This is a genomic window from Nocardiopsis rhodophaea, assembly GCF_039530945.1.
GTDB lineage: Bacteria > Actinomycetota > Actinomycetes > Streptosporangiales > Streptosporangiaceae > Nocardiopsis_C > Nocardiopsis_C rhodophaea.
In genome coordinates, this window is the sequence record NZ_BAAAPC010000002.1 from 340,238 (window position 1) to 397,908 (window position 57,671).

The following is a 57,671-nucleotide window of genomic DNA, read 5'->3' on the forward strand; positions in this document are numbered from 1 at the left end:
CCGGCACCGCGAGAACCGATCGGCGTGAACTCGACGCCACCGCACCCATGTACCACTCCTGAGAATCGACGGGCTCCGCGCGAACCATCCTCGCAAACCGTGCGGTGGGTTCGGGGCTCGCCGCCGTGCGTGTGGCGAAGAACGGCGCATAGAGTGCGTTTCGGCGCGAAAGTGCGAAAGCGTGCCGCGGGCAGGGGCGGAAGGAGTGTCCACGTGGACCGTGATCTGAAGGTCTATCCGGCCAGCGCACACTGGGGGACCTACCAGGTACTGGTGGACGGCGACCGCGTCGTGGGCGTCCGCCCGGACCCGGCCGACCCCGCTCCGTCCCCGATCATCGAGAACACCCCCGAGGCGCAGCACCACCCGAGCCGCGTCGCCCGCCCCGCGGTGCGTCGGCGCTGGCTCCGCAATGGTCCCGGGCCGGACGACCGGCGCGGCGCCCCCGACGACGAGTACGTGGCCGTGGACTGGGAGACCGTGCTCGACCTGCTCGCGGGCGAGTTCGACCGGGTCCGCACGGCGTTCGGCAACGCCGCGATCTACGGCGGGTCGTATGGGTGGGCGAGCGCTGGTCGGCTGCACCACTCCCAGAGCCAGCTGCACCGCTTCCTGAAGCTGATCGGCGGGTACACGCGCTCCAAGAACACTTACAGCCACGCTGCCGTGGAGGTGCTGGTCCCCCACGTGGTCGGCGCGCGGGGAGCACACGATCTGCTGGAGCGACCGGCCACGTGGGAAGCCATCGCCAAGCACACCGACCTCATCGTCACGTTCGGCGGACTGCGGATCTCCAACACCTGGACCTCCTCGGGCGGTCGCGCCATCAACACGGCCGAGCCGGACATGCGCTCCGCGAGTGAGGCGGGGGTGCGCACGGTGTCGATCAGCCCGCTGCGCGACGACACCCTCGCCGACATCGGCGCCGAGTGGCTCCCGGCGGCCCCGGGCACCGACACCGCGATCATGCTCGCGCTGATGTATGTGCTGTTCGACGAGGGCTTGGCGGACCTGGCTTTCCTGGACCGCTACACGGTGGGTGCCCACGTGCTGCGGCGGTACGTAATGGGGGAGACCGACGGCGTCGCCAAGAGCCCGGAATGGGCGGCGGACCTGTGTGAGCTGTCGGCGGGCACGCTGCGCGACCTGGCCCGGCGGATGGCGTCCGGCCGGACCCTGATCAACGTGGGGTGGTCGGTACAGCGGGCCCGGTACGGCGAGCAGCCGCTGTGGGCCGGAATCGCGCTGGCGGCCTGCCTCGGCCAGATCGGCCTGCCCGGCGGCGGCTTCGCCACCGGCTACGGCTCGACCGGCCGCCACGGCGGCGGCGCCACGCCCGGCGGCCTCCCCCGGATGCCTCAGGGCGCCAACCCGATCGACTCGTTCATCCCGGTCGCGCGCGTCGCCGACATGCTGCTGCACCCGGGGGAGAGCTACGACTTCGACGGCGAGCGCCGCACCTACCCCGACATCCGCATGGTGGTGTGGTCCGGCGGGAACCCCTTCCACCACCATCAGAACCTCGCCCGCCTGACGCGGGCGTTCGGGCGTCCCGACACCGTCGTCGTGGTTGAGACCCACTGGACCGCGACGGCCAGGCACGCCGACATCGTGCTGCCGTCCACGACCACGCTCGAACGCGACGACCTCACCGCCGGACGCGGCGACCTGCGCCTGCGCGCAATGCCGCAAGCGGTGCCGCCCCACGGCGAAGCACGCGACGAGTACGACATCTACGCGGCACTCGCCCGACGTCTGGGCGCCGAGCAGGAGTTCACCGAGGGCCGCACCTCGGGGGAGTGGCTGCGGTACATCTACGAGCAGTGGCGCGAACGGCAGCCGGAGGACGTGCCGGACTTCGACGCTTTTTGGGCCGCTGGCAGCATCGACATCCCCGGGCGTGTCGGCGACGAGACGACCTTCGGTGACTTCCGCACCGATCCCGACGCCCACCCGCTGCACACCCCGAGCGGGCGCATCGAGCTCTTCTCGGAGATGATCGAGTCCTTCGAGTACGCGGACTGCCCCGGCCACCCGGTGTGGCTGCCCTCGGAAGAGCGTTTCGGTACCCAGCGGGCCCAGCGCTGGCCGCTCCTGATGATCGCCAACCAGCCGAGCGGACGCCTGCACAGCCAGCAGGACATGGGAGCCCACAGCAGATCCCAGAAGATCACCGACCGCGCCCCTCTCCGGGTTCACCCGGATGACGCGGCCGAGCGTGGGCTGCGGAGCGGGGATGTCGTGAAGGTCGTCAACGACATCGGTAGCTGCCTCGCCGGGGTCGAGATCAGCGAGGAACTGCGCCGGGGCGTGGTTCAGCTGTCGACCGGCGCCTGGTACGACCCGTCAGCTCCCGGAGTGGCCACCTGCGTCCACGGCAACCCGAACGTGCTGGCGCGCGACATCGGCACGTCCGCCTTGAGTCAGGGGACGACAGCCCAGCACATCCTGGTCGAGGTAAAGAAGTACGAGGCCACCCCGCCCCCCGTGCGTGCCTTCGACCCACCAGAGCTCGCTGCCCTCGAACCAGAGGATTCGCCCAGGACGTGACCTGCGCTCGCCGCGCAGCCGTGGAATCTCCGCGTGCGCGGAGCTTTCTTGGACAGCTCCAGCAGCCCGGTTTCTTCCAGCGGTCCATCTCCGCGTGCGCGGAGCTTTCAGCAATCGACCTGCACTAACCCGGCTCGTTATCCTCTCGCGACCTTAAGCGCGTCCGTTGCGGTCGTTGTCTGTCCGCGATCCCCAGCGTATTCCCCTGGTCTTCGATCAGGTACGTAGAGCTGATTCTCGACGCCTGCGCTGTCATTCCTCGTACCTCGGTACCCCCGCGTCGCTTCGGCATGCGGCGGTTGGTCTGCGGAGCCGCTTCCCGCCTGCTGTCCGGGTTCCCTCGAAAATGAACATAGGTTAGCCTCTACTAAGTTGTGATGAGACTGCGTGGTCGGAGGGGTGCGGTGTCCCAGCGGGCGTGGTGGCCTGTGCCCGGCCCCCTGGATGGGGTGCGATGAGCCTGGATCGCACCTTTACCGCTGCTGCAGGCAACTCCGGCCATGTTGAGGACTTCTCACTCACCGCGAGCGCGCTGGACCTCCGGACCCGGGTACATGGTCGGACGCATGCCATGCGGGTGGCCGGGATTCTGACCGCGCTGGGTGTCCTGGCTCTGTGCGTGGTGCTGAGCATCGCCATCGGCGCCGAGCCGATTCCGCTCGCTGCCGTCTGGCACGCGCTGTGGGGCCCCGAAGGCTCCTACGGGCACAGCGTCATCTACGAACTACGTTTCCCCAGAGCCATCCTCGGTGTGCTCGTCGGTGCGGCGCTCGGGGTCGCTGGCGCGCTCATGCAGGCATTGACGCGCAACCCCCTGGCCGACCCCGGCATTCTTGGAGTCAACCAGGGCGCTGCGGCCGCCGTAGTGGTCGCGATCGCGGGCTTCGGCCTGGCCTCCCGCGACGAGTACGTGTGGTTCGCTTTCGCGGGCGCCGGGATCACCGCCTTCCTCGTGTACGCGCTCGGCTCGCGTGGGCCCAGCGGCGCGCCCCCCGCCCGGCTCGCACTGATTGGCGCCGCCGTCGCCGCCCTCTTACAGGGGCTGATCTACAGCGTGATCGCGCTGGGCTCCTCCACCTTCGACCGCATGCGCTTCTGGCAGGTCGGTACGTTTGCCGGACGCGATCTGGACGTCCTCATGAAGGTCTGGCCATTCCTGGCCATCGGGCTGGTCACCGCCCTCCTGCTTGGCCCCGCCCTGAACGCCATCGCGCTCAGTGACGACCTCGCTGCCGCCTTCGGCGACCGGATCGGCCTTGCCCGCGCCGTCTCCGCCCTGAGCATCGTGCTGCTGTGCGGTGCCGCGACCGCTACCGCCGGGCCGATCTGGTTCGTTGGGCTCATCGTGCCGCATGCCGCCCGCGCCATCGTCGGTCCTGACCAGCGTTGGGTTCTCCCGTATTCGGCCCTGCTCGCGGCGATCTTGCTGACCTCGGCGGACACTCTGGGCAGGGTCGTGCTTCCCAGCGGCGAGTTGCACGTCGGCATCCTCACCGCCGTGATCGGCTGCGGCTACCTCGTCGGGTTGCTCTACCGTGAATGGCGGACCGGACGTGCCTGACATCCGTGACATCCGTGACCCGAAACGACCTCGCCAAGGAGAGACGATGTCCCAACCGTCCCGGTTGTGGGGAGAGAACCTGACGCTCGCCTACGACCAGAGCGTCATCTCCCGGGATCTGGGGATCACCATCCCGGACTCCTCCTTCACCGTGATCGTCGGGCCCAACGCCTGCGGTAAGTCGACGCTCCTGCGTGCGCTGTCGCGGATGCTGAAGCCGGTGTCAGGCGCCGTTCACCTCGACGGTCAGCTGATCAGCGCCTACCCCTCCAAGGAGGTCGCGCGCCGACTCGGCCTGCTGCCGCAGTCGTCGATCGCGCCGGACGGCATCACCGTCGCCGACCTGGTGGCGCGCGGTCGCTACCCCCACCAGAAGTTCCTCAAGCAGTGGTCGCGCGCCGACGAGCGGATCATCAGCGAGGCGATGGAGTCGACGGGCGTCGCCGAACTGGCCGACCGCATGGTCGACGAACTGTCCGGCGGCCAGCGCCAGCGCGTCTGGCTCGCCATGGTGCTGGCCCAGCAGACCCCCCTCCTCCTGCTCGACGAGCCCACCACCTACCTGGACATCGCGCACCAGATGGACGTGCTGGACCTGTGCGCGGAGCTGCATCACGAGCGCGACTACACGCTGGTCGCGGTGCTGCACGACCTCAACCACGCCTGCCGGTACGCCACCCACCTCATCGCCATGAAAGACGGCCAGGTGGTGGCCGAAGGCGACCCCGCCGAGATCATCACGGCCGACCTGGTGGAGGAGGTCTTCGGGCTTCCGGTCCGGGTGGTCCCGGACCCCGAGACACAGACCCCGCTTGTCGTCCCCGCTGATCGGCGCGGCACGATCGCCCACCGGGCCGCCCGCCGCCGGGACGCCGACGCCTTCGGCGCGGCGAGCGACAGCGGCCCCGACGCCGAGGTCGCCGGGGTGGGCGAGTCCGGCGCCGCATGACCCGGCTCCCGGAACGTGAGCGGCTGTAGCGCCGACGCCCGCGGCGCCGCGGACGTCGGGGCGGCCCCGCCTACCCGCCGCCCAGCAGCTGTTTCGGCTCCGGCCCGGCCTCCCACGTGCGCTCGGCCTGGTCGATGAGCGCGCGCCCGGTCGTGACCTCGGATCCGACCAGGGCACCGAGCGTCACGAGGGTGGCGTCGCGGCCGGTCGCGCCTGCGGGGGCCAGACGCCGCGCGTTCTCGTTCAGGTAGGTCCGCAGCGCCACACCGTCCTGGTGGTCGCCCAGAATCTCCTGCAGCTCGGTGGCCCATGCGCGGATGCGCCGCGCCGGTGTGCCCAACACGGGCTGAGCCAGGGTGGCCGCGTAGCGGGTGCGTTTGGCGGCCTTGCGAACGTCATGCCAGGCGGTGACGCGCGACTCGGCGTCGGGGGCGGTGATGGCGCGCTCGTGGGCCGCGTCCATGCGGCGGCAGGCGCGCTTGACGTCGGACCGCAGGATGGCGGGTGCCTCCCGAAGCGCCTTCTCGGTCAGCGGCGGGTCGCCGCGCAGCCGGTCGAGCTCGTCGAGCAGGGAGAAGTACCGCGTGCGTGACAGCTCGCGGACGATGCGCGAGTGCGCGCTGCGCCGCTGGTCGTCGAGCACACTGAGCCAAGCGTCGGTAATCGCCTGGCCAGCGGCCCGCTCCGGCAGCTCGGCGAGCCGAGTCGCGCACCGCGCGCGCAGCACCTCCAGGTCGCGTGCGGTGCCGAGCACACCGGCCAGCCATCGCAGCTCGTCGGCGATCGGCCGGGTCGCCTCCCGGTCGATGATCGACGGGAACACCTGGAGCACCGTGCGGATGCGGCGCGTGGCCACCCGCATCTGGTGGATGGCGTCCTCCTCGTCCAGCCGAACCCGAGGGTCGTAGTCGAGCAGCCGCTCCACCTGGTCCCACAGGTAGCGGAGTACGACATCGCCCGCGCTGCCGCCGTCGGGGCGGGGGATGGGTGGCGGCACGCGATCACCCAGCACGAACAGGAGTTTGGACCCGCTTTCCGAGGGTGCCGCCCCGGCGCTCACGAGCCGCTCCCCTATGTGCCGCTGCAACCTCCTGGTCCCGGAGGAGGCCAGTTCGATCTCGACCTCCCGCCACGAGCAGCAGCGCGTCGCCGACTCGTCCTCAGCACCCACGAGGACTTCTCCGCTGACTGCGTCGTCGGCGAGCAAGACGAGCGGCTCGTCGGGCTTGTTTAGCAGCGCGTACTCGGTCCTGTCGGTGCTGATCCGAGCGGCTGGAATCAGCGGGGCGCCCCGGGATGCCGAAGCCACGAGGCGGGCCAGCCGTGCCGGGACCCGCCGACCGTGTTTTCCCAAGGGCGCGTGGAACTCCCTCTTCGCGTCCGGCCCCCAGGGGATCTTGAGGTGCCAACCTGCGTCCGGCCCTCCCGTGCGGCGGCGCAGCGTGATGCGGCGTGCGGCCAGGCGCATCTCCTCGGTGTCGAAGTAGGTCGCGACCAGTCGGTGCTTGGCCGAATCGATGCCGCCGGGTGCCAGGTCGGTGAGGTCCGGAAGCTCGAAGTCCGTGCTGACCTCGTACTTCGTCTCGATTTCGATGTGTTCCTGCACCGAGTGTCCACCTCCGGCGCCTGTGTGCCCGAGGGGTGCGGTAGGGCCTACGAAACGCAAGGGACGAGATATGGATCGTCTATAACAGCGAATTACCCACCCCCTGTGCGTCTCAGTCAGGACGGCGGACATGGTTGGGCGCGTCCGCCCGCCGGTGGGGAGGAGACCGGCACGTCGGGCCGGTCCCCGTGAGCACGGCGGGCGGATCGCGGCGCCGGAGCGCCCTCTACCGCAGGGGTTCCGGTAGCGGATCGGCATGCACGACGTGCAGGGCGCTGACCGCACGGGTGAGGACGACATAGAGGCGGTGCAGGCCGCGCGGCTCGGCGGCGACGATGCGGGACGGTTCGGCGGTGACGACGGCGTCGAACTCAAGGCCCTTGGCCAGGGAGGCCGGGACGCACACCAGCCGATTGGCTTCCAGCGCGTCGTCGGTCTCGCCGAGGACATCGGAGTCGAGCCCGGCCGCGGTCAGCATCCGGTGCAGGTCGGTGATGTCGGCGTCGGCGGCGATCAGCCCGACCGACCCCTCGCCCTTGAGCGCGGCGCGGCAGGCATCGACGACGGTGGCGCCATAGGACGCTGCCGTGGCAGGTGACACGCGCAGCGACCCGGGGGAGCGGCGGACCGCGACGGGGGCACCGAGGCCGGGGGCGATGGCCGGGAGCAGGCGCGCCGCGAAGTCGATGATCTGGGCGGGGACGCGGTATCCCCGGTCGAGCACGGCCAGCCGCGCGTCCGGCTTGCCGAGATGGTGCAGGAGTGTGGGCCAGTCGCCCGTGGCCGAGGGGCTGGTGCCCTGGGCGATGTCGCCGAGCACGGTCGCCGACCCGCTGGCGGCGCGGCGGCCGAGCGCGCGGCACTGCATGGGGCTGAGGTCCTGGGCCTCGTCCACAACGAGGTGGCCGATGGTCTCGGGTCGCTCGATGAGCGCCGCCGCCTCGTCGATCAGCGCGAGGTCTGCTTCGGACCACTTCGCCGACTTCGGCCCGCGCGGGCGGCCGGGAAGCATCACGGCGGCCTGCTCCTCGGGCGAGAGGATGCCGTCGGCGGCTCGGGCCAGCCGGTCGGCGTCGGTGAGCAGGCCGAGGACGAGCTTGACCGGGTCGGCTTTGGGCCACACGGCGGTGACCGCCGCCTTCACCGCAGGGGTGCGCCGAACCTGGTCGTGGGTGCGGTCGTCGCACGCCTCACCGGCCGCCTCCATCTGCGACAGGATCGTGTGCGCGATGCGGTGCGCCAGAAGGTCCCGGCCGGAGCCGTAGCTGACGCCGCGTTCGCGCAGCTCGTCGAGGAGCGCGGCCAGCTCGTCGGGGTAGAGGCGCCAGCGGCGCGATCCGCGCTGGACCACCAGGGTCGCGTCGGGCTCGCGCAGGCGCGACCACAGGTCGCGCCGGATCACCTCGGCCATGCGGGCGTCGCCCTTGACCCGGGCCGTGTCCGCTTCGTCGGTGCGGCGCACGGGCACCGTCTCCAGCAGCTCGCGCACGGTGGTCTGCGTGACATCGACCTCGCCCAGCGCGGGCAGAACGTTGCGGATGTAGGAGAGGAAGGAGCGGTTCGGCCCGACGATGGCGACGCCCGACCGGCTCAGCCGCTTGCGCTCGGTGTAAAGGAGATAGGCGATGCGGTGCAGACCGACGGCGGTCTTGCCGGTGCCGGGCGCGCCCTGGACGCACAGGGTGGTGTCGAGCTCGGCGCGCACCAGGTCGTCCTGCTCGGGCTGGATGGTGGCGACGATGTCGCGCATGGGGCCGGTACGCGGGCGCTCGATCTCCGCGGTGAGCAGCTCCCCGCCGAGCTGGGAGAACTCGGGGAAGCCATCGGTCAGCGACTCGTCCTCGAACGCGGTGAGCTGCGCGTTGCCGTCGAACCCGTAGCGTCGCCGGCTTCGGAGGTTCATCGGGTTCTGCGGGGTGGCGCGGTAGAACGCGACGGAGATCGGCGCCCGCCAGTCGAGCACCATGGCCCGGCCGTGCTCGTCGTGGACGTGTCGGCGCCCGATGTGCAGCCGATCGACACCGTCCGAGGCTGGTGCCTCCACACCCTCCTGACCGTCCTCGAACACGGTGCCGGGCTCGAAGTCGAGGCGGCCGAAGAACAGGGGGGTGTCGGGGATGTCCTCCAACGCCTCCGCGCGCAGTGCGCGGGCCTGTTGGAGCACCTGGGTGGAGACCCAGTCACCGAAGACGGTGGGGGTCTCGGTGGCGAGAACGTCGTCCCGCATCCGGCGCAGCGCGGCACGGGAGGCGGCGAGGTGTTCGCGTTCGGCCTGTATCTCGGGATCGACGGCAGGGGATGGCTCGGGGACGCTCATGGAGGGCAGACCTCGGGGCTCGAAGCGGACGGGACATACGGCGGCAATTGGGGTGCGTGGGTCCCGCCCCGGGGCCGATGCCAGCCGGTTCGTTCCGATCCTCAGCGCATAGCAGTGGACGCCGCCGACACAGAAGAACCGGATTCTAGTTCACGGCCCCGGCCAACGCCACACGATTTTCTCGTGCGCGGTAGGGGGCTCGGCGCCGGTTGGGTAGAACGAGCCGTTCCTAGAAAACCCTGTGCTCGCCTTACCAATGCCATGCCGTTGTGGCACGGCCACGACGAAGATCACCATTGCGGACGATGACGCGGTGGGCGATGAGCGGCCGGGTCCTGGATGTCCTTGCGAAGGATCGCTTCCATGGTGAGCTGGCGGCCGCCCGTGCCGCGTATGTAGCACGCCAGCGTGGATGGTCGGTGATCGCAACGGAAACCCGTACGCCCATGTTCACTATGGCCGACGCTGCCATTGAGATTCCGCCTTGAGGCCGCCGCCTGCTCGGGCGCGCGACGAGCTGATTCCCGCTACCCCCGCCTCACGTACTACAGTGCGTCGTAGTCGTGTTGGCAAGTGCCGACCCGACCTGTGGGAACGGGACGGGCGCGCGGGGACCGGGAGGAGGCGGATGCAGCTGTGATCGGTGGGCTGACCGCCACCATTGAGATCGCTTCACTGGCCATCGCCGTGTGGACCCTGATCTCCACCTTCCGGAACCGGTCGATGGACACCTGGCACCTCATCGGCATGGGCCTGCTGTGGCTGCTCCTCCTCGGCCAGGCCGTGGTCTCCGTGGTCCTGATGGTGGGTGGCGAGCGCCCCGCCGAGATGGCCACCTTCGTCGCCTACCTGGCCACGGTCGTGCTCATTCCCCCGGCGTGCGCGCTGTGGGGGCTCATGGAGCGTACGCGCTGGGGACCGGCGGTCATCGCGTTCGCGTGCCTGATCCTGCCGGTCATGATGGTCCGCCTCGAACAGATCTGGGACCCCTCTCTTGTCTGACATCGCCGTGAGCCGGTCCGGTCCGGGGCGGGTGCTGGTCGCGGTCTACGCCGTCTTCGCGCTGGCCGCCACCGCCCGCGCCGCCGTGCAGATCCTCACCCGGTTCGAGGAGGCGCCGCTGGCCTACCTCCTCTCCGCGCTGGCCGGGGTCATCTACATCGTCGCCACGGTCGGCATCGCCCGCAGCGACCGGACGTCGCACCGCATCGCGGTCGCGTCCTGCAGCATCGAGCTGCTGGGGGTGGTGACCGTCGGCGCGTTCAGCGTCCTCGACCCCGCCGCCTTCCCCGACGACACCGTCTGGTCGAACTTCGGCAGCGGCTACCTCTTCATCCCCCTGGTGCTTCCCGTGCTCGGACTGCTGTGGCTGCGGCACGTCCGCGGACGCGAACGGTCAAGCGCCTCCACCTCGTAACCCGCCCCCCGATTCACGGCACCGCCGATCCGCTACCGCGACCGCGTCACGGGCGGGTATATCTTGTGCGCCATGGCACACCAGCAGCACGATCCGGCACACCTGCCCGTCGTCGTCACGGCCTCGTGGCTGGCGCGCAACATCGATGCCGTCCGGGTCGCCGACGTCCGCTTCTACCTCGACGGCCGCTCCGGCCGCGACGCCTACCTCGGCGGTCATCTGCCCGGCGCGGTGTTCGCCGATGTGGATACCGATCTCGCCGCACCGCCCACCACCGGCGGCGGACGCCACCCGCTGCCCACGCCCGGGGACTTCGCCGCTGCCCTGGGCCGCCTCGGGATCGGTGATGACACCCCCGTGGTGGCCTATGACGACGCCGGGGGATCGATGGCCGCACGCCTGGTCTGGATGCTGCGTGTCCTCGGCGGCTCCGCCGCGCTCCTCGACGGCGGCATCCAGGCGTGGACCGGTGCCCTGGAGACCGGCGCCGTCACCCCCGAGCCCCGACCGCGGACGCCGCGCCCCTGGCCCGCCGACCGCGTCGTCGACACCGCGACCGTGCGGTCCGCGACCGCCGACCCGTCCCAGCTGCTCCTCGACGCCCGCGTGCACGGCCGCTACACCGGAGCCGAACCGGCCCCCGTCGACGCGCGCGCCGGCCACATTCCCGGAGCGCGCAGCGCCGCCTGGCCGGACAACCTCGCCGAGGACGGACACTTCGCCGCGCCCGAACGTCTCCGCGAGCGGTTCGCCGCTCTCGGAGCCGACACCGCCACCACCGTCACCGCCTACTGCGGATCCGGTGTGACCGCCTGCCACGACCTGCTGGCCCTGGAGCACGCCGGGTTCACCGGCGCGCGCCTGTACCCGGGCGCGTGGAGTGCCTGGGCCGCCGACGGCGAGCTTCCGGTCGAGACCGGGGACGGTGCACCGGGAACCAGCGCCGGTTGAACGTGATCTGACCCGGGGCCGGGATCTGCCCCGGACCGGGCAGCGCGACGCATGGCGTCCCCGCGCGGTTCCCCCGCTTCCTGTCCGGGGTCGGCCAGGTCAGGGGTGTGCGGGCAGCCGGATTGTGATCTCTGGTCTGTACGCTCTACTCGCCGACGGGCCGGACGAATGTAGGGAAGTGGGGCGTCAACGGTGATATTTCTGCTACTTCTGATCATCGCGGGGCTGATCGCCCTGGTGATCTACCTGTGGCGACCGCGGCGCCCTTCGTCTCCTGGCACGAGCTCCCCAACCTCCTCTCACCAGGCGGCCGCGCCCCGCGACCCGTTCGCCGACGTCACCGACACCCAGGGCGACCCGCGCACCCTCAAGGCGGGCGACATGGTGGACTTCGGCGGCGACCGCACCTGGATCCGCGGCTCGCTGCGGCTGTCCGAAGGCGGCTTCACCTGGAGCGAGCACTTCTTGGAAGTCCAGGAGGGCAAGCGCTGGCTGACGGTGCAGGAGGACCCCGACCTCGAACTTGCCCTGTGGACCGGGCGTCCCGAACTCGACCTCATCCCCAACGCGAAGACGATCGAGGTCGACGGCATCAGCTACCGGCTGTCCGAGCGCGGTTCGGCGTCCTACCGCTCCGAGGGCACCACCGGACTGTCGTCGCACGGCGCCATGGACTACGCCGACTATGAGGGTCCCAACGGTCATCTCCTCGCCTTTGAGCGTTTTGACCACGGGCACTGGGAGGTCAGCACCGGTGTCACGGTGACACCCGGGAGTTTCACCATCTACCCGGGCGGGTGAGGGCGGCCGTGCACACACTCGTGAGCGCGCCGTTCGTCGACACCCGGGCCGCCGATCTCGCCTGGTCGCTGGAGCACCCGCTGGTCGAGGCACTGGCGGTCCGCACTGTTCCCACCCCGTATGGATACGTCGAGCTCCGGGTGCTCGGCGCCTCGCACCAGGTGCGGGTCACCGCGTCGGGGGGCGACGCGGGAGCGGTCGATGAGGATGGCAGCGGTGAGCTGCTGGAGACCGTGGCGTGCCTACCCGACCATGCGGGCGCGCTGCCGGAGCGCACCACCGCCGCCGGGCCGGGTGCGGCGCACTACACCTTCGACTCCGTGGTCGAGTCCTTCGCGGGCGCGGAACGAGAGTTCGCGGCCCGGGTCACGCGGCTGCGCGACGCGGCCGCGTCGCGTCAGGACGCGCTGATCGGTACGTTCCCCGGCAGCCCCCTCGCTGTCACCGCGCTGGCCCTGCTCGCCCCCGGCGGTCCCGGTGAGGCGGCCCTGACCTGGCGTACCTGGCACGCCTACCCCCAAAGCGCCGAGCTGGTGACGACCACGACGTCGGTGGTCTTCGCCTCGGCCGACTTCCCCCGGACCTAGGACGAAGCGATGGATGAGCACCTGGACGAAGATCAGCGCAAGATCATCACGATCGTGGTGGTCATCGCCATCATTGTGCTGTTCGTACTGGTGGTGGCCAGCTGTGACGACGATGACGACTACGACGGCTACTACGGCGACAGCGGAAGCAGCAGCAGTAGCGGTGGCGGCGGATTCTGGTTCTTCGGCGGCAGCAGCGGCGGCGGCAGCAAGTACGGCTCCGGCAGCGACTACCGGGGCGGTGGCCCCGGCTGGGGCAAGTAGTCTCCCCTGCGGCCGTGCACCGGCTGCACGCACCACACAGGTCACCCGTGGCGTGGTCCCGGTTTCCCACGACGTAACCCTGCACGCAACCCCCAACAGGAAGAAGACAAAGTAACGATGGACATCCTGTACAACGCGGGCGCGGCCCTCGCCTACGGTGTCGTCGGCATGCTGGTCATGGTCGTCGGCTACCTCATCGTGGATGTGCTGACGCCGGGTCGGCTGCACAAGCTGATCTGGGAGGACGGCAACCGCAACGCCACGCTGATGGTGTCGGCCAACACGCTGGGCGTGGCGATCGTCGTGGTCTCGGCGATCTTCGCCAGCGAGTTCGGACTCGCCTCCGGCCTCATCACCACCGCCGTCTACGGCGGTGTCGGCCTCATCCTCATGGCCGCCGCGTTCCTCATCATCGACCTGCTCACGCCCGCCAAGATCGGCGACATCCTGAACCAGTCCGAGCTGCACCCGGCGACCTGGGTGAACGCGTCCGCTCACATTGCTGTCGCCCTCGTCGTCGCCGCGGCTATCTCCTGACGCGTCGCCCGGCCGCGCCCGTCGGCAGTCCGCTGACAGTCGGCATTCCGTCCGCGGTGTGCCCGCCCCCTTTTTCCACGCGACAGCCGTGCGCGCCTGACGCCCCGGACCCGCAGGGTCCGGGGCTGTGCGCGCCCTTCCCCAGAAAGAGGAATCCAGCGTCGATGACTCCCACCGATCGGACAGCGCCGTGAGCGGGTCGGACGCCGACGACGCTCGGCACCCGCAGCCCGGTCCCGGGACGCAGGAGTCCGCTCCCGCGGACACCGCCGTCGCCGTCCCCACGGACACGCCACCCGGCGACGGGTCGGGCGCGGCCCCCGAGGCCGCCGACGGTCCCGCGCCGGGCCCGGCGCGCGCCAAACTCCCGGTCCCGCCCCGCCTGGCGCGGTTCCTGGTGCTGTTCGCGGTGTTCGTCTGCGCCGCCTGCGGCCTCGTCTACGAGCTCGCACTGGTCGCCCTCGGCAGCTACCTGCTCGGCAACACCATCACCCAGGCCTCGATCGTGCTCTCGGTGATGGTGTTCGCGATGGGGGTCGGCTCCCTGGCCTCCAAACGGCTACAGGCCCGCTCGGCGCTCTCGTTCGCGCTGATCGAAGGCCTGCTGTCGCTGATCGGCGGCTTGTCGGTGCTGCTGCTCTACGCGTCCTTCGCCTGGTTCAGCCTGTACGGTCCCGCACTGATCCTCATCGCGTTCGTCATCGGCGCCCTCATCGGTGCGGAGATCCCGCTGCTGATGACGCTGATCCAGAAGATCCGCGAGGAGGACGCCGCGACGGCGGTCGCCGATCTCTTCGCCGCCGACTACGTGGGCGGGCTCATCGGCGGACTCGCCTTCCCGTTCCTTCTGCTGCCACTGCTCGGCCTGCCCAAGGGCGCGCTGACGGTCGGCGCTCTCAACGCCGTCGTGGGCGTCGCCATCGTGCTGTGGCTGTTCCGCTCCGAGCTGACCCGCGGCGGGCGGCTGCTTCTGGCTGCCGGGCTGGCGCTGGTCGTGGTGGTACTGGCGGTGGCCTTCGTCGGCTCGGACCGCTTCGAGACGAACGCGCGCGGGGCGCTCTACCGCGACCCGATCGTCCACGCCGAGCGCACCGACTACCAGGAAATCGTCGTCACCGAGTCGTTCGACGGCACGGACACCCGCCTCTTCCTCAACGGTGACCTGCAGTTCTCCTCGCTCGACGAGTACCGGTACCACGAGTCGCTGGTCCACCCCGCGATGACCGGCAGGCGCGGCGAAGTGCTGCTGCTCGGCGGCGGCGACGGCCTGGCCCTGCGCGAGGTCCTGCGCTACGACGACGTCCGCCGCGTCACCCTGGTCGACCTGGACCCGGCCGTCGTGGAGCTGTCCCGTACCGACCCCACCATCCGCGACCTCAACGACGACGCGTTCGCCGACCCCCGCGTCGAGGTGGTCCACGAGGACGCCTTCAACTGGCTGCGCGACAACGGGCACAAGTACGACGCCGTCATCGTCGACATGCCCGACGGTGAGGACGTCGCCACCTCCAAGCTGTACACCGTGGAGTTCTACTCGCTGATGCGGCACGCGATGGCCGACGGCGCGCTGGCCAGCGTGCAGGCCGGATCCCCCTTCTTCGCCGCCGACGCCTACTGGAGCGTGGGCTCGGCCCTCACGGAGGCCGGGCTGGCGACCACGCCCTACAACGTCGACGTGCCGAGCTTCGGGAACTGGGGCTTCTATATGGCCGCCGACGACGACACGGCGCCCGAGCTGGAGCTTCCCGAGGACCATCCCGAGTTGCGCTTCCTGGACGCCGCGATGCTGGACGCCGCCCAGGTTTTCCCCAAGGACCGCCGCCCCGACGGCGCGAAGGCCTCCAGCCTGCTCCACCCCTACATCATCGGCTACCACGAGGAGGGGTGGGAGGGCTACTAAAGGGCGTCCAGCGGCGCGCGGGCAGCACGGGCGGACACCGGGCCGCGCACTCGAAACCCCACCTAGCCGCGGTTTCACCCGGTTCTAACCTCCGGCGGAGAATATTGGAGTGATGGAGCTGAGCGGGGTGCGCACCCCCGCTCCCGAGCCACTCGTCCGGAGGACCATATGAGCGCAAACGACCCCCACGGCGGCGTCCCGACCGGCGAGGGCCACGACGACCGTGACCAGCGCGATGTCCGCGACGAAGGCGGCGACGGCACCGAGACGCCTCCGGCGCCCAACGCGGGCGGCGACCCGAACGCGCACGACGCGCCGCGCGCCGACGACGCCACCGGCACGGCGGGCGCCGGCGAAGCGGCCGCCGCCGGGGACCCCCGGGGCGCCGACACCACCGACACCTCCGCTCCCGCGGCGGGCAGCACCCCGCCCGACGGCGCCTGGCGGTCGGCAGTGGCGAACCACCCGCCGCGCGCGCAGGGCATGCCCGGGGAGGGCTACGCCACGGGCACCGGGACCTTCTGGCACTTCAGCCAGCACCCCCCGCAGCAGCCCCCGGAGTCCGCGCCGGGCGCGGACGCACCGGCGGGACAGCAGGCGCAGCAGACCCCGCCATCAGCGCCGTGGACGCCCGGCGCCTCGACCACGCAGACGTTCGGTGCCGTCCCCGGCGGCCCGACCGGCCCGGGGGGCCACGGCGTCCCCGGCGGTCAGGGTGGGCCGGACGGCCCCAGCGGACCGCAGCCCGCGCCCGGCGGGTACGGCGGCGGCGCGGGTCACGGGGCCCCGCCCGAGGGGGTGTTCGGGATGCCGCCCGCGGAACCAGGCCCGCAGCAGCAGGGGCGGCCGTGGGGACGCAGGAAGCTGCTCGGAGCGGTCGCCGCGACCGCGGTCGTGACCAGCCTGATCGTGGGGCCCGCCGCCGCGGTCGCCACCACCTACTTCCTGGACCGCTCCGACGGCCCGTCCACGAGTTCGCTGACCAACGGACAGGCGAGCTCGGTGTCCACCGGCAGCGTCAGCAAGGTCGCGGAGAAGGTGCTGCCGAGCGTGGTGTCCATCCAGGCCGGCCGGTATGGCGGCAGTGGCGTGATCATCAGCTCCGACGGGGAGATCCTGACCAACAACCACGTGGTGTCCGAGGCCCGCGGAGACACGGTCCTGGTGCAGTTCAACGACGGCAGCGAGGCCGAGGCGAAGATCCTCGGCACCGACCCGGTGTCCGACCTCGCGGTCGTCAAGGCGAAGGGGAAGTCCGGTCTGACCCCGGCGACCCTCGGAGACTCCAGCAAGATCCAGGTCGGTGCGGACGTCGTCGCCATCGGCTCCCCGCTGGGGCTGTCCGGAACGGTGACCTCCGGCGTGGTCAGCGCGCTCGACCGCCCGGTGAACACCGGCCGTGTCGCACCGAATCAGCCGGAGCCGGAGGACCCGCTGTCCCCGTTCGGGTTCGGTGAACCCAACCCCGGCGGAGCGCAGCCCCAGACCTCCACCGTCATCAACGCGATCCAGACCGACGCCCCGATCAACCCGGGGAACTCCGGTGGGCCGCTGATGAACATGAACGGCGAGGTCATCGGGATCAACACGGCCATCGCGAGCCTCGGCCAGTCCGGTGACTCGGGTTCGGTCGGCCTGGGGTTCGCCATCCCGATCAACCAGGCCAAGCCCATCGCCGAGCAGCTCATCAAGCAGGGCAGCGCCAGCTACGCGGCGATCGACGCCACGATCACCCGCACGCGGGACGGCAACGGCGTGGCCATCGTCGATACCGCCAAGAACGGCGCCGCCGCCGAGGCCGGCCTGAAGCGGGGCGACATCATCACCTCGGTCAACGACAAGCAGGTCGACAGCCCGGACGCGCTGATCGCCGAGATCCGCTCTCAGCAGCCCGGCGACAAGGTCAAGATCGGCTACGAGCGCGACGGGAAGGACGCCGAGGTGGAGCTGACGCTGTCCGCCCAGAGCGCGAACGGAACCGGTAGCTAGGCCTCCGGGCCGCCAAGCGGCCTCCGGTGCATGCCGTGGGGGACATGCGCCGGAGGCTGATCTTTTTGTGTGCGCGGGGTGCACCGCGGTCCCGATGAGCCCGCCAACGGGTCGGACCGGGAAACCGTCCCCGCGCCGATACGCGTTAGAGGAAGAGGGAGTGCCGCTCGGCGGCCCTCCCGCCATCCCGCCGGCGGCATTCCGCCGGGCGGTGGCCACTCGCGGTCGCGGCGGCCGTCGGCGTGTTCCTTCCCCATACGCGGACGGCCGCCCGCGCACGGCCGTCGTCACCGCGGAGGATCGCACCTCATGGGGGGCGGGGCGGGGTGCAATCGCACCCCGCGGCAGTCCCCCCGACACGGCCGCCGACGCGCGCGGCCGACTCCTGCCAGGGTCTCCGCCCGCAACACACCGGTAGGGCGCTCCGTAGAGCGGCCCCTCCTCGCGTATCGTTCGCGGAACCAGGTGGTACTGAGCCGACTTCTCCGCGTCATCGCACGGATGACAGCGGGCCACCGAAGACGATCAGAATCGTGGCGCGCGCCCCATCCCCCACGTGCACACACCAGGAGATCCGATCATGGCCGTCACCGACTCCTCGACCGGACACCGCGCAAGGACAGGGAGCGTTCCGCGGCAGCGCACCGGAACCGGCTCCGCGCGTCCGCGCGTTCTGATCGGGACCGACACCTACCCGCCCGACGTCAACGGCGCCGCCTTCTTCACCTCTCGGCTCGCTCACGGCCTGGCCGAACGCGGTACCGACGTGCACGTCCTCTGCCCGTCGCCGGACGGCCCGCCGCGGGTGATCGAGCGCGGCGGCGTGGTGGAGCACCGGCTGCGCTCGATGTCGTCGCTGGTGCACGAATCCGTCCGGCTCTCGCTTCCGTTCGGCGTCCCGGGCCATATCGACCGGCTGCTTCAGCGTCTCCGGCCCGATGTCATCCACATCCAGAACCACTTCATCCTGGGCCGCCTATTGATCAGCGCGGGTCGTCGCCACGGCATCCCCGTCGTGGCCACTAACCACTTCATGCCAGAGAACCTGTTCAACTACATGTACGTTCCGGCGGGCCTGCGCAACGCCATCGGTACCTTCGCCTGGCGCGACTTCGCCCGCGTGCTGGCCGACGTCGAGCACGTCACCACGCCGACCCGGACGGCCGCCCAGCTCCTGCTCGACCAGGGCTACCGGCGCCCCGTCGAGGCGGTCTCCTGCGGCATCGACCTGCTGCGCTTCCACCCCTTCGGGGAGAAGCCGAGCGGCTCACGGGACCGGCGCCACTGGACGTCCAAGCGCGACCTCCGCGCCCACCTGGGCGTCCCCGACCGGCCCACCTACCTGTTCGTCGGTCGGCTGGACGAGGAGAAGCACATCGAGGACCTCATCGGCGCGCTCCCGCACGTCACCGTCGAGGACGCGCAGCTGGTCCTGGTGGGGACCGGGGCGCAGCGCCAGCGGCTGGAGAAGCTCGCCGAGACCGAGGGCATCGCCGACCGGGTGCATTTCCTCGGCTTCGTCGACGATGAGGACCTCCCGCTGGCCTACCGCGCGGCGGACGTCTTCGCCATCGCGAGCGTGGCGGAGCTGCAGAGCATCGCGACGCTGGAGGCGATGGCGAGCGGGCTCCCGGTCGTCGCCGCCGACGCGATGGCGCTGCCGCAGCTCGTCGACGTCGGCCACAACGGCTACTTGTACGAGCCGGGAAGCCGCTCCGACCTGGCCAAGTACCTGAGTGAGATCCTGGCCGCCGACGACGAGCGCGACCGTATGGGGCGCGCGAGCCGGGAGATGGCGGCCCGCCACGACCACCAGCGGTCGCTGGACCGGTTCGAGGCGATCTACGCCGAGGTCGCGCGCGCTGTCCCGACAAGGCGGGTGCGGTCGCGGTAGTTCCGGTCCCGGCCGGGCGGCCTCCGCCGCCCCCAGCTGTGGGCGCGGGGCCCGCCGCTGGCTACCGCGAGACGGGTTCCTCGGCGTCCTCGCCCGCCTCGTCCGACGTCGGCGGCTCCGCGCCGAGCGTTGCTGACGGCGCGGACGCGGCGGCCCGGACGCCGGTCGCGGGAGGGCCGGTGTTCACCGCCGCCGCGCCGGTCGCGCGGCCCCGGGCATGGGTGGCGCGGGCGAGCGTGATGACGCCGATCGCGCAGACCAGGGCCCCGGCCACCGCGACGGTCGCGGCCACCGGGTCGGCGGGCAGCCGCTCTCCGAAGAAGACCACGCCCAGGATGGCGGCGGACATCGGGTCGCTGATCATCAGCGTGGCGTAGGCGAGCGTGAAGTGCCCGGTCCGGTAGGAGTTCTGCACGATCATGCCGCCGCTCAACCCGATGACCACGGCGAGGACGGTGAGCGGGCGCAGCGCCGAGGCCGGGTCGTCGAGCATGCCCACACCGACGAAGCGCGCGAGCGCGGAGGTGACGGCGAACCCGATGCCCCCCGCGAGGGCGAACGTCCAGGCCCGCGTGCTCGCGCCGCCGAAACGCGCCACAAGCACGCACAGCAGCATCCCGCCGACGCACACCAGCGGCATGAGCACGATCTCCCGGCTGGTGAGAATGGGGTCTCCAGCGTGCAAGGGCAGCGCCGTGAGCAGCGCGATCAGCCCTACGGTCACCGCGCCGCTACCGAGGACCTGCGCCACGGACAGCCGCCGCTTGCCGAAGAACGCGGCGAGCACCACAGCGAACAGCAGGCCGGTGGTCTGGATCGGCTGGATGAGGATGAGGGGGGCGTGGACCAGGGCCAACATGTGGCCGCCGATACCGATTCCGGTAAGGGCCAAGCCGAGCATCCAGCGGCGGCTGCGCATGAGATGGCGGAACAGGTGGACCTGGCTGATGCCGAAGGGAGCGCTCACCGCGGCCCGTTCCTGTAGAGCCGCACCCGCCGCGACAGCCAGCGCTCCCACGACGGCGATGATCACTGCCCACGTCATGTACGGACCTGCCCCTTCCCCTCACGACCGGCCCGCGTCGGCATGAGCTGCCACGCCTGTGCCCAGTTCCCGTCTTGCCTAACGGCGCGCTCTGGCGATCCGGTTCTCCCCAACACAGCGATTCGGCCACTGTAGAGAGCCGGGTGTGGGGGGAGGCCATGGACCGAAGACACTCCTGCGAAGGGGTGCAGGCACGACGTGCCCCGGACGGCCTGCGCCCTTCGGCCCCTGGTATGGTCGACGACCACCCGCCGAGCATCAGCCCGGACCCGTCCGGACGCGGATGAGAGCGACGATACGGGGCAGATCGAGACTACCCGGTCGTGAGCACGAACCAGCGCCGTCGGTTACGCGCCCGGCCCCTCAGCTGCCCGAGCAGGCGGCACGGTGAAACCGATCACAGCACCGCCGCCCTCCCGGTTGTAGGCGATGACCTGGCCTCCGTGCGCGGTGGCGATGTCCTGGGTCATGGACAGGCCGAGGCCGGATCCGGACATCCCTCGCGCCGATGTCGCGCGGTAGAAGCGTTCGAAGATATGACCCAGCTCCTCCGGGTCGACCCCTGGCCCCCGGTCGCGTACTTCGATACGGCCGTCCCGGATCACGATCTCGATCGGCCCGGCGTTCTCGGTGTCGAACTTGGCGGCGTTCTCCACCGGGTTGGACAGGGCGCGCTCCAACGCCTGGGGGCGGCCGAAGACCACGGTGTCGTCGGCGTCCACGACGATCTCCCGGCCGGTGCGGCGCCGTGCCCGCTCGGCCACGTTCTCGGCGATCTCGCGCAGCCCCACCTCGCGCGGCCGTTCGTCCTCCCGCGTGTCCGTGGCCAGCTCCACCAGCTCGTTCACCAGGTCGGTCAGCTCACGCGTCTCGCCCTGGAGATCGTCGATCAGGCGCTGCTGCGCGTCGGGGGAAAGGCGATCGAAACGCCGCATCACGGCCACGTTGGTGCGCAGGCTTGTCAGAGGAGTGCGCAGCTCGTGCGAGGCGTTCTGCACCAGGCGGTGCTGCTCCTCCTTGGCCCCGGCGAGGCGCGAGATCATCCCGTCGAACGCCCGGCTGAGCCGCCCGACCTCGTCCTTGCCGGTGGCCCCGCCTTCCCGCGCCTCCAAGTCGAGGCGGCCGGTAGAGCTGATGTACTCGGCCGCTTCGGTCAGCCGCACCAGGCGCCCGGTCACGCGCTCGGCCACATACCACCCGGCCAGTCCGGCGCTGATGAGCACGATGAACCCGACGCCGGCGATCTGCGCGGCCAGGGTCCCCAGCAGCCGTTCGATGGGGGAGAGCCGCTGGCCGATCTGGATGGCGCCGTTGCCGCCCCCGAGGGAGACCGTGGCGATCCGGTACTCCTCGCCGTTGTTGGTGTCCGTGCGCGTCCGCGCCACGCCGGGCTCGTCCATCGCGGCCACCGTCCGGTCGGAGGCCCGGACCGGCAGGATCTCGACCTTGCTGTCGCCCCCCACCGGGACGGAGATGCGGCCGCTAGGAGCCACCACCTGGAAGGTGAAGGAGTCGGAGTGCAGGAAGTTCAGCGAGTCGCCGGTGTCGGGGCGCGGCCCCACTGTCGGGTTGCGCAGGTCATTGGTGAGGCTCTCGACGGTGGCCTGGAACTCGTCCTGGGCGTCGGAACGGATCATTGTGGCCGCCGTGCTGTAGGCCAGCGACCCGATGAGCGCGATGACGACCGCTGCGACCAGCGCGAACGACACGGCGAAGCGGGTGCCCAGCCGCCAGTCGGTCAGCGGAGGGAGACGCCAGGCGAACCTTTTCCGGCTCCCCGCGTGCTTGTCGGCGGCCGTCCCCTCTGTCCGGTGTCTCTCGGTGTCCTTCACCATCACGGTGTCCGCGGACGCAGCGTGTACCCGACGCCGCGCACCGTCTGGATCAGCTGGGGAGCGCCCTCAGGCTCCAGCTTGCGGCGCAGGTAGCTGATGTAGACCGCGAGGTTCTTCGACTCCGGTCCGAAGTCGTAGCCCCAGATGCGGTCGTAGATCGTCGAGTGGTCGAGCACGATGCCCGAGTTGCGGGCCAGCAGCTCCAACAGGTCGAACTCGGTCTTGGACAGCTCCACCTCGCGGTCGCCGCGCCAGACCCGCCGCGCGCCCGGGTCCAGCCGCAGATCGCCCACCTGGATCGGCGGTTCGGCCCCCTCGGCGTCGGAGGAGGGACCGACGCGGCGCAGCAGCGCGCGCAGCCGGGCCAGCAGCTCGTCGAGATCGAACGGCTTGGGCAGGTAGTCGTCGGCCCCGGCGTCTAACCCCGCCACCCGGTCGGGTGTCTCGACCCGGGCGGTGAGCATCAGGATGGGCGTGCGGTCCCCCTCGGCACGCAACACCCGGCAGACCCCGAGCCCGTCGACCCCCGGCATCATCACGTCCAGCACGAGGAGGTCCACCGGCTGGGCGTGTACGGACGCCAGGGCCTCCACCCCGTCGCTCGCCGTCTGCACCTGGTACCCCTCAAGTTCCAGGGCGCGTTCCAGGGACTCACGAATGGCGCGGTCGTCATCAGCGATAAGCACGGTGCTGGAGGGCGTCATGTCTCCATGCTTCCGCATCCGGGTGAGACAACGGTAAGAGGACACGACGAATCACGTATGACCCGCGCCCGCCCGGCGCGCGGTCTGTGCGGCGTCCCCCTCCTTGCCCCCGGATCGGCGCCTCGCGACGATCCCCGCCAGCGCCCGGAAGGTTCGCTTCCGTGAACGCGGAGGCCCCGGCGGATCCCTCCGCCGGGGACGGACATGGGGGGTGGTCAGTCCAAGAGGCTGATGCTTGAGCCGTCGTGCTTTCCGCCGGAGCATACGAAGCCCGTGGGACTGCCTTCCCGGTCGGGAAGGACGACTCCGCCGCCGGCGACGCACTTGTCGGCGGAGACGGACTGCTGGGCGGTGGCAGGGGCCACGGCCGAGACGGACAGGGCGGCGACGGCCGCGGCGATCAGCACGGCGATGGGACGCGACGGCATGCTTCTCCGATCTCACGGGGGGATTGCATCACTACGGTGCGTGTCCTCAGATGCAGCGCGGGAAACGTCGCGTGCCGACCTGGCCACCAGCTTTCCCCTGGTCGGACGTGGAGGCCGCCCGACCAGAGCCTGCGGGGCGGTGGGCTGTCCACGGCGGCATGTTCGGTCGGCGCACGTTCGGCGTTCCCGACGTCCCCGAGCCCGATGCCCATTGACTCGGGTGACTCCGCTGCTGTCGGAGTCAGGCCCCGTGGCGTGGTCCCGGAGCCTGGTGCCACGGCCCCGACAGCACGCCGACGGCCACCAGCCACGCCGCCACCGCGCCGATCTGGACGCGCTGGGCGATACCCAGGCCGTCGACCGGCTGGCCGCCGCCGATGGCGAGGAGGACGAGGACGGCGGCCATCGCCGCCAGCTGCGTGGCGAAGAGCGCCCACACGGGTCCCGCCGCTCGGCTGCCGCGTTGGTGGAGCGCCAGCGCCCCGGCCCCCACCAGGCCGGCGGTGCCCGAGACCGAGCTGGAGTAGGAGTGGGCGGTGTGGGCGGCCGACAGCTCGCCGGCGCGCTCCTTGGCCGCGCACACCGCGTCGGCCGACACCATGCAGTCCATCGTCAGAATGGTGTCGGCGAAGGTCGCGCCACCGAAGAGCAGGAGGCCCAGCCAGAGCACCCGGGACCAGCGTCCGCGGCTCCCCCAGGCCAGTCCGGCCAGCGCGCACACGATCGCCAGCACGCCGGACACCCGGTCCGTGGCCCGGAACAGGGCGCCGAACGGGGCGTCGGCCGCGGACAGCTCGCTGACGAAGCTCAAGCCAGGATCGATCCCCGTGGGCAGGACGAACTCCACCAGCCACGCGCTGTAGCTGACAGCGGTGGCGATGGCGGCGATCCTGCCCACGCGTGCCGCCGCCCGGCCGACCGGGGCGGCCGAGGTCGTTTCCGCCGGTCGGCCGGGCGGGTCTGCGGAGCTCACCGGGCCCCCGGCCGCACCAGCGGGAACGGCAGGGTCTCGCGGATGGTCAGGCCGGTGATCATCATGATCAGCCGGTCCACGCCGATGCCCAGACCGCCCGTGGGCGGCATGGCGTACTCCAGCGCCCGCAGGAAGTCCTCGTCCAGCTCCATCGCCTCGGGATCGCCCGCGGCGGCGGCCAGCGACTGGGCGGTCAGCCGCTTGCGCTGCTCCACCGGGTCGATCAGCTCGGAGTAGGCCGTGCCCAGCTCGGTCCCGAACGCGACCAGGTCCCACTTCTCGGCCAGCCGCGCGTCGTCGCGGTGCTGGCGGGTCAGCGGGGACACCTCGGTGGGGAAGTCCAGGTAGAACGTGGGTTGTTCCGTCTTCTCCTCCACCAGGTGTTCGTACATCTCCAGCACGATCTCGCCCCGGTTCCACCCCTCCTGCAGCGGAACGCCGTGCCGCTCGGCCAGCGCCATCAGCTCCTCGACCGGGGTATCGGCGGTGACCTCGGTCCCGGTGGCCTCCGAGATCGCGGTGTTGATCGGGATCGCCGGCCAGTCGCCGCTGATGTCGATCTCGCTCATCGACCCGTCGCTGTTGCGGCGGCGCAGCACCGGCGCGCCGTTGGCCGCGATCGCCGCCTTCTGGATCATGTCCTGCGTGAGCAGGCGCATGTCGTTGTAGTCGGCGTAGGCCTGGTAGGCCTCCAGCATGGTGAATTCCGGGTTGTGCTTGAAGGAGACGCCCTCGTTGCGGAACGTCCGGCCCAGCTCGAAGACCTTCTCCACGCCGCCCACACACAGGCGCTTGAGGAACAGCTCCGGCGCGATGCGCAGGTAGAGGTCCATGTCGTAGGCGTTGATGTGGGTGGTGAACGGGCGGGCGTTCGCGCCGCCGTGCACCGGCTGCAGGATCGGCGTCTCGACCTCCATGAACCCGCGTCCGACCAGCGACTCGCGCAGGCTGTAGATCGCGGCGGTACGCGCGCGCAGCGTCGCGCGCGCGTCGGCGTTGACGGCGAGGTCGAGGTAGCGCTGGCGGACCCGCGCCTCGGGGTCGGCCAGGCCACGGCGCTTGTCCGGCAGCGGCCGCAGGCACTTGGCGGTGAGCCGCCATTCGGTGACGGCGACCGACGGCTCGCCGCGGCGGCTGGTGGCCACCGTGCCGCGCACGCCGACGTGGTCGCCGAGGTCGGTGTCGTGGCGCCAGCGCTGCATGCCCTCCTTGCCGGTGGTCGCCTCGGTCAGCATGATCTGGACCTCGCCGCTCCAGTCGCCGACCGTGGCGAAGCAGACGCCGCCGTGGTCGCGGATCAGCGTCACCCGGCCGGTGATGGACACCTCCGTGCCGCTGTCGGTGTCGGGGGCCAGCCCCTCGGCCAGGGATCGGGCCGCCGCGCACGTGTGCGTGCGGCCGAAGCCCACCGGGTAGGGGTTGCGTCCGTCGCCGCGGATGGCGTCGATCTTGTCCAGCCGGACCCGCATCTGCTCGGGCAGGCCGGAGCGCTCGACGGCCACGGGGTCGCGGTCGTCGAACTCCGCGGCGGTCTCGTCGCCCGCCACGAGGGCCGCGGCGACCTCGCGCTCCTGCGCCGGGACCGAGCGGGGGGCGGCGATGGACGGCCGCTGCGCCGACCGGCGGAAGAGGGTCGGCAGCCGCGGCGCGGTGACGAACCCCTCGGCGATGGCCGAGGCCAGGCCGACCTTGGCCAGGTCGCGCGCCTCGCCGAAGCACAGGAAGCGCGGGTTCCACACCGGGCGGTACTTGACGTTGGAGCGGTACAGCGCTTCCAGCTGCCACCAGCGGGAGAAGAAGAGCAGGAGGCCGCGCCAGGCGCGCAGCACCGGCCCGGCGCCGATGCGCGCCCCTTCCTCGAAGGCGGCGCGGAACACCGCGAAGTTGAGCGAGACCCGCTTCACGCCCAGGCGCGGGGCGTGCTTCATCAGCCCGGCGACCATGAACTCCATGAGCCCGTTGTCGGCCTCGCGGTCGCGGCGCATCACGTCCAGGCTCAGCCCGGTGGTGCCCCAGGGCACGAAGGACAGCACAGCGGCCAGTCGCCCGTCCGGCCCGAGCGTCTCGACCAGCACGCAGCGCCCGTCGTCGGGGTCGCCAAGGCGGCCCAGCGCCATCGAGAAACCGCGCTCGGTTTCCGTGTCGCGCCAGGCGTCGACCCGGTCGATGATCTTCTCCATCTCATCGGCGGGGATCTCGGAGTGCCGGCGGACCCGGAGGGTGTACCCGGCGCGCTCCACGCGGTGGGCGGCCTGGCGGACCACGCGCATGGCGCGGCCCTCCAGGGTGAAGTCGCCGACGTTGAGTATGGCCTCGTCACCGAGCTGCAGGACACTCAGCCCCGCGCGGGCATAGGCCTTGGCGCCCTCCTCGCCCGCGCCCATGACAGCGGGGGTCCAGGCGTGTTCCTCGGCCTCGTTGAGCCAGGCGCGGATGGCCCCGCCCCACGCCTCGGGGTCGCCGATGGGGTCGCCACTGGCCAGGCTGACTCCGGCCACGACGCGGTAGGTGACGGCGGCCTTGCCGCTGGGGGAGAAACGGACCGTCTTGTCGTGGCGGGTGGCGAAGTAGCCCAGGGAGTCGCGCTCGCCGTGCGCGTCGAGGAGCGCGCGGATGCGCGCCTCGTCGGGCAAGGTGAGTTCGGCCTTGGCCCGCTGCGACTTGAACAGCACCAGCACCGCGAGGAGCAGGGCGATGGCGCCGAACAGGCCGAGGGTGAGGTTGACCCAGCCGGGTGCGTTCCCCTCGCGGCCGACGGTGAACTGCAGGGCGCCGCCCAGTACCTTCTCCACTGCCCACAGGAACCGGTTGGAGGTGGTGGCGATCGTTCCGGGGAACATCTCGACCAGACCCCAGCCGAGCAGGATGCCCACGCCCAAACCCGCTGCGAGCACGCCGATCGCCTTGAAGAAGGACCCCGGCTGCACCTTCGCCCGGAACGCGTCGCGCGCCGCCACCAGCAGGACGAGCAGCAGCGTCATGATGGCGGTGTTGGGGACGATGAACCAGTAGAGCCAGTCGACGTCGCTGTCGGTCATTCCGGTGAGCAGCAGGCCGACGAGCACGAGGTAGTCGAGGACCACGATCAGCGCCAGGTAGATGAGCGCGATGCGGTACGCGACCTTCTTGCGGGAGGCCAGCGCACCGGCCAGCAGGCCGAGGAACACCGCATAGGCGAGGTTGGGTGGCGCGGGCACGAGGATGACCTCGATGAACTCGGCGATCCCCTCGGTGCGTGTGCGTAGGGGGAGTGACAGCGCTCGCAGCGCGCACAGCACCGCGATCAGTGTCAGAACCGTCGCCAGAATGCCCGGGATCGCCGCTTTGACACGCTGCCAAGCGGATGGGCGCGCCTCGGTGTCAGCGCGTCCGGCAGGCTGTGTGCGGCCGGACTCGGCCGGGCTGGAAATGACGGTCAACGATTACCCCCAGTTATCGTTGAACTGCTGTTCGTAATGGAACTCCATTGGGTCCGCTGCGGACCTGTACTGCGTTGGTCGCACCGAGCACCAGGATCGCGCACGTGCGCCGGGGACGGCCTCATCCGTGTGGCTGAATTCGGTGGCCGAAAGTAGGCGCATCCAAAACCGCCATAATGGCGGGCGCGCGGTCGAGAGCGAACAACAGGGCACCCATGTATGGGTAAAAGGTGATCAGCGGGCGCGGCGCAGTGCCGGTCCGGGAGCCGCGCGCGGCGCTCGGGCCGACCTAGGCTGATGGTAGGGGCCGAAGGGCCCAAGGAGAGCGAGGCGGGTGAGATGAGCAACACGCCCGAGCTTCGACGGATGGTCGTCGGGGTGGACGGGTCCGACTCCAGCCGGTACGCGCTGGAGTGGTCGGCGAACCAGGCGGTGCAGCGCGGACTCGGCGTGCGGATCGTCACCGCGGTCTGGCCGCTCGTGGCGGAGGGGCCGTTCAGCGATGTCGTCCACGCGGGTGAATCCTCGTCCTCCTCCGCGCGGGAGCAGGACGCCCGCGCGCTGCTCGACTACGCGCGCGACTGGGTGCTGCGGATCTTCCCCGAACTCGACGTGGAGGAAAAACTGGCCGCCGCGCGCCCGGCCGAGGCCCTGCTGGAGGAGGCGGCCAAGCCCGAGACGGCCGCGGTGGTCATCGGATCGCGCGGACTGGGCGGTCTGGCCACGGCGTTCGTTGGGTCGGTCGGCGTGGAGCTGGCGGCGCGCTGCCCGGTGCCGCTGGTGGTGCTGCCGAAGAAACACGAGTCGGCGCATGGGGCCAGGGGCCGCATCATCGTCGGCGTCGACGGCTCCGAGCCGAGCCGCCGAGCCCTGGAGTTCGGCTTCCGGCAGGCCCACGCGGTCGGCGCCGAACTCGTCGCGGTGTGCGCGTGGCAGCCGATGGCCGCCTTCGCCTCGGCGATGGGACCGGTCCCGCCGGAGGCGTTCGACGACGGCGCGATAGAGGCCGCGGCGCGCCGCACCGCCGAGGAGGAACTGCGCGAACCCAGCGCCCAGTACCCGGACGTGATCGTCGACGTCCGCGCGGTCCGGGCCCACCCCGTCGTCGCCCTGCTGGAGGAGGCGACCCCGGCCGACCTCATCGTTGTGGGCTCGCGCGGCCGAGGCGGATTCACCGGCCTCCTCCTGGGCTCGGTCAGCCAGTCCATCCTCCACGGCGCCCACGGCCCCGTGGCCATCGTGCACTGAGGGCCCGACGCCCCCACCGCCCCGTGCTCGGCGCCGCTGCCCGCCTCAGCGCATGGGGCACGCCAGCACGGACAGGGCCGCGCGGCTAACCCGCGACCCCGCTCCGCGACTATCGCGCGAGCGCGGGAGGCGAACTGGAGATCCTTCGAGGGATTGTCGTGATCATTACGAGGTACGGCGGGTCACTGTGCGTTAGCAGCGGAGAGGAGCATGGGTGATCGTCCTCGGCCTGTCGTCCGGAACGTCGGTCGACGGCATCGACGTCGCCGTCGCCGACCTGCGGCTGGAGGCGGGGGAGGTGCTGTTGGCCCCCGTCGCGTACCGGGAGGTCCCCTACCCCGGGCGGCTGCGGGACGACATCCTCGCCGCGCTTCCGCCCGCGCCGACCACGCTGGACGCCGTCTGCCGCCTCGACGCCCGGATCGGACAGGCCTTCGCAGACGCTGCCGAGGCGGCGATCGGCGACCTGTGCCCGCGGCGGACCGCCGACCTCGTCGTCGCCCACGGGCAGACCGTGTACCACTGGGTGGAGGACGGGCAGGCGCGCGGAACGCTGCAGCTGGGGCAACCAGCCTGGATCGCCGAGGCCACCGGCCTGCCCGTCGTCTCCGACCCGCGTGCCCGCGATATCGCCGCCGGGGGGCAGGGCGCTCCGCTGACGAGCACGCTGGATGTGCTGTGGCTGTCGGGGCGGGACGCGCCGGCCGCCGCGCTCAACGTCGGCGGGATCGCCAACCTCACCGTCGTCGCGCCGGGGCGCCCACCGGTCGCGTTCGACACCGGACCGGGCAACGCCCTGCTCGACGCGGCCGTGCGGCGGGCCACCGCTGGGCGCGAGGCCATGGACGTCGACGGGCACCGGGCGCGGCGCGGGCGCGTCCATCCCGGCCTGCTCGGGCGGCTGCGTGCGGACCCCTACTACGCGCGGCCCGCCCCCAAGTCGACCGGCAAGGAACTCTTCCACTCCGGCTACCTGGACTCCGCGCTCGACGGGACCGACGTCAGCGAGGACGACCTGTGCGCCACGCTCGTCGCGCTCACAGCGGAGACGGTCGCCGAGGCCTGCCGCGCCCACGGGGTCACCGAGGTGATCGCGTCCGGCGGCGGGCTGCGCAACCCCGTGCTCGCCGAGGCGCTGCGCGCCGCGCTCGCCCCGGCCACCGTGGACACCTCGGCCGCGTTCGATATCGACCCCGACGCCAAGGAGGCCTGCCTCTTCGCCCTGCTCGGCTTCCTGACGTGGCACGGCATCCCCGCGACGATCCCCTCCTGCACCGGGGCGCGCCATTCCACCCTGGCCGGGCGGATCACTCCGAACATGGACCGACGTCCGCTACCGCGACGCCTACGCGTCGTGGGGCGATCGTGACCTCGTGGTCGGCAGGTAGGTTGACCTGGGCATACGTCCGTCATCTGGCGATTCGCGGAATTTCTGGATTTCCGAGTGTCTTCGGCTGGTATCGGCGATTATGAGGGTGTGCGGCGTCCAACTCCCCCCACAGTTCGCCAGACGACCGCGGACGACGACCTGGAAGAGCGCCACGACCAGCTGGTACGCACGCTCTACCAGGAGTTCCAGGTCCCCCTCCTGCGCAACGTCCGGCACCTGACCGGCGGTGACCAGCAATGGGCCGAGGATGTGGTCCAAGAAACCGTCGTGCGCGCCTGGCGCAACGCCTCCCGCCTCGAAATCGAGCCCCACAGCCTGTGGGCGTGGTTATTGACCGTGGCTCGACGCATCGTCATCGACAACCGCCGCCAGCGCGGCCACCGCCCCCAGGAGATCGTGGCCGACCGGATCGAGGCCGAACCGCCGGTTCCCGACGGGTCCGAACCCACGCTGTCGGCGATGGTCGTGCTGGAAGCACTCCGCGGGCTGGCGGCGCACCACCGCGATGTCCTGGCCCACGTGTACCTGCGTGACCGTTCCGTCAGCGAGACCGCGGAAACGCTGGGGATCCCCGCCGGAACGGTCAAGTCGAGGATGCACTACGGCCTGCGCCAGCTGCGCGAGTCCCTCAAGGAGCGTGACGAGAGGGAACAACCTGACTGAAGTACCTGGCTGGAGTGGCTAGCGAGGGAGCGGCGACGCGCGAGGCCGTCTCGGCCCCCGTCAGCCGTTCGGCGTCGAATCGAGGCGCAGGGCGAGGGTCGGGCACATCTGCACCGCCTTCGCCGCTGCCTCCTCCAGCTTCTCCGGGACGTCCATGGTCGGGCTCTCGGGGAAGCCGTTCCGATCGAGCTGGATCAGCTCGGGGACGAGCTGGGCGCACAGGCCGTGGCCGTCGCAGCGGGACCAGTCCAGGACCAGGCGGAGGCCCGAGTCGTCCTTGGGGAGGGGCAGCCGACCGGGTCGTGAGGCTCCACAGCCGCCGTCGTACTGGTGGGCGGCCACATCGTCGGGGAACGCCTCCAGCGCGGACAGCGCCATGCGGGCGGTGCCGTCCGGGTGCGAGCACGCGCCGCGGCGGTTGCCGACGGCCGCCGCCCGCTGTACCTCCTCGGGATCGCCCTCCCCGTCCACCAGGGCGTCGAACGCGCGGGCGAGTTCGGGCAGGCCGCGGAAGCACGGACCGCACTGCATGGCGCTCTCCTTGGCCATGTAGCGCAGCACCAGCGCGGTCTCCTCCAGCGGGCAGGCGTCACTTGTGAGAGGAACGACGACGCCGGCGCCCAGCACCGCGCCGACCGCCTCCATACCCGCTCGGGATACCACGGCCCGCTCTACGGCGTCGGGCCGCAGCCACATGCCGTGATATCCGCCCATGAGGACGCCCCGGCCGACCGGCGCGTGGCAGGCGACCAGCACGTCGGAGAGGGGGGTCCCGCTGGGGCACTCGACGACGCCCGGAGACCTGGCCGAGCCGCTGACGCTCAACAGCACCGTCCCGGGCTCGTTCGGCACGCCCACGGTGGAGTACTGGTCCGCGCCCAGCGCCGCGATGAGGCTGAGCTGCGCGTAGGTCTCGGCGTTGGACAGCATGGTGGGCAGCCCGTCGACGCCGCGGTCGCTGGCCCGGATCTTGCGGCCGGGCGGGATAGGGGTCTGGCCGTTGATCCCCCGGACCAGTGAGCCGCCCTCACCAGAGATGAACCGGTCGGGCATCCGCACCACCTGGACGGCGATGTCGGAGGCGCGTTCGTCGATGGCGGCGAGCAGGGACTTCTCACCGGCCTCGCCGCAGGCGATGCCGATGGTGATCTCGGGAGCGTTGAGCGCCCGCGCGGTCAGTTCGGCGCCGTCGAGGATGAGGTGGGGCGCCCGGGTGAGCAGCATCAGGTCCTTCGCGGAGGCGGGCTCACCCTCGGTCGCGTTCACGACCACCCGCACGGGTGAGGTGCGCCGCTGCGCCGAGCGCACGACCGCCTGCAGTTTGCGGGCGAACGGGAACCCCGCGCCTCCCTTTCCGCGCAGGTCGGCGAGGCCGGCCATGGTCATCAGGTCATCGACGTTCAGCCGCGGCATGTCGCCGTGCAGCGCCTGGTGGGTCAGGAAGTCGAGGCGCGAGCCGCGCCCACTGTCGAGTCCGAGCGTGAGGCGGGGCGTGCCCATGGCGTGGACCGGAGGGACCTGTCCCAGGGGAGCGGTCGTTGTCATGGCTCCTCTCTCTCGCTTCTCTCGCCGCGCGGGGAGGACCAGAACTCGGCGTCCTCGACCAGGGAGCCGGGGCGTTCGGGCTGGGCGCTGCCGCTTCGCGTGCCCGGCACGCCGCCGACACCCGAGCCACGCGTGGCCCCCAGGGCGCCCCTACCGGACGCGGCGTCGTCATCCCCGCTGAGTCCGCGACGGATCACGGTCGCCCTGTGCCTCGGACGGCCCCCGTCGCGGACCACGCTCGCGCGCCGTTCGGGCTCGCGGCGGCCGGTGTCGGGGCGCATGAGCATGCGCATGACCAGCGCGCCGCCCACCGCTGCCAGACACAGCGCATAGCCCACGGTGACGTAGCCGTCGGGGGACCGGCCGGCGGTCAGTCCGTGCACGATCGCCATCGGCCAGCACAGGTAGGCGGTGGTGTGTACGACGCGCCACGCCCACTGCCAGCGGGTCCCGGCGAAGCGCTTGCGCAGCAGGCTCGTGACGATGATGAGGATCATCAGGTTCGACGCGAAGACGCCGAAAAGGATCGAGATGTCCACCCCGATCGGGACGATCGCGTTGAAGAAGCCGACGCCGGTAAAGGTGACCTGAAGCGTGACGTGGGCGAACAGGAAGCCCACGGATGCCAGCGCGATCGCTCGGTGCAATGCCTGATAGACGAGCCGCATGCGGGGCGACGTCAGGATGCGGTCGGCGGCCATCACGCCGCTCACCACCAGGGCCGTCATCCCGACGAGGGCGAAAACCCCAGCGTAGGTCCACAGGAAATCCTGCAGAGTCCTGATGAATGCGACCTGCTGTGGGCCAACGACTGCAACAATGGTGTTGACCAGGAGTATTCCCGCCAGCAGCGAAACCTTCACCCAGGGGCGCCGCAATGGTGGGGAGACGGCGTCCCGGGGTCGTGTCCTCCCTGGTCGGTGCCGTTTCTTGGGTGCTGTCCGGGCATCATGGTCCGGCTTAAGCGTTGGGATCTGCTCGAACATGGCTGTCCTCCACCATCCAGGCGGATCGGATCTCCGCGGGGGGCCTGATTGGCCGAACGAGATCGGTGAACGAGAGATGCGCGCTTTGTCGACGGTAGCAGCAGATCTACCGTTCGGGGGACACGTTGGGGTGGATTCGGTAGTTGATCATCGTTGAGCGGGGATTGTCCGTTGATCACTCTGAGTTGCACACAATCTTTACAGTCCAAAAGAATCGCCTGATCACCGCCGTATTTAAGAACTTCCGTCACTTGAGTTGAACCGTTCACCGTCGAGGCCCGTATCTCTAGGCAATAACGGCGTCGTTGGCCAGCGACATCGAGAATGGATCGGAAGAGGACTGTGCGAGCAGGAAACAAGACCTTGATCTCTGTCGGTATGGCGGCCATACTCCTGACCGCCGCCGGATGTAACGGTGACGGAGATTCGGGCTATGGCGGCTATGGCGGAGCGGGCAACGACTCCGCCACCTCGGACGAGGGCCAAGACGAGGCCGCGGCGACGCTGCGGGTAGCGAAGGACACCAGCGTGGGTGACGTGGTGACCGACGCCGACGGCTACACGCTCTACATGTTCACCCAGGATTCAACTGAACCGCCCACGTCCAACTGTGAAGCGGACTGCGCCAAGCAGTGGCCCCCTGCCCTGACTGAGGGCGAACCCAGCGCTGAGGGCGTGGCGTCCGAACTCATCGGCTCCATGGAAAGGGAGGACGGCGGCGGTACCCAGCTCACCCTCGCCGGATGGCCGCTGTACCGCTACGCCGGCGACGTGTCCCCCGGTGATGTGAACGGCCAGGGCATGGCGAGTAGCTGGTACGCGATGACCCCGGAAGGACAGAAGGCGGAGGGCAACGGCGCCATCGGCGGCACCGACGACGGCGGATCGCCGGGCACGCAAGGCACGCAGGGCACGGACGAGGGCGGCGGATCCGGCGGCTACTGACGCCGGTAACGCATCCGGCTTTCGTAGGAGGACGGGGAAGTGAAGCGGTTCCAGGGGTTCCAGGTTGGTTCGCTGAAGTACGTCGAATACAGCGGCGTGGTGGTGTTCCTCCTCGTATCGCTGCTCACCATCGTCATGGTGGTCCCCAATGGGTCCACCTCCGTGGCGGGCGTGTTCTGGCAGGACTGGAAGTCGACTCCGTTCGGCCCTCTCGGGCCCTCCGACCGTGCGGTCCTCATCAAGGTCCGTCAGGCCAACCTGTGGGAGATGCCCACGGGTCAGCAGGCCCAGGAGCGTGGGCGCAGCAAGCGCGTGCGCGAGGTCGGCGGCATCCTCGCCGAGGACCACAAGCTGCTGGACGAACGGGTCCGCGGCGTCGCCGAACAGCTCGATGTCGTGTTGCCCAGCATGCCGACCACAACGCAACAGGACTGGATGGAGGAGCTCTCCCGCCTGTCCGGAGAGGAGTACGACAAGCTCGCCGTCTACCGCCTGCGCTACGCCCACGGGCAGGTGATCCAACTGCTCGCTGAGGTCCGCGCGGGCACCCGTAACGAACTCATCCGATCGTTCGTGCAGCACACGATGCTGGTCGTGCTGCGCCACATCACCCTGCTGGAAAGCACCGGCCTGGTCGACTACGAACAACTTCCCGAACCTCTGCCGCCGGAGCGGCGTCCCGGCGTCTGACCTCGACGAATCTTTTCCCCCGCGATCGACAAAGGAGAGGTGCAGTGCGTAAACACCGACAATCCACCCGGAAAAGTAGACATGACGACGCTGGGCGCTCGCGGCCGCGGCGCCGGTTCCGTCCTGTGGTCCTGGCGTCCGCGACCGGCGCGCTGGTGCTGGCGGCCGCGGCGACCGTCATCGCGTTCGGCGATCCGCGGAAGGTGGAAATCGACGTCGTCGGCTTCGGCTCCGCGGCCGACGGCTTCGGCGGGACCGGGTTCCTCTGGGGCGGTGGCGACGGCAAAGGCGGCGGCTACGGCCTCGGCGGCGGTGTCGACATCGGCGGCCGGACCGGTGACATCGGCAACCAGCGCGTCACCGGGCCGGCCGGCAGCGACTTCGCGCGGATCGAGCTGGCCCCTCCCCTCGGGGAAGACCCTCAGGCGCGCCGCTCCGGATCGACCGGCACCTTCATCTCGGACTGCGGCACCAATGGCAACCGCCTCTTCAACAGCGAAAACGTGATCGTCGCCCCCGGTGTGGAGAACGGCGCCCAGCACACGCACGACTACGTGGGCAACCAGAACGTGCAGAACTACACCGAAGACGTCGGCACCAACAACGTCCTCCTCGCGCAGGGCCAGACCAGCTGCGCGGACCAGCGCGACCAGTCCACCTATTACTGGCCGGTGCTCCGCGACATCAACGGGGTGGAGTTCGACGCCAACGCCCCCGGCGGCGGCGCCGACGGCAACGTCGGCCGGATCCTCGAACCCAAGAGCGCCGTGCTGGAGTTCCGGGGGAACCCGCGGTCCGAGGTGGTGCCGATGGCCCCCTTCCTGCAGATCATCACCGGTAACGCCCGCGCTTTCACCACGGGCGGGGAGAACGCCAACGCGAAGTGGACCTGCACGGGGTTCGAGGGGCAGGCGTTCGCCGACAAGTACCCGCTGTGCCCGGAGGGGTCCGATGTGGTCCGGATCGCGGACTTTCCCAGCTGCTGGGACGGGGAGAACATCGAGAGTGAGGACAACAGGTCGCACATCGTGTTCCCGCGCCGCGATGGCCAATGCCCGCGGGGCACCGTAGCGGTGCCGCAACTGCGCCAGACGCTCGTCTATGAGGTGCCGCCGGGGAAGTCCTTCGCCGTCGACGGCTTCCCGGAGGAGCGGCGCAACCCGATCACCGACCACTCCGACTTCATCAACGTCATGTCCCCGGACCTGATGCGTGAGGTCGTCGACTGTATTAACGACGGTCGGGAGTGCCGCACCGGCCAGAACAGGTGACGGCACGGCACCCGACACGTAACACGGCACCACCGTCGGCACTGACCGGCACGACGACGTCGTCGCTACCGAATGTCGCTAGCGAAGGGCACGGCCGTTGCCTCGGACGCGCCCGGCGGCCACCGCGGAACCGCGGCCAGGACTTGTGCGATTCGGTTCGGCCCGGACCTCGGCACCTCCTCTGCCCGGCCGCCGGGCGCTTATGGCCGGGCGCCTATATTAAACAGTGACGAACGCCTCCTTCCAAAAGTGATGGGATGAATCCCCGCAGGTAGGGGATTGCTGAACCTCTGGTCTAGACCAGCTGTCCAGACCAACTGGCCTGGAAGGCCGCGCTTCAACGATGATGCGGACCTGTCCATCCCAAAGGAGTCGTTGTGACCGACAGTGTTGCCGATATCGGACTTCCACCCACTGACCATGGGGAACTTATCGACTGGGTCCGCGAGGGCGCAGCCCTGGCCAAGCCGAAGAACGTCGTTTGGTGCGACGGTTCCGATGAAGAGTGGGAGCGGCTGACCGGTTTACTCGTGGAGAGCGGGACGTTCGTCAAACTCAACCCCGAACTCCGACCCAACAGTTTCTACTGCCGGTCTGACCCGAGCGACGTGGCCCGGGTCGAGGACCGCACCTTCATCTGCTCGGAGCGGGAGAAGGACGCGGGACCGACCAACAACTGGATCGCGCCGGACAAGATGCGCGCCACGTTTTCCGAGATCTTCGACGGCTGCATGCGCGGTCGCACCATGTACGTGGTCCCGTTCTGCATGGGCCCGCTCGGCGGCGAGATCTCCCAGCTCGGTGTGGAGATCACCGACTCCGCCTATGTCGCCGTCTCGATGCGGATCATGGCCCGGATGGGTACCCCGGCCCTGCGCCTGATCGAGGAGCGCGGCTCCTTCGTCAAGGCCGTGCACTCGGTGGGCGCCCCGCTGGAGCCGGGCCAGGCCGACGTGCCCTGGCCGTGCAACGACACCAAGTACATCTCGCACTTCCCGGAGACCCGCGAGATCTGGTCCTACGGCTCCGGCTACGGAGGAAACGCCCTGCTGGGCAAGAAGTGCTACGCCCTGCGCATCGCCTCGGTGATGGCCCGCGACGAGGGCTGGATGGCCGAGCACATGCTCATCCTCAAGGTCACGCCGCCCGAGGGAGAGGCCCGCTACATCGCGGCGGCGTTCCCGAGCGCGTGCGGCAAGACCAACCTCGCCATGCTGCAGCCGACCATCCCCGGGTGGAAGGTCGAGACGGTCGGCGACGACATCGCCTGGATGCGCTTCGGCGCGGACGGCCGACTCCGCGCGATCAACCCCGAGGCCGGGTTCTTCGGCGTCGCGCCGGGCACCGGGGAGTCGACCAACGCCAACGCGGTCGCCACCCTGTGGGGCAACAGCATCTTCACCAACGTCGCGCTCACCGACGACGGCGACGTGTGGTGGGAGGGCCTCACCGAGGAGCCGCCCGCCCACCTGATCGACTGGAAGGGCCGCGACTGGACGCCCGATTCCGACGAGCCCGCCGCCCACCCCAACGCCCGGTTCACCACCCCGGCCGGGCAGGCCCCGACCATCGCGGACGAGTGGGAGGACCCGGCCGGGGTCCCGATCTCGGCCATCCTGTTCGGAGGCCGCCGCGCCACCGCGGTCCCGCTGGTGACCGAGTCGTTCAACTGGCAGCACGGCGTTTTCATGGGCGCCAACGTGGCCTCGGAGAAGACCGCGGCCGCCGAGGGCAAGGTCGGCGAACTGCGCCGCGACCCGTTCGCCATGCTGCCCTTCTGCGGTTACAACATGGGCGACTACTTCGGCCACTGGCTGGACATCGGCCGCATGACCGACACCGAGAAGCTGCCCCGCATCTTCTACGTCAACTGGTTCCGCAAGGGCGACGACGGCCGCTTCGTATGGCCGGGCTTCGGCGAGAACTGCCGTGTCCTGAAGTGGATCGTCGAACGCCTCAACGGCACGGCCGACGCCGCCGAAACCCCGATCGGCCTGGTCCCGGCCGAGGACGGCATCGACACCGAGGGCTTGGACGTCAGCGCCGAGGACCTGAAATTCCTGCTCTCCGTCGACCGCGATACCTGGCGCGAGGAGACCGAGCTCATGCCCGAGTTCTTCAAGTCCTTCGGCGACCAGTTCCCACCGGAGCTGTGGGACGAGTACAACGCCCTGCACAACCGCCTCGGTTAACGCCAGCGGCCGATCGCGAGGACATTTTCACGGGGAAGGCTCCCTCCAGGGGTGGGGGCCTCCCCGTTTTCGCGCGCGGCATCATGCGCGCTCGCTCCGGCCCGTGGAGGGACACTCATGGCGCGTCGTCGGCGAGGTTCCGGTGCGGGAGAACAAGCGTCGGCCCAGAAGACTCCGTTTCTCCCCATCGGCGCACCCTGTGCAACACCGAACCAATGCGGGGGCGGGATTTCTTGCATACGGAACACGTTGGTGTTATTTGGTCTGATTTTCTCGATGGTCATGACATCGGCGTCAGGCCGCGATTGTGCCAAATCCGGTCCCTGCGGGATTTCGAGGGGAAATCGCTAAGTGAGGAACCTCGTCCGGACGGGGCTGGACGCGCCGCGGGGCGACGCGTGGCGCTGCTCGCCCTCGGCGCGTCTGCGGCGCACCGGACCGCGATCGGGGGTGGTCGCCCTCCTGCTCGGGCTCACTCGGCGGCCAGCCGCTCCAGCGCAGCCGACAGCCGCTCCAGTGAGTCCAGGACGCGCGTGAACTCCTCGCTGCCGAGTTCCTCGGCCAGGCGTTCGGCCAGATCGCGGTGGGCCGGGCCGATCCGGCGGATCGCCTCCCGGCCCTGGTCGGTGGGGAGCAGCAGCTTGGCTCTGCTGTGGGCGGGGTTCGGCGCGTACTCCGCGAGCCCCTGGTCGACGAGCAGGTCGGCGATGCGCTGGACGCTCTGTCGGGTGATGCCCATGGCCCGGGCGATCCCCGACACCGGCAGTGGCTCGTGCAGGACCGCGCCGAGGACCTGCCAGCGGGCGGCGGTCAGCCCCGCGGGGCGCGCCATCCGCTCCGACACGTCGAGGAACTGGCCGTTGAGGCGGAACACGGCGAGTGCGGTGCCGCTGAGCAGCCGGGTGGCTTCTTGCGTCACTGCGCCCGGTCCCCGTCCTGGGCGCTGTGCCCGGCCGCCGCGAGTACCGCGAACGCGCTCGGGTCGCCTGCGGCGAAGAGCCGGTACCAGGCGTCGAGCACCCGGGGTTCGTAGGTGTTTAGCCTGCCGAAGATTTCGCGGGCGAACGCAACCGGGGCGGTCGGCCCGGCGGTGATCAGGTTGCCGTCGGTCACCGCGTCCGCGTCCCGATAGTGCTCGGCGCCCGCGTACCCGGTGGCCGCGAGGTAACCGTCGGCGGCGCTGGTGTGGACACAGTCGTCGAGCAGGCCCTCACGGGCGAGCCCCGCCGTCGCGCCGCAGATCGCGGCGACGGGCACCTCCGCCGCGAGAAAAGCCCGGGCCATGCGCGCGAACGGGGCCAGGAGCGCGGGTTCGGCGTCCCAGCTCGCCGCGCCGGCAAGGATCAGCATCCGGCTGTCGGTGGGGTGGAGGTCGCCCAGGGTGATGTCCGGCATAACGCGGACACCGCCCATGGTCTCCACGGGGTCGCGTGTCAGGCCGACCGTCACGACGTCGAACCCGCCGGACTCGCGGTGCGCCGCCCCATTGCGCAGGTGCGCGATGGCGTGCCCGACCTCCCAGTCGGCGAGGGTGTCGTAGACGGCCATGTGTACGGTGCCCTTTGTCATGACAGGATTCTGTCGTGTTGACAGGATATTGTCAAAATCCGAGTTGTGGAGGGTGGCGTGGATGGCGTAATGTCGCTGTCTCCAGCGATGGACCGACCGAGGAGGTGAGACCCGTTAACGCTTGTCAGGCCGGGTACTCCCACCTCTCAGCCGCGCGGTCAGATCCGACGTAGGTGACCGACGGGAGTGCCCACAGGCATCCTGAAAGGTATCCATGTCGGCTTTTCCTGCGTTCCCCTCGTCCTGCGCCCCTTCCGACATCGTCCCCCGGCTCCGGGCCGCTGGCTGTGTCTTCGCCGAAGACGAGGCGGAACTGATCATCTCCACGGCACGCACGTCGGCCGACGTCGAGGACATGGTCGAACGACGCGTCGCCGGACTTCCCCTCGAACACGTCCTCGGGTGGGCGGAGCTCTGTGACCTGCGGTTCGCGGTCGATCCCGGCGTCTTCGTCCCGCGGCGCCGTACCGAGTTCCTCGTCGGGCAGGCCGCGGCCCTCGCCCCGCCCCGTGCCGTCGTCCTCGACCTGTGCTGCGGCTCGGGCGCCGTGGGCGCGGCCGTGGGCCGGGCCCCGTCGGTGGCGTCGGTCGAGTTGCACGCCACCGATATCGACCCCGCCGCCGTGCGGTGCGCCCGCCGCAACGTCGGTACCGTCGGTGGCCACGTGTACGAAGGCGACCTCGACGCGCCGCTGCCCGCGACGCTGCGGGGCCGCGTCGACATCCTGGTGGCCATCGTCCCCTACGTCCCCAGCGGTGAGGTCGGACTGCTGCCCCGAGAGGCCCGCATCCACGAGTCGCGGGTGGCGCTCGACGGCGGCGGCGACGGGCTGGACATTCTGCGGCGGGTGGCGGAGGCGGCGCCTCGGTGGTTAACGCCCGGGGGCCACCTGCTGGTCGAGACGAGTGAGCGCCAGGCGCCGTCGGCCGCTGACATCGTCGCCGCCCACGGGCTGAGTCCGCGCGTGGCCAGGTCGGAGGAGATGGAAGCCACCGTCGTCATAGGAAGGCGCGACGGCCGGCTGGGTTAGGCGGACGGGCCGGTCAGTTCCTCTGGTGGTGCCGCCGCGTGCGGGCCGTCCGTCGGGGCCGCCGGTAGAGCCGGTTGCGCCGGGCCTGGCGGCGCATGTCCCACAGGTAGGCGCGCATCGGGAGGGTGCGGACGGTCATTGGGAAGCGGGGGTAGACCGTGCGCAGCACGGCGAACAGGCGGTCGAATGTGCGCTGCCGCTTCGCGCTCCAGGCCAGGCCGAGTTGCTCGCGGATGCGCGGTGGCAGCAGCCCCGCCGCCAGGAAGCCCTGTAGGCGGACGAACGGCCGGAGCAGAGGGTTGGCCGGGTTGAACAGGGAGCGGGTGATCGCCCGTGCGGAGTCGTCGACCTCCATCGAGGCGATCATCCGCTCCCAGTAGGCGTCGAACTCGGCGCGGCTCGAAGGCCAGGTATCCCGAGGACAGCCGAGCGACGTGGCGAAGATCGACGCCTGCTGGTACGCGGCGTCCTTCTCCTCCGGCGCGAGAGGGCCCAGGGTCAGTTCGTAGAGCCGCGTGCCCGAGTCGTACAGGGTGGCGGCGACCCACAGCTGGAGGTCCGGGTCGAGGGCGTCGTAGCCGGGGCCGTTGACCTTCGTGTGCATGGCCCGGACGATCCGGGCGACCCGTTCGGCCTCCTCCCTGGTGCCGAAGACCTGCCCGTAGACGAAGGTGAGTGTGCCGCGCAACCGGTTGACCGGCCGGACCGCGAAGTCGCTGTGCTCGTACACGCCTCGGCTCACGGCGGGGTGGGCCACCTGCATGAGGACCGCGTACCCGGCTCCGCCGAGGACGACGGCCTCGCGGTTGATCCGCCGGATCGGCGCGTTCTCTCGGAACAGACCTGGAGTCATGCGTCAAGCTTAGAACTCTGCCCCCGTGGTGTGCCTCATGGGAAAAAGGTGCGGCACGGAGTGTCGTCGTCTGGTGTGCCGCTGGTGGTTTTTTGTCGTCTGTCGCTTTTGGCGTATTCGGGAGTGGTGATTACTGGGCCCGGTGGGAAAAAGGTGGAGCCAGCGGGTGGTGGGATGATGGGAAATATATGCGGTTTCAGGTTTGTCACAAATCGCCGTTATGTCTTATCTCTGTCGTCGGTGCAATGTTCTGCTGTCCGGTATCGCAACCGGTCTGAGTAGGCGCGATCCGCTGATCTCTGGAATCGGCTATGAGAAGGATGGGAACCGTGCTCAAGCGAAAATCGGTGACCGGACTCGCCGCGGTGCTGACTGCCGCGGCGATGGTGGCCACCGCATGTACCGGCGGCAATGGCGGCGACGGTGAGGTCCGCGGGTGGGAGGACTGCTCGGAGGATCCGAACACCTGCAATAGTGGTGAACGTGCCGAGGGAGGCGAGATCACCTGGATGGTGAATTCGGTCCCCGGGGCGTGGAGCTTGATCTCACCCGAGGGTGGCAGTGTCTACACCTCCCAGATGCTCGAAGGCGTGCTGCCCTATGTCGGGCAGTGGGCGCCCGACGGCGAGACCTACGAACACAACATGGACCTGCTCGCCGAGGAACCGGAACTCTTGGGCGAGGATCCCTTCCGCTTCCAGTTCAAGCTCCGCCCCGAAGCGGTGTGGGATGACGGCACGCCCATCACCGCTGACGACTTCGAGGTCACCTGGAAGATGGCGACCAGCCCCGCTGAGGGCCACTGCGACGGCTGCACCTCGCGTTCGCCCGAGGAGTACGACAACGTCGAGAAGGTCGAGGGCAGCGACGACGGCAAAACGGTCACGGTCACCCTCAAGGAGGGCAAGGCCAACCCCGAATGGTTCGGCTTCCTCGACGCCCACGGGATCTCGGGCGGGCTGCACCCGGCTCACCTCGCCGAGGAGCAGGGTCTCGACGTCGATGACCCCAAGGACCTCGGCGAGTACTTCCAGTGGCTGAACGGGACGCGACCCGAGTACTCCGGCGGCCCCTACAAGATCGTCGAGGGCGACCTGGAGCGGCAGGTCATCAAGGAGCCGAACGAGAACTACTACGGCACGACCGATCCGACACTCGACAAGGTCATCATCCGCTTCATCCAGGACGAGAGCACCTGGGTTCCGGCCCTGAGCAACGGCGAGATCGACGGCGGCAACCCGGCCCAGTACAACGCCGACATCATCGAGCAGATCAAGGGCATGGGCACGGTCTACTTCGACATCGGCCCGGGACCGAGCTGGGAGCACATCGACCTCAACACCGAGAACAAGTGGCTGAAGGACGTCGAGCTGCGCCGCGCCATCTTCACCGCCATCGACGTCAGCGAGATCGCGGAACGGAACTTCGGCGCCGGGTTCCCCGACTTCAAGGTCAAGACCAACCACGTCTTCAGCGCCGACAGCCCGTACCACCAGGACCTCATCTCCGAGACCGGGCAGGGCAGCGGCGACGTCGAGGCGGCCAAGAAGATCCTTACCGACGCCGGGTACGAGCTCGACGGCGACACCCTCACCAAGGACGGCGACAAGGTCGGGCCGTTCCGCCTGCGCGCGACCGACACCGTCACCCGCAGCACCTCCATGCAGATCATCCAGTCGCAGCTGTCCGACATCGGCGTCACGACCAACATCGAGGTGACCGACGACCTCGGCGCCATGCTCGGCGGCCAGGACTACGACATCGCGCAGTTCGGGTGGAGCGGCAACCCGTTCTTCACCTCCAGCCCGTCGCAGTACTGGCACAGTGAGAGCGGCAGCAACTTCGGCAAGTACTCCAACGAGAAGGTCGACGAGCTCGTGGAGAAGGTGCAGGCCGCGACCACGCTCGACGAGGCCGCCGAGTACGCCAACCAGGCCGCCGAGCTCGTGGTCCAGGACGCCTACGTCCTGCCCATCCTGCATGAGCCGAACTACGCCTTCGTCAACGAGGGGTACGTCAACATCCGCGACAACCGGCAGTCCGCCAACCGCGCGCAGTACAACATCGGAGCCTGGGGACAGGTAGCCGAGTAGCGGTCCGTCGCCGCCGGCCGGCGCTGTACCCGCTTGCGACACGGCCGGGCCCGGCCAACCCCGACGTTCCGGGCCCGGTCGCCCTCCCGGCGACCCCGTGAAGGGAACCATCCCCATGCTCGTCTACACCATGCGGCGGCTTCTGGGCACGATCCCCGTGCTCCTCGCGGCCTCCCTGCTGTCGTTCCTGCTCATCGACGTGTCCGGGGACCCCCTTGCCGACCTGCTCATCCAGCAACCCCCGCCCTCGCCCGAGGTGATCGAACAGGAGCGGGAGCGCCTCTACCTCGACCGCGGCATGGCCGAGCGGTACGTGCTGTGGCTGACGGGAATCGGTGGCAACGGCGACATCGGCCTACTTCAGGGCAAGTTCGGGCCGTCGGTGCAGGGTCCGCACTACGACATCGGCGAGCACATCGCCGCGCGGCTCGCCACCACGATGCGCCTGGTCACCGTGGCGGTGCTGCTGGCCCTCGGACTGGCCATCGTCTCGGGCGTCATCAGCGCGATGCGCCAGTACTCCATGATCGACTACACCCTGACCTTCATCGGCTTCCTCGCGCTCGCCATGCCGACGTTCTGGCTGGCCGCGCTGGTCAAGGAGGCCGGAGTATGGGTCAACCAGCAGGCCGGCGTGCGGCTCTTCGCCACCATCGGCGCCTCGTCGCCCGACACCCGCGGCTTCACCCCGCTCGAACATCTGAGTGACATGGCCGCGCACCTCGTGCTGCCCACGCTCGCCCTGATGCTGACCGGGTACGCGGCCTGGAGCCGCTACCAGCGCACCTCCATGCTGGAAGTGCTCAACAGCGACTACGTGCGGCTCGCGCGCGCCAAGGGCCTGCCCAACCGGGTGGTGATGCGCCGCCACGCGCTGCGCACCGCACTCATCCCGCTGACCACCGTGGCGGCGGTGACCATCGCTGGGATCATCGACGGGGTCGTCCTCACCGAGACCGTCTTCCAATGGCGCGGGCTGGGCGACTTCTTCGTCGAGGCGATCAAGAACAGCGACTCCTATGCGCTCATGGGGTGGCTGATGCTGAGCGGCGTCATCGTCATCACCGCCAACCTCGTCGCCGACCTCCTCTACGCCGTTCTCGACCCGAGGATTCGCTATGAGTGACACCGAAGGCCGCGCGACGGACCACGCGACCGACGACCCGGTCCCGGGGCGGGGCGCCGGGGCCGAGCCGGTGGCCACCTCGCGGCAACGCGGTCAGACCCGGGTCATCATGACGCGCTTCCTGCGCCACCGCCCGGCCGTGGTCAGTCTCGTCCTGCTCATCGCCATCGCCGCGTTCGCGTTCCTCGGCCCCTATGTGTGGACGTGGGACCACCTGGTGCACCGGGAGATCCCGGGCAACCAGCCGCCGAGCCTCGACCACCCGTTGGGGACCACCAGTGCCGGCCACGACATCCTCGGCCAGCTGATGCGCGGGACCCAGCAGACCCTGAAGGTGGCGCTGACCGTGTCCCTGCTCGCGACGGTCGTCGGATCGGTGTGGGGTGCGGTGGCCGGCTACCTGCGCGGCTGGCCCGACGCCATCATGATGCGGGTCGTCGACGTGATGCTCGTGGTGCCCCTGCTGGTCGTCGTCTCCGCCATCGGCGGCAACTTCCGGGGCGGCACGACCTGGTACGCGGTCGCGCTCATCATCGCCGCGTTCTCCTGGACCACGATCTCGCGGGTGGTGCGCGGGGTGGTGCTGTCCCTGCGCGAGCAGGAGTTCGTGGAGGCGGCCCGAGCGGCGGGCGCATCGGGCGCGCGGATCGTGTTCCGGCACCTGCTGCCGAACGCCGCGGGCCCGATCATCGTGGCGGCGACGCTGCTGATCGCGGTGGCGATCCTGCTGGAGGCGTCGATGTCGTTCCTCGGGTTCGGCATCCAGTCGCCGGACATCTCACTGGGACTCATGGTCGACAACGCGAAGACGGCGGCGTTCACGCGGCCGTGGCTCTTCTATCCGCCAGGCCTGATCATCGTGCTGATCTGCCTGACGATCAATTTCATCGGCGACGGACTCCGGGACGCTCTCGACCCCCGGCAGACGATGGTGCGGAGATGACGGTGGTGGGGGAGATGACGACGATGGACACGCACATCCCGGGCGCGGGAGCGGCGGCGGAGCGCGAGACCGTGCTGGAGGTCGACGACCTGACCGTTGGTTTTCCCACCGACGACGGCCTGGTGCGGGCCGTTCGGGGGGTCTCCTACCGGCTGCGTCGGGGTGAGGCGCTGGGCATCGTGGGCGAGTCCGGCTCGGGCAAGTCGGTGACGTCCCTGGCGATCATGGGCCTGCTGCCCCGAACGGCCCAGATCGCCGGGTCCGCGCGGGTGCTGGGCCAGGAGATGGTCGGGCTCGACGACGAGCGGATCAGCAAGGTGCGCGGGAACAACATCGCGATGATCTTCCAGGACCCGCTGACCTCGCTCAACCCCGTGTACACGGTGGGTCGGCAGATCGCCGAGGCGGTCCGTGCGCACCACGACGTCAGCGAGCGGCAGGCCCGGTCCCGGGCGGTGGAACTGCTGGACATCGTCGGTATTCCGTTCCCCGAGCAGCGGGTGCGGTCCTATCCGCACGAGCTGTCGGGCGGCATGCGGCAGCGGGTGGTGATCGCGATCGCGATGGCCAACGACCCGGACGTGATCATCGCCGACGAGCCGACCACCGCGCTCGACGTGACCGTGCAGGCCCAGGTGCTGGAGGCGCTGGAGACCGCGCGGGACCGGACCGGGGCGGCGCTGGTGCTCATCACCCACGACCTGGGCGTGATCGCCGGGCACGTCGACCGGGTCGCGGTGATGTACGCGGGGCGGATCGTGGAGACCGGCAGCGTCGACGAGGTCTTCCACCGCCCGCGCATGCCCTACACGCTGGGATTGCTCGGCGGAGTGCCGAGGATGGACGAGTCCCGGTATCAACGGCTCACCCCGATCCTGGGCACACCTCCGTCGATGCTGGACCTGCCGCCGGGGTGCGCGTTCGCCCCGCGCTGCCCGATGGCCGAGGAGATATGCGTGCGCGAGGAGCCGCCCCTGGCGGTGCCGGAGTCCGGCGGCGGAGGTGCGGGCGGCGGCGCGGCTGTCGGCAGCGATCCCCGGGTGCACGCGGCCGCGTGCCACTTCCGCGACCGGCTGGGGGAGACGCGGCCGGCGGAGCTGTTCCAACCGACGGCGATCGACGCCGAGAGTATCGAGGCGGTCCGCGCGGTGAAGGCGGCGGGGGCACAGGGCGCGGCCGACGCGGAAGCCGCCCCGCGGGCTCCCGTCGGACGCCGCGCGCAGGCCGGCCCGGGAGAACCCCTGCTCACCGCCGACGAGCTGGTCAAGCACTTCCCGGTCCGCTCGAAGGGCATCATCAGGCGCGGTGTCGGGGAGATCCACGCCGTCTGCGGGGTCTCCCTGGAGCTGCGCGCGGAGGAGACCCTCGCGCTGGTGGGGGAGTCCGGCTGCGGAAAGTCGACCACCGCGCGGCTTTTGCTGCGGCTGATCCCGGCGACAGCGGGCGACGTGCGCTACGGGGACCGGCGGCTGACCGGCCTCACGGGTGGGGCGATGCGGCCGCTGCGGCGGGACCTGCAGATCGTGTTCCAGGACCCCTTCGCGTCGCTCGACCCGCGCATGACCGTCTTCGAGATCATCGCCGAGCCGCTGCGCATCCACCGCCTGTTCGGAGACGACGGCGGCGACAGGGTGCGTGACCTGCTCCGCACGGTCGGACTCAACCCCGAACACGGGTCGCGCTACCCGCACGAGTTCTCCGGCGGGCAGCGCCAGCGGATCGGAATCGCGCGTGCGCTGGCACTGCGCCCGAAGGTGCTCATCCTCGACGAGCCCGTCTCGGCGCTCGACGTGTCGATCCAGGCCGGAGTGATCAACCTGCTGGAGGACCTGCAGGCGGAGTTCGGGCTGTCGTACCTCTTCGTCTCGCACGACCTGTCGGTGGTGCGGCACATCGCCGACCGGGTGGCGGTGATGTACCTGGGCAAGATTGTCGAGACGGGCACAACTGACCAGCTTTTCACGGCCGCGGCCCACCCCTACACCCAGGCGCTGATCTCCGCTATCCCGCTGCCCGACCCGCGCAAGGAGCGGACGCGCCAACGCATCCTGGTGACGGGCGATGTGCCGAGCCCCGCGGCGCCGCCGTCCGGCTGCCGGTTCCGGACGCGCTGCCCGAAGTACGCCGACGAGCTGTCGGACTCGGAGCGGAGCCGCTGCGACGAGGAGGTCCCCGCGCTCGTCGACCGCGGTCACGGGCACGCCTCCGCCTGCCACTATGCTCAGGCGCGCACCCTGGTCTGATGGGAGGGCCACGGGAGCGGCGGCGGAAGCGGCCCGGTCGGCGACGGGGTGCTTCTAACATCGTGTCGGTCCGGGCACCGGGAACCGCCGTGTTCCGTAGGGGGGACGCCGCCCGGCGTGGCCGCGTCTCGGTCCGCATGCCCCGCCACCACGATTGGGTGGGGCATTGCTTCGGCCGCTCCGGCGAACCGACGCTGCCACCGGCTCGTGCTCGCGGCGGCCGGCGCACACGCCTGCATTCCGGTCACCTTCGGTCCCGCCGATGGTCATGATGTTAATGGGGTAGGCCTGGCCGAAATCGTACAGGCTGCGCCGATTATGCAGCGCCGTTCCCTGTATAACGTCGTGTCCACAACTCGGTCCCTTGTCCGCCGAACTACGGCCGACATGGATTCCCGCGAGGGGCCTTCATCGCGAGTACTCTCTGGAAGCCCCGGATGATCAGGCCAAATGAGTCACCGGCCCGCGGGAGTCGGTGGCCCAGGGCGGCGTCGTACCGCGACCGGAGTCGGGGGCAGAACGGCCCGAGCGTGCTTCTGGCCCCCAGTGTTCCCATCGTGCCTGTTTCGGCCCCGATCGGACATCCGTCTGTGGCGAGGACGAAGACAGAGGAAAAGCCCGAGGCGTACGATGCAGACACTCCTCGACGTACACGAAAAGGCTTGGTCAATGAGCACTACCGATGGGATGGCTTCCGGAAAAGACCGGAAATATCTTCCCGACTTCGGACTGTCCTCCGCATCAACGGCTCGTGTCTACGACGCGCTCCTCGGCGGAAAAGACAATTTCGACGTCGATCGGAGCGCTGCCGACGTCTTCGTGGCCTATCTCCCCAAATCCCGTGAGACCGCGTGGCTGAACCGAGCGGCGCTGATTCGCGGTGTGCGGTACATGGCGCGGGTCGCGGGCGTCGACCAGTTCCTTGATATCGGCTGCGGCCTGCCCACGATGATGAACACGCACGACGCCGCCCAGGAGATCATCCCGGACGCCAACGTGGTCTACGTCGACAATGACCCGATGGTGCTGTCGCATGGCCGTGCTCTGCTTGAGGACAACAAGACGACCACGGTCATCACGGCCGACCTGCGCGATCCCACGTACATCCTGGGGCACCCCGGCGTTTCCGCGTTCCTCGACTTCGACCGCCCCATCGGGCTGATCGTGGTCGGCATGCTGATGCAGCTGCACGACTCGGAAAAGCCGAACGAGATCCTGGCCGAGTTGATGCGCCCGATGTGTCCGGGCAGCCACCTGTTCATCACCACCTGGCCGGACACCGGGCATCCGGCCCAGCACGCGCTCTCGCGGGCCTGCATCGAAACGCTCGGCAACGGGTGGCTGCGCCCGCTGGACGAGGTGTACGACCACTTCCTCGGCATGGAGCTGGTCCCGCCGGGGTTGGAGTACCTCTCGCGGTGGTACCCCGAAGACCCCGACGGCCCCGACGTCATGCCGTTCGAAGAGTTCGAGCCCTACCACTGGACGATGATGGCGGGCATCGCGCGCAAGTCGTCAGACTGAACGGGTCCCCTCGCCCGACGGAACGGTCCCCGCGCGGAGGGGTGCCCCTGGGCGCAGGACATGCCCGTCGCGACAGTGCGGCCGAAGAAGAGGAAGGCGTGTCCCAGAGCGCGGGACGCCTCTGGCCCCCCGGGGCTCGCGGGGTGGTCGGCACCTCCAGTTCGAGCGCCAGGCGCGGGGACCGACGATTCGATGTAAAGGCGTGGTCCATGAGCACTCCCGATCGGACGGCTTCCGGTCACGACCGGAAGTATCGTCCCGACTTCGGCCTGTCCTCCGCCTCAGCGGCTCGTGTCTACGACGCGCTCCTCGGGGGCAAAGACAATTTCGAGGCCGACCGGAACGCCGCCGAGGTTATTGAGGCCCATCTGCCGCATTCACGCGCGGCCGCGGCGCTGAATCGGGCAGCGCTGATCCGCGGCGTGCGGTACATGGCGCGGGTCGCGGGCGTCGACCAGTTCCTTGATATCGGCTGCGGCCTGCCCACGATGAAGAACACACATGACGCGGCTCAGGAGGTCATTCCTGATGCCCGGGTCATCTACGTCGACAATGACCCGATGGTGCTGTCGCATGGCCGCGCCCTCCTCGCGGACAACAGGACGACCACCGTCATCACGGCCGACCTGCGCGATCCCACGTACATTCTGGGACACCCCGGCGTTTCCGCGTTCCTCGACTTCGACCGCCCTATCGGGCTCCTCGTCGTCGGGATGCTGATGCACCTGCACGACTTTGAAAAGCCGAACGAGATCCTGGCCGAGTTGATGCGCCCGATGTGTCCGGGCAGCCACCTGTTCATCACCACCTGGCTCGACACTGGGCACCCGGCCCAGCACGCGCTCTCGCGCGCCTGCCTGGAGGCGCTCGGTACGGGGTGGCTGCGTTCGCTGGACGAGGTGCACGACCACTTCCTCGGCATGGAGCTGGTCCCGCCGGGGGTGGAGTACCTGTCGCGGTGGTATCCGGAGGACCCCGACGGTCCCGAGGTCATGCCGTTCGAGGAGTTCGAGCCCTACCACTGGACGCTGATGGCGGGCATCGCGCGCACATCGTCCGGCGCGGGCGACTGAGCGTTCCCCGGGGCAGGCGGCTGCTCCGGGGAACAGCGCGAACGCCGCCTCGAAGCGGCCGGTGGGGTGCGCCGACCTGTATCCCGGGCCGTGCCGGCCGCCCGAAGCGTGGCGGTCTTACGGGGTGATCGGCGCCTCCCAACTGGCGCGCCAGGTTTGGGGGCCGACGATTCCGTCCACCAGGAGCCGCTTCTCGCGCTGGAACTGGACGCAGACGTGCTTGGACTTCGGTCCGTAGGCGCCGTCGACCGTGATGTACCAGCCGCGGTAGGCCATTCTGGCCTGCCAGGTGGTGACCGAGGAGTGGCGGGTGATCGGTGGGTAGCGCAGGTACACGCCGGGCCAGGGCGGAGCCTGGTCCGGGGGCGCGTCGCCGTGGACGGGCATCCCGGACTTGACCCACGCGTACAGGTCGTCCCCCGGGCACGACGTGGGATTGATGTCGCGGTGGCCTTTCTGGGCCAGGGTGCGCCCGGCACGGTAGTTGGCGTCGTCGTAGAGTGCGCGAAGGGTGCGCTTGGCGGCCGTGGTGGCGTCGCCGTCGCGGCCCATGAAGCACACGCCGATGCCCTCGGTGTTGCGCGGCGCGGCGTGGGCGCCGATGACCAGCCATCCCCGCCCCTCATAGGCGTTGCCCTGGTTGTCGACGAGGAAGTTGTAGCCGATGTCGGCCCACCCGTTGGAATCCATGTGGAAGTCTTGGATCTGCCGGGGCGTCTGCGTGGTGGGACCCTGGCTGTAGTGCACCGTCACTTCGACGCGGCGGCTCCAGGTGGTGGTGTTCCGGCTGCGTGGGGGGCGCGCTCCCCACGCCGAGCGGCTGATAATGCTGACCATGCCGGGGATCTCCGTTCAAGAGCGGGGGACGATCCATGCGGGGTCGGCCGGGCCGCTGACGGAGGACTGCGTAGTGCCCAGCCGTTATCGTACGAATACCCTGTGCGCTCGCATTGAATCGTCAAATTCTCAACGAGTTCCGCGACATATTGATCGTTAAGATCAGCCATTCCATCGAAAATCGGGGGCACGGCGTTCCAGGAACGCGGCCACTCCCTCGTCGAGATCTCCCGACGTGCGCATCTGGGTGAACCAGCCGTGGACGACGTCGTCGGTCAGGGTGCCCGAGCTGACCCGGTCGATGATGTCCTTGGTGGCGCGCAACGTGAACTGCGATCGCCCGGCGAAGGTGCGGGCCAGCGCGTCGACGCGGTCGCCGAGCCGCTCGACCGGCACCACCTCGTCGCACAGCCCGGTACGCAGCGCGTGGTCGGCGTCGATCGGATCGGCGGAGTAGACCAGCTGCTTGACCGTGGCCGGTCCGGCGAGATGGACCAGCCGCGCCAGGGCGCTTACGGGGTAGATGATCCCGAGCTTGGCCGGGGTGATGGCGAAGCGGGCGTCGTCCGCGGCGATACGGAGGTCGCAGGCCGCGGCCAGCTGGCAGGCGCCGCCGTAGCAGTGGCCGCGAATCGCCGCGATGACCGGCTTGGGGAACGCCGCCATCGCCTCCTCGGCGGCCGTGGGCAGGTCGTTCTCGCCGGTGATGTCGTCGAGTGCGGAGATGTCGGCGCCGGAGCAGAAGGTGTCGCCGGCGCCGGTGAGCACGGCCACCCGCACGCTGGTGTCGTCGCGCAACTCGGCAAGGAGCGGCGGGAGGCCGGTGTACATCCCGGCGGTCATCGCGTTGCGCTTCGCCGGGTGGTCGATGGTGATCGTCGCGATGGCGTCCTTGACGGTAAGGCGGAGGCCGGGCACTGCGTCGGTCATGCGGATGTCCCTGTCGGTGGTCGTCGGCGGGGCGGGTGCCACGCCGCCACGGCTGCATGCCGACCTTACGGTCCGTGGTCCCCCCGGCTCGTCGACACCCCGGCGGTTGGGTGCGATGGGTGCGGGTGCGTTGGGGGTGGACCGGTGCCAGTCCCCGCTACGGGCGGGGTGGCCGGGTCCGCCCGCCGATGAAACGGTCCGCTTGGGAGCCCCGGAAAAGAACGCCCTATTTACCGTTCTTGTGGGTGCGGCGTCCAGATATCTGGATTTCGACTGACAGGCCAAACAGCATCGCACATGATGGCCGTTGTGGAATCGGTTGGTTACTCCTCGTAAGGGGGTCTCCTTTTCCTTCGTAGTACGCGCAGAATATCGCCGAAGAGGGGATCTGGGTGGAAATGGTGGAAAGCTGTGCGCCCGGCTCCGGCGCTCGTGGAGCGGTGGTGGCCATCGCACTCGTCACGGTCGTCGGGGCAGCGGCCGATACGGCCCACGCCGATGCTGTGGAGGAGGTGAGCGTCGACGCGGAGGCCGACGCCTCCGTGGAAGCGATCCCCCGCGGGGGTGTGGGCGCCGGAGTGGACGTCTCGGTCTGCGTTGCCGCGGTGGGGATCGCGGTGTCCGTCGGCCGACCGGGCTGCCCGCCGCCGCCCGCCCCGGAACCCCCCGAATCCCCGTCTCCCGCCCCCCAGCCCCCCGTGCCACCAGAGCCGTCGGAACCGCCGGAGTCTCCCGAGCCGTCCGAGCCTCCGGAACAGCCCGAACCACCGGCGGATCCACCGCCCCCCGCCGCCCCGGAGCCCGCGGAACCGTCGCCGGACCCGTCGACCGAGCCGGAATTCGTGCCCGCCGAACCGTCGCCCCCGCGCCCAGAGGCTCCGGCGCAGCCCCCGCCGCGCTCACCCCAGCTGGCCGCGGCCCCGATAGCGGAGCCGGTGGTCGCGCCCCAGGACGAGCCCGTCCCTGACCGGGACGAGCCGGAGCCGCCGAAGGAACCGGCGGAGCCGGACGCCGACGAGAACGAGGTGGTCCATCTGCGGGTCGGTCCCCTGCCGAACGGAGGGCCGGAGGCGCCGTCCGGTCACTTTCCCCCGGTGCGGATGATGGTGATCGCCGCGCTCATCGCTATCACCGTGTCCGTGGGCGCCTCCCGGCTGCGTCTGTAGTCCAGGCGGGGAAGACGTCCTCGGGCGGTGACTCACAGGCGCCCGGTGACCTGGTCGATCCGGTCGAATCCGGCGAGTGCCTCCTCAAGCGGTTCCGAATCGACCGGGATCAGCCCGGCATAGGGGTTATCCAGGAACACCAGGGCCGCCACCGTCGACGCGACAATCACCATGTTGGTCACGGACCAGAAGACGCCCGCGCGGGTGCGCGTTCCGCCCATCCCGAACGGCAGGACGGCGATGGCGAGCGCGGTGACCGCGGTGATCAGGACGAGCGTGCGGGGGATGTGGTTCTGGGCGGAGTCGGCCCGCTCGATGCGCTTGTCGACCAGCCCGGATACCTCCTGCCGCGCGACCATGCGGTCGAGCGCGGCGGACTGGTCCGATGTGGGGACTTGGGCCACGCTCGCCCGGAGGCGGCCGAGGGCGGAGTCGCCCGCGGGGCTGAGCTCACCGTGCCGCATCTCCGGCCAGTCGTTGCGGATCACGGTTTCGATATAGGTCCGCAGCTCCCTTCGTACCTGATCCCCGCTGCGGGCGGGGAATGTCGTGGTGCTCCAGTAGAGGTCGGTCGCTGTCGTCGCTTCGGCCACCACGTCATCGGCGGCTTGGCGGTTGTTCTCCCACCCGATGACGATTCCCATGGCAACGGCGATCAGATAGATGGACAGCAGGCACGGAATGATCAGATTGCCGATCGCGCCGCCATCCTCGTGGGGCTTGAATCCGAAACGGCGCACGATCACGACGCCGGCCGCCGTCAGCACGGCGATGGCGATGAGGAGAGACAAAGGGCTGAGGGTCATAACGCTCCAGAAGAATTCTCAAGAATCGACAGGGGGGCGACACCGGGATCGGGTCCGTTGTGGGGTGGCCGTCCGGATCTGCGCGGAGAATATTAAGGAGCGGAGAAGCGGCGAATATGACACGCGTCCGGCAGACCAACTTCATCCCTACCACGTGGATCAATGGGAGGGGGTGTTTTCGGAGAAAACATGGGAATGCCGTCAACAGTTCGCAGGACGCCGTGGTGGAGAGGGCCGGTCCACCCCCGCCGCTGCGACGGACGTGGCGAGCATTCCGCCGCATTATCGGCGAATCGGTGCGAAGCCGGTGTTATCGGGATGGTTTGGCCAGCCGTGGGTTCGATGTCCCTGAAAATGTTCGCGCGGTGAACGGTTGAAGGTCGCGCCGCCTGCATTTCAGCGAAGAATACGCGAACGCGGATTCGGAATTCATTCTAATGTCAAATTCTTGACTTGATATGCGGTGATCTTCATTCTCGCATGTCAGGCGGTGCGCGTGTTGCCCGATTTTGATCTTGGCCAGATCCGGCCATCTGTATCTCCTTGACGAATTATTCGGCGAATAAAAGCATGCACATTGATCGGCCGGTCATTATTACTTGAAAGGGGTATAAATGACTCGGATCAGTTTTCTTTTGGCGGCGGCCGCGGCGATGACGCTGTCGATGGCTGCCCCGGCGACGGCGGAGACGCCCGCGGGGTCGCCGGTGAACCGCGCTTATGCGCAAACCGACGTCACGACGGTCGGCGCCGAGCAGTGCGACCTGCCGGTCGAGGAGCGCAGCGGCAACTGGCTGTGCCTGAGCGACAAGCGGGACCAGGCCGAGGCGCACGAGACCGCGCTCGAAGCCGCGGATGAGGCCACGGCGCAGCAGGCCAGCACCCACTGCACATCGCAGGCCTGCTGGTCCCGCTACTCGGCGATCAGCGGCGACTTCTCAAGTGCCGGTTCCTTCGGGTACGGCCCACTGGTGATCGGCAAGGTCAATGTCTACTACCGGACCGACCTGCTGGGGTTCCGCTCCACGTCCCAGCCGGTGCTCTTCATGGCGGACACCAACGTGTCCGACCTGACCATGTCCGGTGAGCGGCTGAGCTACCCGTGGTTCCGGCCCGAGGGAATGCCGGTGCGCGCTGGAGCGACCTTCTCGTCCTACGCCACCCCGGCCACGGCGGCCCACGAGGTCGTGCGGTGGAAGCCGAACGGGTACCGGGTGGCCGACCAGACGGCCCGCGTCGGTGGCGTCGTCCACCAGTGGAGCTGGTCGAAGCCGGGCTACCCCGGTAGCTGGTACGTCTACGGCAAGAGCATCAAGTTCACCAAGATGCGGTACGGCTACCGCTACGGCGACGTGAACTACCTGCCCAAGGAGCCGGTGCGGTACGGATGGCGTCTCACCCGGTGATCACTCGCTGAACGACCCGAGCGCCGGCACAAGCAGGCCCCCTCACGCTCCACTGCGGGAGCGCGAGGGGGCCGTCGCGCTTTCACCATGGCAAGCCTCCGCCGTCCGACGTCGGTCCCGGCCCGACCGTTCCCGCTCGGCGGGGCCGGTCCGACCGGTCAGCCGGCGGTGACCTCGATGCGACGCGGCCGGGCTGCGGTGGCCTTCGGCGCGGTGATACGGAGGACTCCGTCGTTCAGGGACGCCGTGATGGAGTCCGTGTCCACCGCGCTTGGCAGGACCACGTTGTGCTCGAAATGGCCGACGGGCCGCGTGCGCCGCCAGAACCGGCCGCCGCTCTCGCTCTCCTTCATTTCGCCGCGGACGACCAGTTCGCGGTCGTAGGTGTCGATGGTGATGTCCCGCTTGCGTACGCCGGGCAGCTCGATCTCGACGATGTAGGAGTCGTCCGTCTCGACGAGATCAGCCAGCGGACGCCAGACGTGCTCACCCCCTGGCCGGCCGAACTCCGTCCACAACGTGTTGAACAGCTGGTCCAACCGCTCGTGGACGGCGTCGAGCTCGGGGAAGGGGCGCCAGGAAGGAGCGTTCTGCCGGTGCGGGGCGGTGTTCTCACGCCGGACCGGAAGGAGGTTCACAGCCATCACTCCCTTCGCGATTCGCTGCGCTACTCCGGTACGTGGCCGTTGCCCACCGCGGTCGGGGCCCGCGCCGCCGCGGCGGTCGCTCGGTGGGCGACCCCGCTGGTGCGGGCCCGGACCTTCGTGTCACGCCTCCGCGGAGGCCGGGCGTGCTGTTGGCCTCACGCCTTGATCTCCGCGGCGGGGCCAGCGCTCTCCACCACGTTGATCTTGCGGGGCTTGGCCTGCTCGGCGACCGGGACCCGCAGCGTGAGCACGCCCTCCGCGTAGGTGGCGGAGATGTTGTCGGTGTCCAGGGCCTCGCCGAGGAACAGCTGCCGAGAGAAGGTGCCCGCAGGCCGTTCCGCGACGACGGGGTCCTTGTCCGCCACCGCGCTCTCGCGCTTGGCGCTGACGGTCAGTACGTCGCGCTCGACTTCGAGGTCGATGGAGTCCGCGCGGACGCCGGGAAGGTCGAAGTGCATCACAAATGCGTCGTCCTCACGGTAGGCGTCCATCGGCATGGTCGTCGCCCGGGCCGTGTCACCCAGCAGGCGCTGCGCCATGCGGTCGAACTCGCGGAACGGGTCGGTGCGCATCAGCATCTTAGTCACCTCCCAGATTCGCTCATGAAACCTGCTACGACCTGGCTCAGGTTATATACCACATCTCTGGGCATGTAAACAAGGGAACGAAAGCGTGCGTTTCTCGCCCGCACGAGAGGAGGTGGAGGGCGGTGCCTGGTGCGCAAGATCCACACGAAGTTCTGGGGGTGAGTGCCGACGCCACCCGGGA

General features: G+C 69.8%; 48 protein-coding genes and 1 pseudogene (2 of these 49 running past the window's edge). 30 read left to right on the forward strand and 19 right to left on the reverse strand.

The window, feature by feature from the left end; translation table 11 throughout:
* On the reverse strand, positions 1-49 hold the beginning of the coding sequence (locus tag ABD259_RS03425; RefSeq protein ID WP_344160112.1) for an HpcH/HpaI aldolase/citrate lyase family protein. The gene continues 905 nt to the left of window position 1, outside the view; 49 of the gene's 954 nt are visible here — the first part of the coding sequence; its start codon is at positions 47-49; its stop codon lies off the left edge, out of view.
* 164 nt (positions 50-213) lie between these two features.
* Between ABD259_RS03425 and ABD259_RS03430 the strand changes: the two genes are divergently transcribed.
* From ABD259_RS03430 to ABD259_RS03440, 3 genes are all read left to right on the forward strand, one after another.
* Positions 214-2,550: a molybdopterin-dependent oxidoreductase gene (locus ABD259_RS03430; RefSeq protein WP_344160115.1), complete on the forward strand. Its 2,337-nt coding sequence runs from the start codon at positions 214-216 to the stop codon at positions 2,548-2,550.
* Positions 2,551-3,004: 454 nt separating this feature from the next.
* Complete coding sequence (locus ABD259_RS03435; protein ID WP_412759329.1) at positions 3,005-4,111, forward strand: FecCD family ABC transporter permease; 1,107 nt, start codon at positions 3,005-3,007, stop codon at positions 4,109-4,111.
* Between the two features lie 46 nt (positions 4,112-4,157).
* Positions 4,158-5,060 carry an ABC transporter ATP-binding protein gene (locus ABD259_RS03440; RefSeq protein ID WP_344099073.1) on the forward strand — a complete coding sequence of 301 codons (903 nt, stop codon included), beginning with the start codon at positions 4,158-4,160 and terminating at the stop codon, positions 5,058-5,060.
* 70 nt (positions 5,061-5,130) lie between these two features.
* On the opposite strand, the gene ABD259_RS03445 is transcribed toward ABD259_RS03440, so the two are convergent.
* On the reverse strand, positions 5,131-6,666 hold the full coding sequence (locus ABD259_RS03445; protein ID WP_344099071.1) for a CYTH and CHAD domain-containing protein: 1,536 nt from the start codon (positions 6,664-6,666) through the stop codon (positions 5,131-5,133).
* A gap of 226 nt (positions 6,667-6,892) precedes the next feature.
* On the reverse strand, positions 6,893-8,983 hold the full coding sequence (locus ABD259_RS03450; protein ID WP_344160118.1) for a HelD family protein: 2,091 nt from the start codon (positions 8,981-8,983) through the stop codon (positions 6,893-6,895).
* Positions 8,984-9,619: 636 nt separating this feature from the next.
* Between ABD259_RS03450 and ABD259_RS03455 the strand changes: the two genes are divergently transcribed.
* From ABD259_RS03455 to ABD259_RS03500, 10 genes are all read left to right on the forward strand, one after another.
* Complete coding sequence (locus ABD259_RS03455) at positions 9,620-9,985, forward strand: hypothetical protein (protein ID WP_344099067.1); 366 nt, start codon at positions 9,620-9,622, stop codon at positions 9,983-9,985.
* On the forward strand, positions 9,978-10,400 hold the full coding sequence (locus ABD259_RS03460; protein ID WP_344099065.1) for a hypothetical protein: 423 nt from the start codon (positions 9,978-9,980) through the stop codon (positions 10,398-10,400). Before ABD259_RS03455 ends, ABD259_RS03460 begins: the two co-directional genes overlap by 8 nt.
* Before the next feature lie 72 nt (positions 10,401-10,472).
* Complete coding sequence (locus ABD259_RS03465) at positions 10,473-11,351, forward strand: sulfurtransferase (RefSeq protein WP_344099063.1); 879 nt, start codon at positions 10,473-10,475, stop codon at positions 11,349-11,351.
* Positions 11,352-11,543: 192 nt separating this feature from the next.
* Positions 11,544-12,152, forward strand: a complete 609-nt coding sequence (locus ABD259_RS03470) for a DUF4178 domain-containing protein (protein WP_344099061.1) — start codon at positions 11,544-11,546, stop codon at positions 12,150-12,152.
* Between the two features lie 8 nt (positions 12,153-12,160).
* Positions 12,161-12,739 (forward strand): DUF2617 family protein, encoded by a 579-nt coding sequence (locus tag ABD259_RS03475; RefSeq protein WP_344099059.1) that lies wholly within the window; start codon positions 12,161-12,163, stop codon positions 12,737-12,739.
* Positions 12,740-12,748: 9 nt separating this feature from the next.
* Entirely contained in the window at positions 12,749-13,003 is a 255-nt protein-coding gene (locus ABD259_RS03480; RefSeq protein WP_344099057.1) for a hypothetical protein, read from the forward strand.
* A 117-nt stretch (positions 13,004-13,120) separates the two neighbouring features.
* Positions 13,121-13,540, forward strand: a complete 420-nt coding sequence (locus ABD259_RS03485) for a DUF350 domain-containing protein (protein WP_344099055.1) — start codon at positions 13,121-13,123, stop codon at positions 13,538-13,540.
* 190 nt (positions 13,541-13,730) lie between these two features.
* The gene (locus ABD259_RS03490) at positions 13,731-15,440 is read left to right on the forward strand and encodes a polyamine aminopropyltransferase (RefSeq protein WP_344160121.1); all 1,710 of its coding nucleotides are present in this window, start codon (positions 13,731-13,733) and stop codon (positions 15,438-15,440) included.
* A gap of 168 nt (positions 15,441-15,608) precedes the next feature.
* Positions 15,609-17,429: a S1C family serine protease gene (locus ABD259_RS03495; RefSeq protein WP_344160124.1), complete on the forward strand. Its 1,821-nt coding sequence runs from the start codon at positions 15,609-15,611 to the stop codon at positions 17,427-17,429.
* Positions 17,430-18,009: 580 nt separating this feature from the next.
* Positions 18,010-19,323 (forward strand): glycosyltransferase, encoded by a 1,314-nt coding sequence (locus ABD259_RS03500; protein WP_344099049.1) that lies wholly within the window; start codon positions 18,010-18,012, stop codon positions 19,321-19,323.
* Between the two features lie 61 nt (positions 19,324-19,384).
* On the opposite strand, the gene ABD259_RS03505 is transcribed toward ABD259_RS03500, so the two are convergent.
* The 6 genes from ABD259_RS03505 to lysX all read right to left on the reverse strand — a co-directional run bounded on the left by ABD259_RS03505 (position 19,385) and on the right by lysX (position 27,727).
* Positions 19,385-20,368, reverse strand: coding sequence for a DMT family transporter (locus ABD259_RS03505; protein WP_344099047.1), 984 nt, complete (start codon positions 20,366-20,368; stop codon positions 19,385-19,387).
* Positions 20,369-20,715: 347 nt separating this feature from the next.
* Positions 20,716-22,203 carry a sensor histidine kinase gene (locus ABD259_RS03510; RefSeq protein WP_344099045.1) on the reverse strand — a complete coding sequence of 496 codons (1,488 nt, stop codon included), beginning with the start codon at positions 22,201-22,203 and terminating at the stop codon, positions 20,716-20,718.
* Positions 22,203-22,907 carry a response regulator transcription factor gene (locus ABD259_RS03515; RefSeq protein ID WP_344160127.1) on the reverse strand — a complete coding sequence of 235 codons (705 nt, stop codon included), beginning with the start codon at positions 22,905-22,907 and terminating at the stop codon, positions 22,203-22,205. The genes ABD259_RS03510 and ABD259_RS03515 overlap by 1 nt, the downstream gene beginning before the upstream one ends.
* Positions 22,908-23,122: 215 nt before the next feature.
* Complete coding sequence (locus tag ABD259_RS03520) at positions 23,123-23,335, reverse strand: hypothetical protein (RefSeq protein WP_344099041.1); 213 nt, start codon at positions 23,333-23,335, stop codon at positions 23,123-23,125.
* A gap of 241 nt (positions 23,336-23,576) precedes the next feature.
* Entirely contained in the window at positions 23,577-24,308 is a 732-nt protein-coding gene (locus ABD259_RS03525; protein WP_344099039.1) for a DUF998 domain-containing protein, read from the reverse strand.
* Positions 24,305-27,727: a bifunctional lysylphosphatidylglycerol synthetase/lysine--tRNA ligase LysX gene (gene lysX / locus ABD259_RS03530; protein WP_344160130.1), complete on the reverse strand. Its 3,423-nt coding sequence runs from the start codon at positions 27,725-27,727 to the stop codon at positions 24,305-24,307. The genes ABD259_RS03525 and lysX overlap by 4 nt, the downstream gene beginning before the upstream one ends.
* Positions 27,728-28,066: 339 nt before the next feature.
* Here lysX and ABD259_RS03535 point away from each other — a divergent pair, with 339 nt between their 5' ends.
* The 3 genes from ABD259_RS03535 to ABD259_RS03545 all read left to right on the forward strand — a co-directional run bounded on the left by ABD259_RS03535 (position 28,067) and on the right by ABD259_RS03545 (position 31,028).
* Positions 28,067-28,975, forward strand: coding sequence for a universal stress protein (locus ABD259_RS03535; protein WP_344099035.1), 909 nt, complete (start codon positions 28,067-28,069; stop codon positions 28,973-28,975).
* Between the two features lie 214 nt (positions 28,976-29,189).
* On the forward strand, positions 29,190-30,344 hold the full coding sequence (locus ABD259_RS03540) for an anhydro-N-acetylmuramic acid kinase (RefSeq protein ID WP_344160133.1): 1,155 nt from the start codon (positions 29,190-29,192) through the stop codon (positions 30,342-30,344).
* Between the two features lie 108 nt (positions 30,345-30,452).
* Positions 30,453-31,028, forward strand: coding sequence for a sigma-70 family RNA polymerase sigma factor (locus ABD259_RS03545; protein ID WP_344099031.1), 576 nt, complete (start codon positions 30,453-30,455; stop codon positions 31,026-31,028).
* Positions 31,029-31,088: 60 nt separating this feature from the next.
* Here ABD259_RS03545 and ABD259_RS03550 read toward each other — a convergent pair whose 3' ends face one another.
* Together ABD259_RS03550 and ABD259_RS03555 are read right to left on the reverse strand one after the other, a co-directional pair.
* On the reverse strand, positions 31,089-32,573 hold the full coding sequence (locus ABD259_RS03550; protein WP_344099029.1) for a ferredoxin: 1,485 nt from the start codon (positions 32,571-32,573) through the stop codon (positions 31,089-31,091).
* Entirely contained in the window at positions 32,570-33,436 is an 867-nt protein-coding gene (locus tag ABD259_RS03555; RefSeq protein ID WP_344160136.1) for a ferric reductase-like transmembrane domain-containing protein, read from the reverse strand. The genes ABD259_RS03550 and ABD259_RS03555 overlap by 4 nt, the downstream gene beginning before the upstream one ends.
* A 501-nt stretch (positions 33,437-33,937) precedes the next feature.
* Here ABD259_RS03555 and ABD259_RS03560 point away from each other — a divergent pair.
* The 4 genes from ABD259_RS03560 (at position 33,938) to ABD259_RS03575 (ending at position 38,657) form a co-directional block, all read left to right on the forward strand.
* Positions 33,938-34,504 carry a hypothetical protein gene (locus ABD259_RS03560; RefSeq protein WP_344160139.1) on the forward strand — a complete coding sequence of 189 codons (567 nt, stop codon included), beginning with the start codon at positions 33,938-33,940 and terminating at the stop codon, positions 34,502-34,504.
* Positions 34,505-34,543: 39 nt separating this feature from the next.
* Positions 34,544-35,194 carry a DUF4142 domain-containing protein gene (locus tag ABD259_RS03565; RefSeq protein ID WP_344099023.1) on the forward strand — a complete coding sequence of 217 codons (651 nt, stop codon included), beginning with the start codon at positions 34,544-34,546 and terminating at the stop codon, positions 35,192-35,194.
* Between the two features lie 125 nt (positions 35,195-35,319).
* Entirely contained in the window at positions 35,320-36,465 is a 1,146-nt protein-coding gene (locus ABD259_RS03570; RefSeq protein ID WP_344160142.1) for a DUF1996 domain-containing protein, read from the forward strand.
* Positions 36,466-36,842: 377 nt separating this feature from the next.
* Entirely contained in the window at positions 36,843-38,657 is a 1,815-nt protein-coding gene (locus ABD259_RS03575; RefSeq protein WP_344160145.1) for a phosphoenolpyruvate carboxykinase (GTP), read from the forward strand.
* 472 nt (positions 38,658-39,129) lie between these two features.
* On the opposite strand, the gene ABD259_RS03580 is transcribed toward ABD259_RS03575, so the two are convergent.
* Together ABD259_RS03580 and ABD259_RS03585 are read right to left on the reverse strand one after the other, a co-directional pair.
* Positions 39,130-39,576 carry a MarR family winged helix-turn-helix transcriptional regulator gene (locus ABD259_RS03580; RefSeq protein ID WP_344099017.1) on the reverse strand — a complete coding sequence of 149 codons (447 nt, stop codon included), beginning with the start codon at positions 39,574-39,576 and terminating at the stop codon, positions 39,130-39,132.
* Positions 39,573-40,226 (reverse strand): DJ-1/PfpI family protein, encoded by a 654-nt coding sequence (locus ABD259_RS03585; protein WP_344160148.1) that lies wholly within the window; start codon positions 40,224-40,226, stop codon positions 39,573-39,575. Before ABD259_RS03585 ends, ABD259_RS03580 begins: the two co-directional genes overlap by 4 nt.
* 214 nt (positions 40,227-40,440) lie before the next feature.
* On the opposite strand from ABD259_RS03585, the gene ABD259_RS03590 reads away from it, so the two are divergent.
* Complete coding sequence (locus ABD259_RS03590) at positions 40,441-41,256, forward strand: putative protein N(5)-glutamine methyltransferase (RefSeq protein ID WP_344160151.1); 816 nt, start codon at positions 40,441-40,443, stop codon at positions 41,254-41,256.
* Positions 41,257-41,269: 13 nt separating this feature from the next.
* Here ABD259_RS03590 and ABD259_RS03595 read toward each other — a convergent pair whose 3' ends face one another.
* Entirely contained in the window at positions 41,270-42,109 is an 840-nt protein-coding gene (locus ABD259_RS03595; protein WP_344160154.1) for an oxygenase MpaB family protein, read from the reverse strand.
* 320 nt (positions 42,110-42,429) lie between these two features.
* Between ABD259_RS03595 and ABD259_RS03600 the strand changes: the two genes are divergently transcribed.
* The 6 genes from ABD259_RS03600 (at position 42,430) to ABD259_RS03625 (ending at position 51,111) form a co-directional block, all read left to right on the forward strand.
* The gene (locus tag ABD259_RS03600) at positions 42,430-44,202 is read left to right on the forward strand and encodes an ABC transporter family substrate-binding protein (protein ID WP_344160187.1); all 1,773 of its coding nucleotides are present in this window, start codon (positions 42,430-42,432) and stop codon (positions 44,200-44,202) included.
* Positions 44,203-44,317: 115 nt separating this feature from the next.
* Positions 44,318-45,328 (forward strand): ABC transporter permease, encoded by a 1,011-nt coding sequence (locus tag ABD259_RS03605; protein WP_344103509.1) that lies wholly within the window; start codon positions 44,318-44,320, stop codon positions 45,326-45,328.
* Positions 45,321-46,271, forward strand: coding sequence for an ABC transporter permease (locus ABD259_RS03610; RefSeq protein WP_412759388.1), 951 nt, complete (start codon positions 45,321-45,323; stop codon positions 46,269-46,271). The genes ABD259_RS03605 and ABD259_RS03610 overlap by 8 nt, the downstream gene beginning before the upstream one ends.
* Positions 46,268-48,514 (forward strand): ABC transporter ATP-binding protein, encoded by a 2,247-nt coding sequence (locus tag ABD259_RS03615; RefSeq protein ID WP_425573477.1) that lies wholly within the window; start codon positions 46,268-46,270, stop codon positions 48,512-48,514. The genes ABD259_RS03610 and ABD259_RS03615 overlap by 4 nt, the downstream gene beginning before the upstream one ends.
* Positions 48,515-49,183: 669 nt before the next feature.
* Positions 49,184-50,038 carry an SAM-dependent methyltransferase gene (locus ABD259_RS03620; protein WP_344160157.1) on the forward strand — a complete coding sequence of 285 codons (855 nt, stop codon included), beginning with the start codon at positions 49,184-49,186 and terminating at the stop codon, positions 50,036-50,038.
* A 209-nt stretch (positions 50,039-50,247) separates the two neighbouring features.
* Entirely contained in the window at positions 50,248-51,111 is an 864-nt protein-coding gene (locus ABD259_RS03625) for an SAM-dependent methyltransferase (RefSeq protein WP_344160160.1), read from the forward strand.
* A 117-nt stretch (positions 51,112-51,228) separates the two neighbouring features.
* Here the strand turns inward: ABD259_RS03625 and ABD259_RS03630 are convergent, their stop codons facing one another.
* Both ABD259_RS03630 and ABD259_RS03635 read right to left on the reverse strand, forming a co-directional pair.
* Positions 51,229-51,948, reverse strand: a complete 720-nt coding sequence (locus ABD259_RS03630) for a peptidoglycan recognition protein family protein (protein WP_344103515.1) — start codon at positions 51,946-51,948, stop codon at positions 51,229-51,231.
* A gap of 162 nt (positions 51,949-52,110) precedes the next feature.
* A complete protein-coding gene (locus tag ABD259_RS03635) occupies positions 52,111-52,878 on the reverse strand; it encodes an enoyl-CoA hydratase/isomerase family protein (RefSeq protein ID WP_344160162.1) in 768 nt (255 codons plus the stop codon).
* 443 nt (positions 52,879-53,321) lie between these two features.
* Here ABD259_RS03635 and ABD259_RS03640 point away from each other — a divergent pair, with 443 nt between their 5' ends.
* Complete coding sequence (locus ABD259_RS03640; RefSeq protein ID WP_344160165.1) at positions 53,322-54,044, forward strand: hypothetical protein; 723 nt, start codon at positions 53,322-53,324, stop codon at positions 54,042-54,044.
* A gap of 32 nt (positions 54,045-54,076) precedes the next feature.
* Here ABD259_RS03640 and ABD259_RS03645 read toward each other — a convergent pair whose 3' ends face one another.
* Positions 54,077-54,850: a bestrophin-like domain gene (locus tag ABD259_RS03645; RefSeq protein WP_344103521.1), complete on the reverse strand. Its 774-nt coding sequence runs from the start codon at positions 54,848-54,850 to the stop codon at positions 54,077-54,079.
* A gap of 614 nt (positions 54,851-55,464) precedes the next feature.
* On the opposite strand from ABD259_RS03645, the gene ABD259_RS03650 reads away from it, so the two are divergent.
* Positions 55,465-56,256: a hypothetical protein gene (locus tag ABD259_RS03650; RefSeq protein WP_344103523.1), complete on the forward strand. Its 792-nt coding sequence runs from the start codon at positions 55,465-55,467 to the stop codon at positions 56,254-56,256.
* 158 nt (positions 56,257-56,414) lie between these two features.
* Here the strand turns inward: ABD259_RS03650 and ABD259_RS03655 are convergent, their stop codons facing one another.
* Positions 56,415-56,900, reverse strand: a complete 486-nt coding sequence (locus ABD259_RS03655) for an Hsp20/alpha crystallin family protein (RefSeq protein ID WP_344103525.1) — start codon at positions 56,898-56,900, stop codon at positions 56,415-56,417.
* A gap of 158 nt (positions 56,901-57,058) precedes the next feature.
* Positions 57,059-57,481, reverse strand: coding sequence for an Hsp20/alpha crystallin family protein (locus tag ABD259_RS03660; RefSeq protein ID WP_344103527.1), 423 nt, complete (start codon positions 57,479-57,481; stop codon positions 57,059-57,061).
* Between the two features lie 131 nt (positions 57,482-57,612).
* On the opposite strand from ABD259_RS03660, the pseudogene ABD259_RS25790 reads away from it, so the two are divergent.
* A pseudogene (locus ABD259_RS25790) lies at positions 57,613-57,671 on the forward strand (J domain-containing protein); its annotated part runs 106 nt beyond the window's last position; the annotation flags it as partial.

What these genes read in the sequence shown, in the direction of transcription:
- ABD259_RS03635 (WP_344160162.1), bottom strand. Translation starts at nt 52,878, where the DNA reads ATGACCGACGCAGTGCCCGGCCTCCGCCTTACCGTCAAGGACGCCATC.
- ABD259_RS03520 (WP_344099041.1), bottom strand. Translation starts at nt 23,335, where the DNA reads ATGCCGTCGCGTCCCATCGCCGTGCTGATCGCCGCGGCCGTCGCCGCC.
- ABD259_RS03610 (WP_412759388.1), top strand. Translation starts at nt 45,321, where the DNA reads ATGAGTGACACCGAAGGCCGCGCGACGGACCACGCGACCGACGACCCG.
- ABD259_RS03650 (WP_344103523.1), top strand. Translation starts at nt 55,465, where the DNA reads ATGACTCGGATCAGTTTTCTTTTGGCGGCGGCCGCGGCGATGACGCTG.
- ABD259_RS03590 (WP_344160151.1), top strand. Translation starts at nt 40,441, where the DNA reads ATGTCGGCTTTTCCTGCGTTCCCCTCGTCCTGCGCCCCTTCCGACATC.
- ABD259_RS03620 (WP_344160157.1), top strand. Translation starts at nt 49,184, where the DNA reads ATGAGCACTACCGATGGGATGGCTTCCGGAAAAGACCGGAAATATCTT.
- ABD259_RS03440 (WP_344099073.1), top strand. Translation starts at nt 4,158, where the DNA reads ATGTCCCAACCGTCCCGGTTGTGGGGAGAGAACCTGACGCTCGCCTAC.
- ABD259_RS03550 (WP_344099029.1), bottom strand. Translation starts at nt 32,573, where the DNA reads ATGACAACGACCGCTCCCCTGGGACAGGTCCCTCCGGTCCACGCCATG.
- ABD259_RS03605 (WP_344103509.1), top strand. Translation starts at nt 44,318, where the DNA reads ATGCTCGTCTACACCATGCGGCGGCTTCTGGGCACGATCCCCGTGCTC.
- ABD259_RS03465 (WP_344099063.1), top strand. Translation starts at nt 10,473, where the DNA reads ATGGCACACCAGCAGCACGATCCGGCACACCTGCCCGTCGTCGTCACG.
- ABD259_RS03500 (WP_344099049.1), top strand. Translation starts at nt 18,010, where the DNA reads ATGGCCGTCACCGACTCCTCGACCGGACACCGCGCAAGGACAGGGAGC.
- ABD259_RS03655 (WP_344103525.1), bottom strand. Translation starts at nt 56,900, where the DNA reads ATGGCTGTGAACCTCCTTCCGGTCCGGCGTGAGAACACCGCCCCGCAC.
- ABD259_RS03485 (WP_344099055.1), top strand. Translation starts at nt 13,121, where the DNA reads ATGGACATCCTGTACAACGCGGGCGCGGCCCTCGCCTACGGTGTCGTC.
- ABD259_RS03505 (WP_344099047.1), bottom strand. Translation starts at nt 20,368, where the DNA reads ATGACGTGGGCAGTGATCATCGCCGTCGTGGGAGCGCTGGCTGTCGCG.
- ABD259_RS03480 (WP_344099057.1), top strand. Translation starts at nt 12,749, where the DNA reads ATGGATGAGCACCTGGACGAAGATCAGCGCAAGATCATCACGATCGTG.
- ABD259_RS03600 (WP_344160187.1), top strand. Translation starts at nt 42,430, where the DNA reads ATGGGAACCGTGCTCAAGCGAAAATCGGTGACCGGACTCGCCGCGGTG.
- ABD259_RS03625 (WP_344160160.1), top strand. Translation starts at nt 50,248, where the DNA reads ATGAGCACTCCCGATCGGACGGCTTCCGGTCACGACCGGAAGTATCGT.
- ABD259_RS03645 (WP_344103521.1), bottom strand. Translation starts at nt 54,850, where the DNA reads ATGACCCTCAGCCCTTTGTCTCTCCTCATCGCCATCGCCGTGCTGACG.
- ABD259_RS03630 (WP_344103515.1), bottom strand. Translation starts at nt 51,948, where the DNA reads ATGGTCAGCATTATCAGCCGCTCGGCGTGGGGAGCGCGCCCCCCACGC.
- ABD259_RS03510 (WP_344099045.1), bottom strand. Translation starts at nt 22,203, where the DNA reads ATGGTGAAGGACACCGAGAGACACCGGACAGAGGGGACGGCCGCCGAC.
- ABD259_RS03535 (WP_344099035.1), top strand. Translation starts at nt 28,067, where the DNA reads ATGAGCAACACGCCCGAGCTTCGACGGATGGTCGTCGGGGTGGACGGG.
- ABD259_RS03615 (WP_425573477.1), top strand. Translation starts at nt 46,268, where the DNA reads ATGACGGTGGTGGGGGAGATGACGACGATGGACACGCACATCCCGGGC.
- ABD259_RS03560 (WP_344160139.1), top strand. Translation starts at nt 33,938, where the DNA reads ATGGCGGCCATACTCCTGACCGCCGCCGGATGTAACGGTGACGGAGAT.
- ABD259_RS03595 (WP_344160154.1), bottom strand. Translation starts at nt 42,109, where the DNA reads ATGACTCCAGGTCTGTTCCGAGAGAACGCGCCGATCCGGCGGATCAAC.
- ABD259_RS03585 (WP_344160148.1), bottom strand. Translation starts at nt 40,226, where the DNA reads ATGACAAAGGGCACCGTACACATGGCCGTCTACGACACCCTCGCCGAC.
- ABD259_RS03660 (WP_344103527.1), bottom strand. Translation starts at nt 57,481, where the DNA reads ATGCTGATGCGCACCGACCCGTTCCGCGAGTTCGACCGCATGGCGCAG.
- ABD259_RS03435 (WP_412759329.1), top strand. Translation starts at nt 3,005, where the DNA reads ATGAGCCTGGATCGCACCTTTACCGCTGCTGCAGGCAACTCCGGCCAT.
- ABD259_RS03495 (WP_344160124.1), top strand. Translation starts at nt 15,609, where the DNA reads ATGAGCGCAAACGACCCCCACGGCGGCGTCCCGACCGGCGAGGGCCAC.
- ABD259_RS03450 (WP_344160118.1), bottom strand. Translation starts at nt 8,983, where the DNA reads ATGAGCGTCCCCGAGCCATCCCCTGCCGTCGATCCCGAGATACAGGCC.
- ABD259_RS03515 (WP_344160127.1), bottom strand. Translation starts at nt 22,907, where the DNA reads ATGACGCCCTCCAGCACCGTGCTTATCGCTGATGACGACCGCGCCATT.